This is a genomic window from Nostoc sp. DedQUE05 (genome assembly GCF_034530955.1).
GTDB lineage: Bacteria > Cyanobacteriota > Cyanobacteriia > Cyanobacteriales > Nostocaceae > Nostoc.
In genome coordinates this window covers 1-57,451 of record NZ_JAVRCB010000052.1, presented here as the reverse complement: position 1 = coordinate 57,451, position 57,451 = coordinate 1, and the positions used below count along the sequence as shown (strand labels likewise).

Annotated in this window: 50 protein-coding genes; 26 read left to right on the top strand and 24 right to left on the bottom strand. The window is 41.4% G+C overall.

Annotation, left to right across the window (positions count from 1 at the left end):
• Positions 1 to 188: 188 nt before the first annotated feature.
• Together RMZ42_RS29360 and RMZ42_RS29355 are read right to left on the bottom strand one after the other, a co-directional pair.
• Entirely contained in the window at positions 189 to 905 is a 717-nt protein-coding gene (locus RMZ42_RS29360; RefSeq protein ID WP_322674728.1) for a Uma2 family endonuclease, read from the bottom strand.
• A 60-nt stretch (positions 906 to 965) separates the two neighbouring features.
• On the bottom strand, positions 966 to 1,997 hold the full coding sequence (locus RMZ42_RS29355; protein WP_322674727.1) for a hypothetical protein: 1,032 nt from the start codon (positions 1,995 to 1,997) through the stop codon (positions 966 to 968).
• A gap of 285 nt (positions 1,998 to 2,282) precedes the next feature.
• Between RMZ42_RS29355 and moaA the strand changes: the two genes are divergently transcribed.
• Complete coding sequence (gene moaA / locus RMZ42_RS29350; protein ID WP_322674726.1) at positions 2,283 to 3,269, top strand: GTP 3',8-cyclase MoaA; 987 nt, start codon at positions 2,283 to 2,285, stop codon at positions 3,267 to 3,269.
• 333 nt (positions 3,270 to 3,602) lie between these two features.
• On the opposite strand, the gene rpsD is transcribed toward moaA, so the two are convergent.
• A complete protein-coding gene (gene rpsD, locus RMZ42_RS29345) occupies positions 3,603 to 4,211 on the bottom strand; it encodes a 30S ribosomal protein S4 (RefSeq protein ID WP_069071263.1) in 609 nt (202 codons plus the stop codon).
• Positions 4,212 to 4,823: 612 nt separating this feature from the next.
• Here rpsD and RMZ42_RS29340 point away from each other — a divergent pair.
• A complete protein-coding gene (locus RMZ42_RS29340) occupies positions 4,824 to 5,495 on the top strand; it encodes a hypothetical protein (protein ID WP_416211843.1) in 672 nt (223 codons plus the stop codon).
• Positions 5,496 to 6,292: 797 nt separating this feature from the next.
• On the opposite strand, the gene hetR is transcribed toward RMZ42_RS29340, so the two are convergent.
• From hetR to RMZ42_RS29305, 7 genes are all read right to left on the bottom strand, one after another.
• The gene (hetR, locus tag RMZ42_RS29335; RefSeq protein ID WP_094349731.1) at positions 6,293 to 7,192 is read right to left on the bottom strand and encodes a heterocyst differentiation master regulator HetR; all 900 of its coding nucleotides are present in this window, start codon (positions 7,190 to 7,192) and stop codon (positions 6,293 to 6,295) included.
• A gap of 1,903 nt (positions 7,193 to 9,095) precedes the next feature.
• Complete coding sequence (locus RMZ42_RS29330) at positions 9,096 to 11,498, bottom strand: EamA family transporter (protein ID WP_322674725.1); 2,403 nt, start codon at positions 11,496 to 11,498, stop codon at positions 9,096 to 9,098.
• Positions 11,499 to 11,773: 275 nt separating this feature from the next.
• Positions 11,774 to 11,914, bottom strand: coding sequence for a hypothetical protein (locus RMZ42_RS29325; RefSeq protein ID WP_322674724.1), 141 nt, complete (start codon positions 11,912 to 11,914; stop codon positions 11,774 to 11,776).
• 381 nt (positions 11,915 to 12,295) lie between these two features.
• Positions 12,296 to 13,555 carry an inorganic phosphate transporter gene (locus RMZ42_RS29320; RefSeq protein WP_322674723.1) on the bottom strand — a complete coding sequence of 420 codons (1,260 nt, stop codon included), beginning with the start codon at positions 13,553 to 13,555 and terminating at the stop codon, positions 12,296 to 12,298.
• Positions 13,556 to 13,783: 228 nt separating this feature from the next.
• Complete coding sequence (locus RMZ42_RS29315; RefSeq protein ID WP_322674732.1) at positions 13,784 to 14,842, bottom strand: zinc-dependent dehydrogenase; 1,059 nt, start codon at positions 14,840 to 14,842, stop codon at positions 13,784 to 13,786.
• Positions 14,843 to 15,003: 161 nt separating this feature from the next.
• The gene (locus RMZ42_RS29310; protein ID WP_322674722.1) at positions 15,004 to 16,428 is read right to left on the bottom strand and encodes an efflux RND transporter periplasmic adaptor subunit; all 1,425 of its coding nucleotides are present in this window, start codon (positions 16,426 to 16,428) and stop codon (positions 15,004 to 15,006) included.
• Between the two features lie 94 nt (positions 16,429 to 16,522).
• A complete protein-coding gene (locus RMZ42_RS29305; protein ID WP_322674721.1) occupies positions 16,523 to 19,759 on the bottom strand; it encodes an efflux RND transporter permease subunit in 3,237 nt (1,078 codons plus the stop codon).
• Positions 19,760 to 20,211: 452 nt separating this feature from the next.
• Here RMZ42_RS29305 and RMZ42_RS29300 point away from each other — a divergent pair, with 452 nt between their 5' ends.
• A complete protein-coding gene (locus RMZ42_RS29300; RefSeq protein WP_322674720.1) occupies positions 20,212 to 21,978 on the top strand; it encodes an FAD-dependent oxidoreductase in 1,767 nt (588 codons plus the stop codon).
• 107 nt (positions 21,979 to 22,085) lie between these two features.
• A complete protein-coding gene (gene patX, locus RMZ42_RS29295) occupies positions 22,086 to 22,313 on the top strand; it encodes a heterocyst-inhibiting protein PatX (protein WP_322674719.1) in 228 nt (75 codons plus the stop codon).
• Between the two features lie 833 nt (positions 22,314 to 23,146).
• On the opposite strand, the gene RMZ42_RS29290 is transcribed toward patX, so the two are convergent.
• The gene (locus tag RMZ42_RS29290; RefSeq protein WP_322674718.1) at positions 23,147 to 24,046 is read right to left on the bottom strand and encodes a ferritin-like domain-containing protein; all 900 of its coding nucleotides are present in this window, start codon (positions 24,044 to 24,046) and stop codon (positions 23,147 to 23,149) included.
• Between the two features lie 392 nt (positions 24,047 to 24,438).
• Here RMZ42_RS29290 and RMZ42_RS29285 point away from each other — a divergent pair, with 392 nt between their 5' ends.
• Entirely contained in the window at positions 24,439 to 24,639 is a 201-nt protein-coding gene (locus RMZ42_RS29285) for a hypothetical protein (RefSeq protein ID WP_100899525.1), read from the top strand.
• Between the two features lie 115 nt (positions 24,640 to 24,754).
• Here the strand turns inward: RMZ42_RS29285 and glnA are convergent, their stop codons facing one another.
• A complete protein-coding gene (gene glnA, locus RMZ42_RS29280) occupies positions 24,755 to 26,179 on the bottom strand; it encodes a type I glutamate--ammonia ligase (RefSeq protein WP_322674717.1) in 1,425 nt (474 codons plus the stop codon).
• A 356-nt stretch (positions 26,180 to 26,535) separates the two neighbouring features.
• On the opposite strand from glnA, the gene apcB reads away from it, so the two are divergent.
• The 5 genes from apcB (at position 26,536) to RMZ42_RS29260 (ending at position 29,037) form a co-directional block, all read left to right on the top strand.
• The gene (gene apcB / locus RMZ42_RS29275) at positions 26,536 to 27,045 is read left to right on the top strand and encodes an allophycocyanin subunit beta (protein WP_322674716.1); all 510 of its coding nucleotides are present in this window, start codon (positions 26,536 to 26,538) and stop codon (positions 27,043 to 27,045) included.
• Between the two features lie 150 nt (positions 27,046 to 27,195).
• A complete protein-coding gene (locus RMZ42_RS34835; RefSeq protein WP_409883186.1) occupies positions 27,196 to 27,321 on the top strand; it encodes a hypothetical protein in 126 nt (41 codons plus the stop codon).
• Positions 27,309 to 27,644 carry a XisI protein gene (locus RMZ42_RS29270; RefSeq protein WP_322674715.1) on the top strand — a complete coding sequence of 112 codons (336 nt, stop codon included), beginning with the start codon at positions 27,309 to 27,311 and terminating at the stop codon, positions 27,642 to 27,644. Before RMZ42_RS34835 ends, RMZ42_RS29270 begins: the two co-directional genes overlap by 13 nt.
• 139 nt (positions 27,645 to 27,783) lie before the next feature.
• Positions 27,784 to 28,218: a DUF29 family protein gene (locus RMZ42_RS29265; protein ID WP_322674731.1), complete on the top strand. Its 435-nt coding sequence runs from the start codon at positions 27,784 to 27,786 to the stop codon at positions 28,216 to 28,218.
• Positions 28,219 to 29,037, top strand: coding sequence for a TlyA family RNA methyltransferase (locus RMZ42_RS29260; RefSeq protein WP_322674714.1), 819 nt, complete (start codon positions 28,219 to 28,221; stop codon positions 29,035 to 29,037). It begins immediately after the preceding gene.
• Between the two features lie 141 nt (positions 29,038 to 29,178).
• On the opposite strand, the gene RMZ42_RS29255 is transcribed toward RMZ42_RS29260, so the two are convergent.
• Positions 29,179 to 29,436 (bottom strand): Calvin cycle protein CP12, encoded by a 258-nt coding sequence (locus RMZ42_RS29255; RefSeq protein WP_322674713.1) that lies wholly within the window; start codon positions 29,434 to 29,436, stop codon positions 29,179 to 29,181.
• A gap of 331 nt (positions 29,437 to 29,767) precedes the next feature.
• A complete protein-coding gene (locus RMZ42_RS29250) occupies positions 29,768 to 31,123 on the bottom strand; it encodes a GTP-binding protein (RefSeq protein ID WP_322674712.1) in 1,356 nt (451 codons plus the stop codon).
• 866 nt (positions 31,124 to 31,989) lie between these two features.
• On the opposite strand from RMZ42_RS29250, the gene RMZ42_RS29245 reads away from it, so the two are divergent.
• From RMZ42_RS29245 to RMZ42_RS29215, 7 genes are all read left to right on the top strand, one after another.
• Positions 31,990 to 34,626: an EAL domain-containing protein gene (locus tag RMZ42_RS29245; RefSeq protein WP_322674711.1), complete on the top strand. Its 2,637-nt coding sequence runs from the start codon at positions 31,990 to 31,992 to the stop codon at positions 34,624 to 34,626.
• 72 nt (positions 34,627 to 34,698) lie between these two features.
• The gene (locus tag RMZ42_RS29240) at positions 34,699 to 35,619 is read left to right on the top strand and encodes a histone deacetylase (RefSeq protein ID WP_322674710.1); all 921 of its coding nucleotides are present in this window, start codon (positions 34,699 to 34,701) and stop codon (positions 35,617 to 35,619) included.
• 136 nt (positions 35,620 to 35,755) lie between these two features.
• On the top strand, positions 35,756 to 36,058 hold the full coding sequence (locus tag RMZ42_RS29235; RefSeq protein ID WP_322674709.1) for a HAMP domain-containing sensor histidine kinase: 303 nt from the start codon (positions 35,756 to 35,758) through the stop codon (positions 36,056 to 36,058).
• A 229-nt stretch (positions 36,059 to 36,287) separates the two neighbouring features.
• Positions 36,288 to 36,425, top strand: a complete 138-nt coding sequence (locus tag RMZ42_RS29230) for a hypothetical protein (protein WP_190240853.1) — start codon at positions 36,288 to 36,290, stop codon at positions 36,423 to 36,425.
• A 176-nt stretch (positions 36,426 to 36,601) separates the two neighbouring features.
• Complete coding sequence (locus RMZ42_RS29225) at positions 36,602 to 37,048, top strand: tellurite resistance TerB family protein (RefSeq protein WP_322674708.1); 447 nt, start codon at positions 36,602 to 36,604, stop codon at positions 37,046 to 37,048.
• A gap of 147 nt (positions 37,049 to 37,195) precedes the next feature.
• Positions 37,196 to 38,551 carry a UDP-N-acetylmuramoyl-tripeptide--D-alanyl-D-alanine ligase gene (locus RMZ42_RS29220; RefSeq protein ID WP_322674707.1) on the top strand — a complete coding sequence of 452 codons (1,356 nt, stop codon included), beginning with the start codon at positions 37,196 to 37,198 and terminating at the stop codon, positions 38,549 to 38,551.
• Entirely contained in the window at positions 38,548 to 39,105 is a 558-nt protein-coding gene (locus RMZ42_RS29215) for a GNAT family N-acetyltransferase (RefSeq protein WP_322674706.1), read from the top strand. The genes RMZ42_RS29220 and RMZ42_RS29215 overlap by 4 nt, the downstream gene beginning before the upstream one ends.
• Positions 39,106 to 39,246: 141 nt before the next feature.
• On the opposite strand, the gene RMZ42_RS29210 is transcribed toward RMZ42_RS29215, so the two are convergent.
• Together RMZ42_RS29210 and RMZ42_RS29205 are read right to left on the bottom strand one after the other, a co-directional pair.
• The gene (locus tag RMZ42_RS29210) at positions 39,247 to 39,576 is read right to left on the bottom strand and encodes a hypothetical protein (protein WP_322674705.1); all 330 of its coding nucleotides are present in this window, start codon (positions 39,574 to 39,576) and stop codon (positions 39,247 to 39,249) included.
• A 201-nt stretch (positions 39,577 to 39,777) separates the two neighbouring features.
• Positions 39,778 to 40,179: a fasciclin domain-containing protein gene (locus tag RMZ42_RS29205; RefSeq protein ID WP_322674704.1), complete on the bottom strand. Its 402-nt coding sequence runs from the start codon at positions 40,177 to 40,179 to the stop codon at positions 39,778 to 39,780.
• Between the two features lie 169 nt (positions 40,180 to 40,348).
• Here RMZ42_RS29205 and RMZ42_RS29200 point away from each other — a divergent pair, with 169 nt between their 5' ends.
• Both RMZ42_RS29200 and RMZ42_RS29195 read left to right on the top strand, forming a co-directional pair.
• Positions 40,349 to 41,284 (top strand): putative 2-dehydropantoate 2-reductase, encoded by a 936-nt coding sequence (locus tag RMZ42_RS29200; protein ID WP_322674730.1) that lies wholly within the window; start codon positions 40,349 to 40,351, stop codon positions 41,282 to 41,284.
• 304 nt (positions 41,285 to 41,588) lie between these two features.
• Positions 41,589 to 42,110 (top strand): tetratricopeptide repeat protein, encoded by a 522-nt coding sequence (locus RMZ42_RS29195; protein ID WP_322674703.1) that lies wholly within the window; start codon positions 41,589 to 41,591, stop codon positions 42,108 to 42,110.
• 15 nt (positions 42,111 to 42,125) lie between these two features.
• Here the strand turns inward: RMZ42_RS29195 and RMZ42_RS29190 are convergent, their stop codons facing one another.
• Complete coding sequence (locus RMZ42_RS29190) at positions 42,126 to 42,650, bottom strand: GAF domain-containing protein (RefSeq protein ID WP_322674702.1); 525 nt, start codon at positions 42,648 to 42,650, stop codon at positions 42,126 to 42,128.
• 126 nt (positions 42,651 to 42,776) lie between these two features.
• Here RMZ42_RS29190 and RMZ42_RS29185 point away from each other — a divergent pair, with 126 nt between their 5' ends.
• Together RMZ42_RS29185 and RMZ42_RS29180 are read left to right on the top strand one after the other, a co-directional pair.
• Positions 42,777 to 43,319 (top strand): Uma2 family endonuclease, encoded by a 543-nt coding sequence (locus RMZ42_RS29185; RefSeq protein WP_322674701.1) that lies wholly within the window; start codon positions 42,777 to 42,779, stop codon positions 43,317 to 43,319.
• Between the two features lie 176 nt (positions 43,320 to 43,495).
• Positions 43,496 to 44,239, top strand: coding sequence for a DUF561 domain-containing protein (locus RMZ42_RS29180; protein ID WP_322674700.1), 744 nt, complete (start codon positions 43,496 to 43,498; stop codon positions 44,237 to 44,239).
• Between the two features lie 112 nt (positions 44,240 to 44,351).
• On the opposite strand, the gene RMZ42_RS29175 is transcribed toward RMZ42_RS29180, so the two are convergent.
• Positions 44,352 to 45,500 (bottom strand): DegT/DnrJ/EryC1/StrS family aminotransferase, encoded by a 1,149-nt coding sequence (locus tag RMZ42_RS29175; protein WP_322674699.1) that lies wholly within the window; start codon positions 45,498 to 45,500, stop codon positions 44,352 to 44,354.
• Positions 45,501 to 45,827: 327 nt separating this feature from the next.
• Here RMZ42_RS29175 and RMZ42_RS29170 point away from each other — a divergent pair, with 327 nt between their 5' ends.
• Both RMZ42_RS29170 and RMZ42_RS29165 read left to right on the top strand, forming a co-directional pair.
• Positions 45,828 to 46,604: an ABC transporter permease gene (locus tag RMZ42_RS29170; protein ID WP_322674698.1), complete on the top strand. Its 777-nt coding sequence runs from the start codon at positions 45,828 to 45,830 to the stop codon at positions 46,602 to 46,604.
• Positions 46,605 to 47,191: 587 nt separating this feature from the next.
• Positions 47,192 to 47,410 carry a hypothetical protein gene (locus RMZ42_RS29165; protein WP_094350008.1) on the top strand — a complete coding sequence of 73 codons (219 nt, stop codon included), beginning with the start codon at positions 47,192 to 47,194 and terminating at the stop codon, positions 47,408 to 47,410.
• A gap of 169 nt (positions 47,411 to 47,579) precedes the next feature.
• On the opposite strand, the gene RMZ42_RS29160 is transcribed toward RMZ42_RS29165, so the two are convergent.
• From RMZ42_RS29160 to RMZ42_RS29140, 5 genes are all read right to left on the bottom strand, one after another.
• Positions 47,580 to 48,236: a Uma2 family endonuclease gene (locus RMZ42_RS29160; RefSeq protein ID WP_322674697.1), complete on the bottom strand. Its 657-nt coding sequence runs from the start codon at positions 48,234 to 48,236 to the stop codon at positions 47,580 to 47,582.
• A gap of 328 nt (positions 48,237 to 48,564) precedes the next feature.
• Positions 48,565 to 50,406, bottom strand: a complete 1,842-nt coding sequence (gene ftsH3 / locus RMZ42_RS29155; protein WP_322674696.1) for an ATP-dependent zinc metalloprotease FtsH3 — start codon at positions 50,404 to 50,406, stop codon at positions 48,565 to 48,567.
• 139 nt (positions 50,407 to 50,545) lie between these two features.
• Positions 50,546 to 51,328: an aminotransferase class IV gene (locus tag RMZ42_RS29150; protein WP_322674729.1), complete on the bottom strand. Its 783-nt coding sequence runs from the start codon at positions 51,326 to 51,328 to the stop codon at positions 50,546 to 50,548.
• A 26-nt stretch (positions 51,329 to 51,354) separates the two neighbouring features.
• Complete coding sequence (locus RMZ42_RS29145) at positions 51,355 to 51,774, bottom strand: GNAT family N-acetyltransferase (protein ID WP_322674695.1); 420 nt, start codon at positions 51,772 to 51,774, stop codon at positions 51,355 to 51,357.
• An 80-nt stretch (positions 51,775 to 51,854) separates the two neighbouring features.
• A complete protein-coding gene (locus RMZ42_RS29140) occupies positions 51,855 to 52,640 on the bottom strand; it encodes a hypothetical protein (protein ID WP_322674694.1) in 786 nt (261 codons plus the stop codon).
• Between the two features lie 528 nt (positions 52,641 to 53,168).
• Between RMZ42_RS29140 and RMZ42_RS29135 the strand changes: the two genes are divergently transcribed.
• From RMZ42_RS29135 to RMZ42_RS29125, 3 genes are all read left to right on the top strand, one after another.
• Positions 53,169 to 53,678, top strand: coding sequence for a hypothetical protein (locus tag RMZ42_RS29135; RefSeq protein ID WP_322674693.1), 510 nt, complete (start codon positions 53,169 to 53,171; stop codon positions 53,676 to 53,678).
• Positions 53,679 to 53,784: 106 nt separating this feature from the next.
• Entirely contained in the window at positions 53,785 to 54,615 is an 831-nt protein-coding gene (locus tag RMZ42_RS29130) for a hypothetical protein (protein WP_322674692.1), read from the top strand.
• A complete protein-coding gene (locus RMZ42_RS29125) occupies positions 54,612 to 55,583 on the top strand; it encodes a hypothetical protein (protein ID WP_322674691.1) in 972 nt (323 codons plus the stop codon). Before RMZ42_RS29130 ends, RMZ42_RS29125 begins: the two co-directional genes overlap by 4 nt.
• Before the next feature lie 273 nt (positions 55,584 to 55,856).
• On the opposite strand, the gene RMZ42_RS29120 is transcribed toward RMZ42_RS29125, so the two are convergent.
• Positions 55,857 to 57,074 (bottom strand): acetate kinase, encoded by a 1,218-nt coding sequence (locus RMZ42_RS29120; protein ID WP_322674690.1) that lies wholly within the window; start codon positions 57,072 to 57,074, stop codon positions 55,857 to 55,859.
• Between the last annotated feature and the right edge of the window lie 377 nt (positions 57,075 to 57,451).

Genomic DNA, 57,451 nt, shown 5'->3' with positions numbered 1-57,451 from the left:
TCCTTGTTTTCCCTGAATTCACTTCTTGGCAACCTTGTCAATGCGTAAGTCCTAATAACAAATGGGTACGCCGAAATAACAAATGAGTACGCCGATATAGCAAATAAAACCATAGGGTAGGGGCGCATAACTAGCTGTGTGCCCCTAGAGGAGATTGTGGTTCAAAAAGAGCATAAAACGGCTATAAGTTAAACTGTCTCTGGATCAATGTTTAATTCTCGTAACTTTGCGGCCATACGCGATCGCAATTGCTGCTCTTGTTGTAAGCGTTCTGCTCCCCACAGCAGCAATTGACCAGTTTCATCCCACCAGCGCAACCAATATCCAGTGCGATTTACTTTCGCACCCTGCCAAATTCCTAAAAACAGTCCAATGTTAGCAATCCAATACAGTCTATCCTGATTCGGTTGCTGGAGTTCGTATTGCCCTGAAGCACTAAGTTGATAGACTTCCACCCACCCCGCCTCTGGTTCAAAAATTACATAGATGGGGACTTGAAGAATGCGTTCATAGTAGTACCACTTACCAGGTGGGTACTTAGCTTTAATTGAGTATTCACTACCTTCTGTCTCTGACAAAAATTCCATGACGATCGCCGGAATTTCTCCTTCTAGCTTCGGGGTATAACTACGACGGTTTTGGTTTAGTGGAACTGTCGGTAACACAGAAGGGACATAGAACCAATCCGGGGCTTTAATTACCAACTTGCCATCTACAGTTGCACAAATTCCAAAATTTGTACCAATGAGTATCTGAGGCTGAATTAAAAGAGCCAGTTCCAAGCTTTCAGTTAAGGCAAATGCGATCGCTGGCTGACTAATATTATCCACAGGCTCATCGGGTAAAGGAAAGTCATCAGGTAACTTTTCCCAAGTGACAATGGGTTCAATGATAGTTGTTGACATAGAAACCTGGAGTCAGGTGGTTATTGCTATTATGTCGCACAACTCTTAATTCCCCACTCCCTAATTTGTCTCTTGAATTTGCAAACGAACAGTGTGTTCAGTCGCACCACTAAGTTGCAATTCCATGATTTCACCACCCAGAGGCTCCAAGCAGGTGAGGAGCGATCGCAAGTTGGGTGTACTTGCACCAGTATCTACATATAATCGATCTGCTAAATTACCGATTCGTTTCCAAGTCATGTACAATTTAGCGATCGTTTGTTCAATTTGCGATGCTTGATTTACCAAATCAGCAGCAATGCTCAAACAGCCGACTCTTTGGGCTTCTTCTAAGGCTGTTTCAATATCAACATTCTCCTGTGTTAACGCCTGAACTTGAGCCGCCCCTTTGAGATATTTCGCCAAGTTACGCGCTTCGCTAGTTACCTGTTTCAGGGTATCCACATCAGGATTGGCAGCTATTTCCTTTTGGATAAACTTTTGATGCGATTCTGGCAGTTTTTCCATTTCCTTCACCAAAGGGGCAATGTAGCGCGGGGGAAGGGTGTTATCTGCTGCTTTTTCTTTAACTGCTTCGGGTAATAAATCTGAGGACATGGCTGTCCATTCATCATTGAGTTGACGCACTTCCCGCCTTGTGATGCGATCGCCTTTTTGGGCAGCTTCACTCACCATCTGTTGCACTTCTGGGACTGCTTTGGAGGTTTCGACAAATGCCCGTTTACTGAAGTTATTCACAGATCCGGGGTCAAGTTTACCGTCTTCAATCAGAGTATCGGCACTATTCGCCAGTTGAATCCAAGAGTATGCTTGACTTTTGCTGATTTCTCGCTCTTTTAGCCATCGGAGAAAGCCAGTACCGCGGCCGTCACCACCCACTTTTTCTCTGTCGCGAATCGCCCGTAAAATTCGCCCCCGCCAGATTTCAGTTTGCAAATCAAAGCGATCGCATACCTGCCAAGCTACTTCTAGCTGCTGTTGAAAATCTGACTCTAGAATCTGTTCATCTTCTGGATCGGGCAGTTCAAAGCTGATATCGGCTGGCTGTTGTAAAGCAGCAGCAAGGTCGTTGATGGAGTCGGTATCTTGCACGATTGATGACTAACTAGTGGATGCGATCGGCTTATTATGCCACAATCTGTGGACTCTCACTTAAGGGGGAGTACGGTATTTTGAGTTACAACAAAGATAGTAGGAAGGGGTAAGGGACTTCCAAATAAAAAAATCCCATCGCTTTTAGGGCAGGGGGCAGGGAGCAGGGAGCAGGGGGAGAGAAAGTCGTTTTGATGGGCGTGAAATTGGATAATTTATTTCTTGAAAGTCCCTAAACCACCTTTGTAAAGTCTTTAATTAATTAGAGAGAATAAAAATAAAACGATGAACCAGGTAGACTACCTCCGCATTAGCTTAATCGATCGCTGCAATTTTCGTTGTCAGTACTGTATGCCAGAGGGAGTAGAACTGGATTATATTCTCAAGCAACAGTTATTGACTGATGAAGAACTACTCACCTTAATTCAAGAGGTATTTATTCCAGTAGGCTTTACCCGATTTCGTTTGACTGGGGGAGAACCCTTGTTGCGTCCGCGTGTGGTGGATTTGGTCGGTGCGATCGCAACTTTACCCCAAACTCAAGACCTCTCAATGACCACTAACGGTTTTTTGCTGGCTCCGATGGCACAAAACCTCTATAATGCTGGTCTGCGACGAATTAATATTAGTCTTGACTCTCTCGATCCCGATATTTTTGACCAAATTATTGGTAATCAGGGGCGTTCTCGTTGGCAACAAGTTTGGCATGGGATTCAAGCTGCCCATCAAGTCGGATTCGACCCCCTGAAGCTGAATGTGGTGGTGATTCCTGGCGTTAATGACCACGAAGTTCTTGATTTAGCCGCCCTGACAATTGATAAACAGTGGCACGTTCGATTTATTGAATTTATGCCCATTGGTAATGTGCATTTGTTTGGCGATCGCGGTTGGGTATCTTCAGCCGATTTACGAGAACGTATTCGCGATCGCTGGGGCTTGACAGAAGCTCAAGTTCGTGGTACTGGCCCTGCTGATGTCTTTCAAATTCCCAATGCGAAGGGGACACTAGGATTTATTAGTCAGATGTCAGAATGTTTTTGCGATCGTTGTAATCGGATGCGCCTAAGTGCCGATGGCTGGCTGCGCCCCTGTTTATTAAATGAAACTGGTCAAATAGATTTAAAAACTGCCCTGCGTTCTGGTGTCAGCACCGCTCAATTACAAGAGCAGGTGAGACATTTACTCGGAATCAAACCAGAAATTAACTTTAAAGGGCGCGATTCTGGCATTTCAGGTGCATATACCCGCACCATGTCGCAAATTGGCGGATGAAAGAAGTTAGGAGTTAAAAGTGAGGAGTTAGGAGTTAGAAGTTAAAAGTTTTGAATAAATAAGTTTCTTCAACTCATAACTCATAACTCATAACCATGTTGCAAATTGGCGGATGAAAGAAGTTAGGAGTTAAAAGTGAGGAGTTAGGAGTTAGAAGTTAAAAGTTTTGAATAAATAAGTTTCTTCAACTCATAACTCATAACTTATAACTCATAACTCATAATTCATAACCATGTCGCAAATTGGCGGATGAAAGAAGTTAGGAGTAAAAAGTGAGGAGTTAGGAATTATCGTCTTGCAACTCCTAACTCATAACTCCTAACTCCCAACTATTTAAGCTTGTCGTGAGTAGTATTCCACCACAAGTAGTTCATTAACTTGTAGTGCCACCCATTCGCGCTCAATAACGCTGTTGACTTTACCAACCAACTTATTTTTGTCAAATTCCAAATGACTGGGGAGGTTAGCCAAACCAGGATATTGCAAGTTCGCTTCCACCAACTTCCGGGATTGTGCCCGATCTCTGACTGCAATTGTTTCCCCAGGACGGCATTGGTAGCTGGCAATATTCACCACACGACCGTTAACAGTGACGTGACCGTGATTTACCAGTTGACGAGCTGCTGGTATAGTCGGGGCTATACCCAAGCGGAAAACGGTATTATCCAAACGCATCTCTAGCAATTGCAGCAGCACTTGTCCGGTAGAACCAGTAACACGTCTGGCTTTCCGCACATAGCGGAGCAATTGCTTTTCAGTCAAACCGTAGTTGAAGCGGAGCTTTTGCTTTTCCTCTAGACGGATAGCATACTCAGAGCGCTTCTTGCGATTCTGGCCATGCTGCCCAGGTGGGTAAGCGCGTCTGGCACTTTTACGAGTTAATCCTGGTAAGTCGCCCAAGCGGCGGACAATTCTGAGGCGGGGCCCTCTATATCGGGACATGAGTTTCCTTAATCTAATCCTGTTTAAACTTTACCGAAACATTCAATTTTGACATTCCCCTAATTTTTAATCAGGGGATTCTTGGTTTTTTGAAGCTGCTTACCGAGGTAAGACGTATCTCACCAAGGTAGACGCATCGATTTTTGCGCCAGTTGCTTTTAATCGGTAAACCCGACAAACTAGCCTCCAAGCCTGAATTCCGACCTGTCACGCCGTACTCCTGCCAATAAGTTTTTTGTGTTTATTTAGTTTCGTAGGCTACTCAATCATCAGATTGGTTTACGCAGTATTCTTACTCTGAAATACTTTTTACGTTGCCTACTTATCTTTCAAACAGCTATATTAACACAATTTTCGACATAATTAATTATGTCTATACTTGAAGCTAACGCGCCTACATATTGCACAAACTCCGTGTAGACCGTCATTAGTCATTTGTGTTTACTAAGGACAATTGACTTAGGACAACTTCTCCTTCAGGAGATGCTGCGCGAACACCAGTTGATGTGCTTTTCTTTTTGCGTAACAGCTTACTACCTCTGAAATTCTTAGATTACAGAGGATTTTTAAGATATTTGAGTTAGCATAACTTTGGGTGTTTGGAGAATGGCAATGTCAATGAGCAAAAAAGTGGTTAGCAGAGTTAAGAACAAACAAGGCAGTTCCACCTCCAGGATTTTAACATTACCAGTTTTGGCTATAGCTGGATGTTTAGCAATCTTGCCTAATGTGGCTGTCGCTGCCTCTTACAGAAATGATTATAGTGTCTGTGCGGGTCGCCTCTTGAGTGTGGGTGTAAAGGCAGAAGCGGCATCAGCAGGTTGTGCAGCAGCATTGCGTCCAAGAGATTTGGCTGCTTGCGTGGTGAAAATTGATAAGGAAACCCAAATTGCTGCAACGGATGCGCTTTATTCTTGTGGAAAGGCCCGGCGTCCTGAAGAGTTAGCAACCTGTGTAGTTGGCGTCAGCTTAAGTACTAAAGAAGAAGCTAATCCAACAGTTTTAGATTATTGTGGACGCAGTTTGTTACCCGTGCGCTTTGGTCAGTGTGTGGTTGGCTTGCGTAGCCAAATCGACTTTCCCGCTACTCAAGCGCTAGATACTTGTATCAGTGCTGATGATAGTGTTATCGGTGCTTCATCTTCGTCTACACCGCCAACGATAATTCCTGCGGGTTCAAGTCCAAGTTTAGAAACTACCCCATTTCCAAACCAACCGGTTGTTCCAACCCAACCAGTTATTCCAACTCAACCAGTTATTCCAACTCAACCGGGCACTAATTAGATTACAGTGCTTTGTGTAATTGATATACAGGTTGAATTTAGAGTGGCTATTTGCCACCCTGATTCAGGGACTACCAAAAAATAAATTATCTGATTTTAATTTGTAGGTTGGGTTGAGCAACAGCGAAACCCAACCTTATATATTTACAATGCTTCAACCTGACTGGATAATTTAACGTGAGTTCGATGAACCTCTCCCGGACAACCTCCCTCTCCCACGGGGAAAGGGAGGAGCAACGAGAAATTAGGGTTTTGGCTCTTCTCTGGGTGTCCAAGAGGGGTTGGGGGAGAGGTCAAAAAAGGGCTTGTCGAACTCACGTTAATTTACCTTTGCTGACTGTATAGCTTTGGTTAGGCAATGACAGTAATATTTACATTAGTTACTATATTTCTTACTTTGGTCTTTATATCATCATCAAAAGGTTGCAGAAGTTTCTCTACCTCGCCCAAAAAAGCCGTCCTTTTGCCCTTCTCAATGATGTCAACATCTGGTATTATCTAGACTACAAAGATATCATGCGAACTTTTAGGCGGATTGTACGCTAATGCAACTTTCGTCAAACGTTCTATTAGCTAGGACAAACTTCCGTAGCACTTCTGCCACTTGTGGGCATACGATACCTAGCACTGTTCCCAAAGTGTCCACTGACTAGGTAAGCATTTCATTCAAATAAATGAAAAACGATTATAATTCTCCTCTCCAACGCAAAGAGGAGTTGGAGAGAGATTAGTTGAACTCACGTCAGTTTCTCAGCTTTGGGAATTTAGGATTTTGCACAGTTTGCACAGTTAGTTGTACTAGTCTTCTCTTTCACCAAAAGCTGTCTGTAAAACCACTGCAATACCACCGTCTTGATGATATTTGTCTGCCCAGGCACGGATAACTTCGTCCAATTCTTCCATAGCCTGATCCATTTTTTCTGGGAGGATGTCAAGTTCTTCCAGCAAGCGCATGGCATTTCGTCGCCGTTCTGCCCAATTTTTCATCATGCGGAAATACCGAGCAGTATCTTCCACGGTGATGTGTGTACGTTCTTCATCGTCTGTTGGGGTATAAGAAAGACGGGTAAGCGCGTAGAAGGGCATTCCCCAAGGAGAATCAATCCGTGTTACCGTTCCTGAGTAAAGCAGACGGCGCTTAATATGCTCACCCAAAGCTTCACTCAAAGGCATTTGGTGTTCTGGTGGCAAGTCTTCTTGCGATCGCTTGTGTAAAAACTCGATCAAATCCAGAAACTCAAAGGAGCTAACTAACTGAGCATCAGGTAAATTACTGGGCAGTTTTTGCTCAATTTGTCTTTTTTCTTCACTTGTCAGATTAGTACCAGGAACACGCGATCGCCCCGGTTGCCAAGGATATTTTTCTAGCCAGACATAAGGCAATTGAATTAAATAGCGAGGTTCTTGAGAACCCAGCATTTTTAACAGTTTGCCTTCTGTTAGTGCCTGCCTGACTTCTTCTACAATAATTTTTACTCGTTTTGGCTCCAAGTGATGCAAATGCCCTGTCATGCGCAGGTTTTGTCCCTGCTCTAGATAGGTCATGTAAATTGCACACTTTGCTGCTGTTGCGGCTGCGTCTAAAAATGCCCCATGCCTGTGCCCACTCGTCCGCATGGCACTAAAAGCCAGATAAAGCATGATCTGATCCATCGCACTGGGGTCAAGACGTTTGATCAGATCTATGTCGTTACTCATATTACAGACAATTGAATAGCACGTTTACAAAATTTTTAATCGAGTGAGAATTAGGTAGTATACACCTGGCTGAAGGCTGTCTTTACTTCAAACTATATTAGTATGCGATAACGATGATATCGGTGGTAGCGGAAACTACCGTTTTCGCATATTTCCTGCTAAAAAAGCAGAGTAAGTAGTTGTGAGTATAACTGTCTGGAGCATCTAACCGGAAAATTAGAGACACCACCAAATATAGCTTAACGGTGGTTTATGTCCCAACAGTCAACTATGCTGCAATTAATCTCCAAAGCCTTTCAGTTTTCTGGTTTTTTTCATCTTTCAAGAGCAACAACGTCAAGCTGCATACACCGAATGATGGCGCTATGCCGACTCAGAATAAAAACTAGTTTACGCAGTTAATCTGGGATATCTGTTACTAGAAAAAGATGCTTTTATGCAACTTTGGCGAGTTATTTGTAGTACACAATTGACTAGAAATAATTGGGAATTGTCTCAAAACAAATCGTTTACCAGGTGTAGCCAAATTTAGAGGTTGAGCTATACAGCCCGTTGTAAACTATCATTCCGTTCACAACCTCCAGTGATGTCTCGGCAGTATCAGCCGTTGGCTTGAGGGAAAATAATAGACATCAAGTAGAGCAAATAATTCCAATTTCAAAATACCTGTTGTTTTTCAAATATTGTTCCTCATCATATCACTATTTTTTGGTTTTGAAATAAAATTATGCATTTTAAAGTTTATAAATGATGACTATTTAAATATTTTATATTTTGCTTAAATCAAGGTTTGATGATATTTTATATCTCCCCTAAATCCCAGTTTTATTTATTATTTTCTATATGATGATTGGACACAAAAAGCCGCGATTATTCCCAACTAAATCGCGTATCTATAAGGCTTTGCTGCTCGTGCTAATAACCGAAAAATTAGTTAATAGCCATACATATAATAAAACATCTTGGGTTCTATCCGATGATTGTTTAAAAAGTTTTTTGCCATAAATTTAAAATTCTTTCATGAAAGAATTTTAAATTTTCATGATTTAACTAATTTATTGGCTACTTTTAAGTATGTTTTACCTCGCTATTTTATATATTTCAGAGGCTTAAATTACGTAGATAGTTGGTTGCGAGAAAAGAGTGATAATCCGTAGTAAGGTACGATAAAAGCTTCTTTTTCTGGGTGTTTTGGCGATCGCAGATTCAGTGAGCTTGTATAAAACGACAGAAATCAAGATACCATCTTACAAAACAAAATTAGTAAGTGGGTGTGAATAATTAAAGATTTGTAGTGACTTAGTGCGGTCTGATAAACTTCCCCATTAGGGACAAATAAAACCAAAGGATAAGGGCTTTAGTCCTCACTACAAGGCAATTTCATGTAATTTACATTGCTTAACATAAGTTAGTCTATTCTTGCCCACTTACTTTGCCTCCCATACTGGAAAAATAGGTAGGTTCACCGCCTAATATCAATTAAGTACGTTTGGCTTGAAACAATGAGTTCCTCTAAGCATTTCTGCGACTTCTCCATCTCTTAGTTCCAAAATATGCTGCAATAGTCTTAACTCCTTGCGAATCTTCTCTCTGAGCAAGTACTTGTGCCCAATTGCTGGAGTCAGTACTACTCATATTGCTTACATATACGTGTTTTCCCTACCTGTATCAGGCTAAATTCTTAAAAATATATTACAAGTCGATTTATTCTGAATACTGCTTGCCGATCTATTAAGTCTTATCTGCACCTATACAGCATTCTGAAATTATTCGTAAAAATTTAAATCCCCGACTTATTTGAGAAGTCGGGGATCTTGTTTGTCACATTAGCGTCAGGATTGATGCTGAGAGTGATGGGGAGTAAAGTAGCTCCTATCACTCTTAAGCTGATTGAACTCGCCATTTAATTCGTGGGACTAGAGGGTTTAACCTGATTTCGCATTGTTTCAAAGCTGAAAGCTGCCGCGCCAAAGGTTACAAATAACACTCCCAGAATTTGCACAATATCCAAATTTTCTTGAATGATTAACCCAGCGAAAATCACGGTTAAAACTGGGATGCTACCACCGATGAGCGCCGATCGCGAGGCACCTAGTTTACTAATACCAACATTATTGAGCAAATAACCTGCAAGGGTCAGCACGCCTAAAATAAACGCGCTTAAAACCAATTCCAACATTTTCGAGGGGTCAACTACTACCAAATTCCAACTGCTTGGCAAAGGTAGCATCAAACAGATAAAGCTCAACAACAACATGGTAGTGAAGTTGATTAAAGTAAAAGTCACCGGATGGAGTTTGCTAGCACAGACTCGCGTCAGAATTATGTAGGCAGCAAAAGCCACACCCGAAAGAATGGCAGTGCTGCTTCCCATTGAAGTATTACCGATCCCGATGCTGGGAGAACCCCCTAAAACCAACAATTCACCGCAGCAAATCGCGGCGATCGCGGCGATGCGGAATAGAGTGGGGCGATCGCGAAACAGAAACCACGAAAATAGACCGCTAACCATTGGATAGATAAAGAACAGTGCGATCGCCATTCCAGTTGTGATTTGAGCGATCGCAATATAGATTAGTACCTGAGATAAAAACAAAAAGCACCCACTCACAATTGACAACACCAAAATCTGCTTGGTAGCTGCATTGGCAGGTGTAGCATTTCCTCGGACTGAAGCAGACAAGTTTTCCAAGTCTTGCCACAGTCTTGGATGCAATATCGGAGACAAAAGTACCATTAATGGTACGACTACCATAAACCGTAGCGTCAAAATTAACAGAGTATTGCCCAAAGTCGGCGGTAGCAATTGTTCTACCTCTAATACTCCAAAAATCTGGGAACCTTCGTGGAAAATCACCTTGATGGCTACGTTGTAAAGCGACGATACCACTGCCGATAAGACGATCAAAAACAAACCGATTTTGAGTGTCGATGAGCTAGAAGAATTAGGCGATCGCGATTGTAGGGGTTTTGCTTCCACCTGCGGTTCTGACGCAGTGGTCGATGAGGGTTCAGCTTTGCTTTGCGATACGTTCTTACGGCGGACAGAAAGTGGTTCAGTAGGAATCTTGAGAGAAGGTCGGATTATTCTTGGCTGTAGCACAGATGCGATCGAAGACTCTGATTTCGTTTCGTTTTCCGGCGATTCCTGATTGAGAACAGAAATTGGCTCGGTGGCATTATCCTTTGGTGGCGGAACTACAGCCGCAGTAGATTCTGATGGCGTTTCTCTTTCCGACAAATCCTTGCTTGGATTCGCGACGTTTTCTTTAATAATCGGCGGCTGTAATGTTGTTTCTTTTGGCGACAAATCCTTACTGGGAGAAGAAATTGGATTCGCGACGTTTTCTTTAATAATCGGCGGCTGTAATGTTGTTTCTTTTGGCGACGAATCCTTGCTGGGAGAAGAAATTGGATTCGCCGTATTTTCTCTAACAATCGGCGCCTCTAATGTCGTTTCCCTTACCGATAAATTTTTGCTGGGAGAAGAAATTGGAGGCGCGGTGTTTTCTTTAACAATCGGCGGTTCTAATGTTGTTTCCCTTGGTGAAAATTGATTGGAGATCGGGGAAATTGGCTCAAGGGAATTTCTTACTACTTGCTCAAACTCTGGTAAGGATGTTTCAACAGAACTGTTTTTTTCTGGCTCCGTAAACTGCAAAACAGTAGGTATACCTGCTGTTGCTGATTTACGTGAAGTTTCTTCTATAGTTTTTTCTAGTTCTCCATGCAGGCGGTTAACAAACTCCGCCAAAATCGTTTCCCCTTGCTGCTGCTGGCTATACATCCGTGACAACTGTTGGGAAAGATTACTTTGATAGTTCTTCAGCTCCTGTTGTAAGGAATTAAAGGTAACAGTAACGGTGTCATCGAGACTGTCAAACATATGTTCGACTTTTTCATTGATTTCACCGACTACATTGCTGCTCACTTCAGCAGACTTGAGCGCGGCTTGTTCGTAAGATTTGCCCTCTATGCTTTGATTAGCTAAAGTTGCCAGAGAGGATTGCAGTTGTGAAGATATATGCTTTGCCAGAACTTCTGCCAGTTGTCGAATTAACACTTGCTGCTCGGTGATTTGGCGCACTTGTTGTAAATGCTCTTTTTCCTCTACCAAGCTTTGAATCTCATCAGATAACCGATTTTTTTCTGACTGAAGCCGCTTTACGTCTTCCTGCAAGCCTCTGAGGACATTCTGCTGAAGATTTTCTAAGTCTTCAACTAAAGCCCAAAGAGCATTTTCTGCTGCTCTAGATAGCTCTCCTCTGACTCTTGGGTTTTCTGGTTGCTTCTCGAATCGCCCCATTAGCTTCTAACCTCTAACACTTTGACGATAAAGCTGCTTCCCGTACACTTTATTGGCGGTCATCCTAATTTCCTGTATTTTGTCAGATAAATTAAAAATTTTAACAGCACTTCCGCATTTCAACGTAATTCTGTCATACTGAACACAAGTTAGCAAAGCATCCTAAGTTTGCCATACAGCTTACTACACCGTGTTCTCTTCAACATTGATAAGTATTTAACCATTAGATTTGGAATTTTGATGAGGTAGCACCCGTCTTCTCCCAAGGGGAGACGCTAAGAGCGATGGCGATTCCCATAGTTAGCGACGCTAGAGAGTCTAGGGGATTGCCCAACCCGAAAGGATTTTGGAGCGATCGCCACGCCTGGAAGTCCCTTAAATAGAGACTTTTTTATTTTGGTCAGTTTAATTTTCATAAATTATTTGCCAATGAAATTTTACTTTTAAAGAAATCTCACTCCAAATAAATATTTATTGTTTTGCTGCCAATAATAATTGTCAAAGATTCAGAGATGCGTGTGCGTAGGCAACTCGTCGCTAGATATCCCCACCAAATTGTCTGACTTGCAAAACTAACTGTAAATTTGTGTGGAATGTAACTGGTGTGACAGTTTATATCTCTAAACGGGGATTAAAGTATCCTTCTGTGGAAATTCTAAGTTACGTTATCCCCTGCACAACATTCTAATGAATGAACAGCAATTCTGCAAAAGCACGCTTTTTTGGCGTTGTTGCAGTCTGGGTTTTGCTTTGTGTAAATTCCAATAGAGGAAAAGTTTGGAAAATATTAATAATTTTTAGAAGAATAAAATCTGGGCGATGCTGAAAATGGCAGCGCTAAGGGTAGCACTCACAGGGATTGTAATTAGCCATGCGGCAGCAATACCTTTTAGTGTTTCAAACTTAATCGACTTGAGATTTTGCACTAGTCCAATACCAACTACACCGCCGACAAGAGCGTGGGAAGTGGAGACTGGTAAACCTAGTCGGGAGGCGATGAGGATGGTGGTAGCAGTTGCCAGCTCGGCACAAAATCCACTACTGGGTTGCAAGGCAATGATGTTTTCGCCAATGGTAGCAATGACTTTTTTTCCCCAGACAGCTAAACCACCAACAATACCAGCACCACCAAGGATTAAAATCCAAAGGGGGATAGTTATACCATCAGTAGGTACGCTACCAGTGCGATTGATGTAAACGATCGCAGCTAAAGGAGCGATCGCATTTCCCACATCATTAGAACCGTGAGCAAAGGCGACAAAGCAAGCACTTAGTAGTTGAAATCGACCGAATAATCTTTCCACGGGATTAGGGAGTATTTCTCCCTTGTCTCCCAAATCTCCCAATTGTCGCCAACTAATGATTGTGAGTCCAACGGCTGCGATTGCACCTGTTAAAAGCGGGATGTCGTAAGCAGGGATTGTAAAACCAACTTGCTCAATTACAAAATTGGTTAGCGGTTCTGTGAGTGATGGTAAGACAATCACGCCGAATACACCTAGCAGGAGAGTACTCAACCAGGGAATCCACTCTTGTAACTGGACGACTTGATTGGGTCGATCTAAAATCCAGTGCTTGATTTGACTGTAAAATAAAGCGGCGATCGCACCACTAATTAACGGCGTTAAAATCCAGCCAATGGTAATTAAGCCAATTGATGACCAATCAATTGCATTTACTCCCAAAGCTACCCAACTAAATCCAGCGATCGCACCAACAACCGCATGAGAAGATGAGACTGGTAAACCGCGTGATGTAGCAATTTGTAACCACACACCACAAGAAATTAGTACCGTTACCATCCCAATAACGAATATTTGGGGTGTAGCTGCGAATAAAGCGGGATTAGCAATTTTCGTTGCGAGAGTTTCCGTTACTTCATGCCCAAATAACACAGCACCCGTAAACTCTAATACTCCAGCAATTATTAGTGCTTGCTTGAGAGTGACAGCTTTGGAACCGACAGAGGTTCCCATCGCATTAGCGACATCGTTTGCTCCAAGATTCCAGGCGACATAGAAAGCGAGTAGGGCTACGAAAAGTAGGGTAATAAGCATTTTGTTGGGGACAAGGGGAGAGTGAGAGATGAGGATGAACCTCAAAGCTTCGTCGCTGAACCTCCGAGCTTCGTCGTTGAACCCCAAAGCTTCGTCGCTGAACCTCTGAGCTTCATCATTGAACCTTTGAGCTTCGTCGCTGAACCTCTGAACTTCGTCGTTGAACCTCTGAGCTTCGTCGTGAACCTCTGAGCTTTAAACTTCTAGTTTTAACACTCTCCCATCTCCCTAATCTTCCTTTGACGGATAAATTAAAATTTTATAAGTATCCGGTGTGGGTGCGATCGCAACTTCCACAGCTGCTGATAAATCTTTTAATGGATAGCGATCGCTAATCAACGCTTTTACATCAATTCGCTGATTAAATACAATATCAGCTGATAAACTCTGAAGCCGATAAGATGAGCTATAACTACCGATCAAGTCAATTTCTCGACGGTAGAGGATATTCGGATTAATGGGAATTTCCACCTCATCAGGAAATTCGGCGAAAAACAAGATTTTACCGCCTTTGCGGGTACTATCAAGTGCTTGAAAGAAAGCTTTCTCACTCGGAACCGCCAGCAAGGTGACATCAACGCCTAGTCCACCAGTTAAGGCATGAATTTTGGCAGATAAATCGGGATCGCGAGCATCAAAAGCCGCTTCTGCACCGACACTCAAGGCTTTATCAATTCTAGAGGGTAGTAAATCAGTAGCGATCGCTTTTGCTCCGAAATAATTCACCAACATGATAAACATTAACCCAATTGGCCCAGCCCCAGTAACTAATACAGTTTGTCCTGGAGCAATTTGAGCTTTTCTCACTGCCTTCAAACAGCAGTTAGTTGGTTCTACAAAACTCGCTTCTTCAAAACTGATATTATCAGGGATGGGAATCAACCCACCATTTTCTACAATATGTCCGGGTACTTTGACATAATCGGCAAAACCGCCACCACTGGCGTTAAAGCCTGCGGTAGTGGAAATGTTTTTGTAAACATCGCACATCGAGAAATTATCATTTAGGCAATAGGCGCAACGCATACAAGGGATGTGGTGCATCACTGCTACCCGTTGTCCAACTTGCCAACCTTTGACATTATTGCCTATTGCTGCGATCGTGCCGGCAGTTTCATGTCCAAAAATGCGCGGCGGTTCATAAAGTGGATAACGAATTTTTTTAATATCTGACTGACACAATCCCACAACCCGCACCTGTACCAGCACTTCATCTGATTCCACAGTTGGGACTGGGATATCTTCGTAAGACAGTTGATTAACGCCTCTAAATACCTGTGCTTTCACGTTGGTTTTTCCCCGCTCAACCATACTAGATGTAGCATTAGTCGTCAACGTTAAGCTATTTATTATCGGTTAACTTTACTTTGTTGTAACCCCAGTCACCTCGCTTGCTTCCCCATTCGCAGAGCGTCCCGTAGAGATGGGGTACGCTCCAAATTCAAAATTCAATTCTTAGTCTTATGCTTAGATGCAAGTATCTGAACCGATTTACCATCTTGGAGAGCATCCGTAGGATTAGTAATTAACCTAACATTAGGGCTTAAACCAGAAACAACTTCAACTTCAGTACCATAATCTCGTCCAAGCTCTACTTTCTGGTACTTAACTTTCTTTTCCTTCGTCACAGTGGCTACTTGTATACCATCTGCATTAATCACTAAGGTATTAGCTGGTACTAATAAAGGTGGATTGGCACGTTCAGTCTTAAAAGTGACTTCAGCATACATCCCAGGACGCAACACATTGTCTGAATTCTGTACTTCAATTTCAGTTAAAAGGGTATTAGAAGTAGCATCTAAGACATCAGCAGTCCGAATAACTTTACCAGCAAAAGATTTTTTCGGTAGCTCACGAACACGAACAAGGGCAATTTGTCCAGGGTGAATTGATTGCACAAAAGCCTGGGGGACATTAATTCGGATACGTAAATTCTTTGTCTGAGCAATCTTAAATAACCAGGAATTTCCACTATTATTATTGCTACCCGCAGAAATTAAAGCTCCCGTATCTATATTGCGAGCAGTAATTACACCTGCAAAAGGAGCAACAATTTGTTTGAATGTTTGTAAAGAAGTTATCCGTTGTAAATCTGATTTACTAACACTCCTACTTGCGATAAACGCATTAATGTTAGCTTTTTGGGAATTAATAGCTGCAAGAGCAGTATTTACACTTTCTTGGTCTGAATTAACGCGAGCAATTAAAGTATCTACATTAGCTCGACTTGAATTAAAAGCAGCTTGACGTTCATCAGCAGCTTGTGTAGTCACGGCTCCTTGCTTTTGAAGTAATTGCCAACGTTGCCAAGTTTGACGTGCTAGTTCTAGGTTAGTACGTGCTTCGGCTAATTCCGCTTCTCTAGCTTTTAAGTTAGCTTTTGTTTGAGAAAGATTACTTTGCTTTTGTGCTAAATCTGCCTGAACTTGAACCAGATTTGCCTCAGATTTTGCCAATTCTGCACGAGCTTGTTGTATATCTTGGTCAGTTTCCGGGGCATCAATTATAGCTAGTAGCTGTCCCTTATCTACACGTTCGCCAATATCTACAAATTTCTTTTGTAAATAGCCACTGGTACGGGCATAAATTGTGGTTTCTTGGCTGGCTTGAATGCTGCTAGGTAGAACTAGTTCGGTGAAATTAGCAGCAACTTTTGGTTTAACTACATTGACCGAAGAAACTTTTTTTATTGTAGATTTAGCGAAAGCATTTAATTCTGATTGCTTTTGTAAGCGAGGTATAATACCAAGTGCTAAAAGTCCAGTAACAACTAAAGTAGTCGTAGCAATAATGGTGATAGAAGTGAAGCGACTTTTTTTAGTCGTTGCTGCGATATCAGAATTATCAACTTGGGTATTTTCTTGAGTATCCATACTATATAATTTTATTTGATTTGTTGATTTATCGAAGTTCTTTCAGATCCCCGACTTCTTAGAGAACTCAGGGATCTAATTATTCCCGAAGAATTTACCGATTGGCTACAGTTAATTTGATAGTAGAAGATAATTCTTCCTCTAACTCTAAATTTTGGGGTTGTTTTCTGCGTAAAATACTGTAAATTACAGGTACAAAAATTAAAGTTGCCACTGTTGCTGCTAATAATCCACCAATTACAGCACGTCCTAAAGGAGCATTTTGTTCACCACCTTCGCCTAAACCAAGAGACATTGGTAACATCCCCATAACCATTGCCCCAGCAGTCATTAATACTGGACGCAAACGGGTATAACCAGCAGCTAAAGCCGCAGAAACAGCTTTTTCTCCTATTAGACGTTGCTCATTAGCAAAGGTGACAAGCAAAATACTATTGGCAGTAGCAACCCCAATACTCATAATTGCACCCATCAAAGAAGGTACGCTAAAAGTTGTATTAGTTACAAATAGTATCCAGACAATCCCTGCTAAAGCATTTGGTAGTGCCATCATAATAATGAATGGATCGATCCAAGATTGAAAATTGACTACTATTAAGCAATAAACTAATCCAATAGCAAATATCAATCCTACTTCTAATCCTAGAAAAGATGAATTCATCGTTTCTACTTGACCTTTTACCATAATTGACGTTCCACGTGGTAACTTCTGCTGAAATTGCCTAACTATTTTATAAATATTGCTGGCTACACCACCTAAATCACGACCTTGAACATTGGCGTAAATATTAAATACAGGCTGTACGTTGTAATGATTAACAACAGCAGGAGCTTTCCCACGTTTAACAACAGCAAGATTGCTTAAAAGTTGTGACGAGTTAGAACCGTTTGCTACAGGAGTATTTTGAATTTTTTCTAGGGAGTTAAGTTTGTACTGAGGAACTTGTACTGCTATTAAATAACTGACTCCTTTGATAGGATCGAGCCAAAAATTGGGTGATGTTTGACCACTAGAACTTAATGATGTGAGTAGGTTATTGGCAACATCTCGTTGAGTTAAACCGCTACGTTGTGCTTGAGAACGATCTACATTAATACGTAGGTCTGGAGCATCAACGACTTGATGTAAATGAACATCAACTGCTCCCGGAATTTGAGCTATTTGGGTTTTGATTTGTTTGGCAATTTTGTAGTTATCCCGACGATTTTTAGCTGGGCCTATGATCTGAATATCAATAGGGGCTGGTAAACCAAAATTGAGAATTTGAGTTACTATATCCGCAGGTTGGAAAAAGAAGGTTAATTCAGGAAATTGGGCAGTTAATTTTTGGCGTAGTTGTCTAACATATTGCCAAGTTGAATGATGTTTACCTTCTTTAAGACCGACAAGAATTTCTCCATCACCAGGCCCTATAGTTGCTGTGTCGCTAAAAGCAAGGTTTACTCCACCTACAGGTAGACCAATATTGTCAAGAATAATTTCTAATTCTTCTTCAGGAATAACTTGGCGAATCTCATTTTCAACTTGAGTAAAAATCTGTTCTGTCTTTTCAAGTCGTGTTCCCGCAGGAGCGCGGACATGCAACCGAAACTGACCTGCATCTACTTGCGGGAAAAAATCTTGACCGACAAAAGGTAGTAAAACTAAAGCACTTACCCAAAAAGCACCAAACATCGCAAAAACTACACCGCGATGATTTAAAGCTTTGGCTAAAGTGTTTCGATAGTTTTGGCGAAATTTCTCAAATTGGCGGTTAAACTGCTCATGAATCCGCCAGAAAATATCTTTTTTAGGAATTACATGACCATTACCGTTATTCCCTAAATTTTCATGTTCAGTATAAAGATGTAGTTCCTTCGCAAGCAGAAACTTTGCCAACATTGGTACTACTGTTCGCGAGAGTAGATAGGAGGCAAGCATCGCAAAAACAACCGCCATTCCTAAAGGCATAAATAGCGATTGTGCTACTCCTGTTAAAAAGACAATTGGGATAAAAACAATACAGATTGCCAAGGTAGAAACGAAAGCCGGAACAGCTATTTGTTGTGCGCCATCTAAAATAGCTTCTTGCAGAGGTTTTCCTTGTGCCAAATTGCGGTGGATATTTTCAATTTCTACTGTGGCATCATCAACTAAAATTCCAACTGCTAGAGATAGACCTCCCAAGGTCATAATATTTAGAGTTTGTCCGATCAATCGCAGAGCAATGATAGAACAAAGAATTGATAAAGGGATAGAAATTGCCACAATTAAAGTGCTGCGCCAACTGCCTAAGAATAATAAAATCATGGCGGCAGTTAAACAAGCAGCAATCAATCCTTCGATTAATACTCCGTGGATGGAAGCTTTAACAAATATAGATTGATCGAATAAGATTTCTAAATCTAATTCTTTGGGTAATGTAGCTTGAATTTTTGGTAGCCTTTCTTTGACTCTAGCTACAACATCTAAAGTTGAAGCACTACCACTTTTGAGAATGGTTAATAAGCTAGAACGCCGACCATCTCGACGAACGATATTGTTTTGCACTGCAAAGCCATCATGGACTTGGGCAACATCACGTATATAAATTACAGTGCCGTTAATCTGTTTGATGGGTAAATTGTTTAACGCGTCTAAGACTTGGGGGCTACTATTGAGTCGAACACTGTACTCGCGATCGCCTAATTTGGCATTTCCTCCAGGTAAGATAAGATTTTGGGCGCTGATTGCGGTTGTGACATCTGTAGCTGAAAGACCTTTGGCAAATAGTGCCTGCGGGTCAATGTCTACCATAATCTGCCGAGGTTTGCCTCCATAAGGTAACGGTACAGACGCGCCTTGAACAGTCGCTAGCTGAGTCCGTAGAAAATTATTGCCGTTATCGTAAAGTTCTTGCTCTGATAGGGATGTGCTGCTAACACTTAGCTGAAGAATTGGCACATTTGAAGCATTGTAGCGAATGATTAAAGGAGGTGTAATTCCTGGAGGTAAACCTCGAAGAATTGTTTGAGTGTTAGAAGTAAGTTGAGCTACTGCTGCTTCAATTTTTGCTCCTGGTTGGAAGAAAACTTTAATGACGCTAACACCATTGAGTGATTGTGATTCGATGTGTTCAATATCATTAACAGTGGTTGTAAAAGAGCGTTCGCTCGCTGTCACGATACGCTGTTCCATTTCTTCTGGTGAAACACCACCATAAGACCAAATTACACTGACAACAGGAATATTAATTTCTGGAAAAATGTCCGTTGCCATGCGCGTAATAGTAACTACTCCTAAAACAAAAATAAGTATGGAAGTAATTACAAAGGTGTAGGGGCGACGAAGAGCAAGTTTAACAATCCACATTATTTTTTAGTTTCAAGTCTTCTTTTTTCTTTAGTCTGTCAGTGCGATTTACATTAAAGGAAATTATTATTTAAATTTTAGTTATTCATTGCTAATTGCCAAATGAATACTTGCTGAATGCCTTTATTTGCAATCAGTTAGATTTAAAAGCACTAAAACTTATTAATCCGGTAAGTCGATAGATTTACAGTATTTTATGTAAAATTATCTTTGCATACAGATGTGTAAAATGCAAGACCCTGTAACTTACCAAAACAAATATGTAATATTTCATACGTAATTGCGATAGTACATTTTAAATGTTTGTAGTAAGCACTTTAGTGTTTAGAAAAGTCCTCTTAAACTTGACAAAAGCTGATTTCTAGAGGTGAATTATAAACTCAGCTGATAAAAGTAGAGCCAAGGATCAACCGAAATCAGCTAGATAGCTAACCCTGGTGGAGGACTTGGTCATGGTTCATCAGACATACATAGCTGATGTCTTAGTTGTTGGTGGAGGAACCGGAGGAACTGCGGCTGCTATTCAAGCGGCACGACGGGGAGCCAAAACCATTTTGGTGAGTGAATTTCCTTGGTTGGGAGGAATGCTAACTTCGGCTGGAGTGTCTGCACCCGATGGCAATGAATTAGAAGCCTTTCAAACAGGGTTATGGGGTGCGTTTTTGCAGGAATTGCGACAACGACAGCCTGGAGGATTAGATAACAGTTGGGTAAGCTTTTTCAGTTACGATCCCCGAATTGGAGCAGAGATTTTTGCAGATTGGGTGCAGGAATTGCCCAATTTGCATTGGATTTCTGGACAAGTACCTTTAGAGGTATTTCGACAAGGTGATTCTATAACTGGTGTCCGCTTTGCTGATTTTGCTATCACAGCCAAGATTATTCTTGATGGCACAGAATTAGGAGATTTATTAGCTTTAGCTGACATACCTTACCGTTGGGGTTGGGAATTGCAATCGGAGTGGGGAGAACCCAGCGCCCCAGTAACTTTTAACTCTTTAACCCAAAAATATCCTGTGCAAGCGCCCACTTATGTAGTGATTATGCAAGACTTTGGTAAAGCGATGTCTACGACGGGCTACGCCTACGCACCAGAGATTCCGGCTGCCCCTAACTATAATCAATCACAGTTTACAAGTGCTTGGGATGACTATGGAGCAGAGACATTTTTAAATTATGGACGTTTGCCCAGTGGCCTGTTTATGATGAATTGGCCAATCTGTGGCAATGACTACGGCGAAGGGGTAGGGCGATTGATAGAGTCAGATGTATCCAGAGGTGAATTCATCCAAGAATCTCGCTGGCACAGCCAAAATTTTGCTCATTTCATCCAAAAACGGCTTGGTCGTCGCTATGGTTTAGCCGAAAAAGTATTTCCTCACACTTCTACAGCTTTTGCACTGCATCCCTATTACCGGGAAAGCCGCCGCTTGGTAGGGCTAACTACTGTCCGAGAACAGGATATTTTGCCGATCGCAAAAGGTAGAGTTGCATCTATATTTAATGATGCAATCGCAGTTGGTAATTACGCCAATGACCATCATTATCCTGGTGTTCAATTCCCACTGCAACCTAAATCCATCCGCTGGGGAGGGCGTTGGACTGGAACTCCTTTTACAATTCCTTACAGTTGTCTAATTCCAGCCACAACAGATGGTTTCTTGGTGTGTGAAAAGAATATTTCTGTATCCCACATTGCCAATGGCGCTACCAGATTACAACCTGTGGTTATGGGCATTGGTCAAGCAGCAGGGATGGCGGCGGCGATATGTGTTGAATTAAACTGCCAGCCGAGGGATTTACCTATTAGAAAGCTGCAAACGGCTTTATTAGAAGATAATCGCTCAAAAGCGCTAATTATTCCTTTGTTTAATCTTCCCCCCAATCGTTCGGATTGGCGGCACTGGCAACTGTATTACTTAGATAACCCACAAGCCTATCCAGTTAGTGGCGATTGCCCTGAATCTGCTTTTGGCAAGCCATTAATTCAGGAAAGTAACTGTTTCAAAGGGATTTTTTACCGCTTGGAACAGCAGGAATATAGATTCACTGTCACAGCACCAGCCACATATCAAGGGCAAAATTGGCAGCTTGTGACTTTGCGATCGCATATTGACGAGCAATTACGCGCTTATCCCCACGAACAATTAGTTACATTGTGGGGTCGTTACAATCGCTCTGGTAATTGGTTATTAGTCGAACATTTAAATGGAGGATAAGAAGAGTTTATTTTCAGTAAAACAGAATACTTTTTGATGAATTGTCCGGATATTAATCAAAAAGCTAAGTATCAGTGAAGTGGAGAGTTCCAAAATAGACATTTGCTATGCGTGCTGCCATTTCACTTTTAGTCTCGAGTCTGGTGTTCGGCCCCTTAGCTTTTAACTGCCAAGCAATGGTCAATCACTTATCAACAGGGCTGCCTTCCACGCCTACTTCGGAACAGTGGCTCTCGGCGGCATCTGAACAAGCTTCAGATGATGCGCCACGTCATCGCGGTAGTGGGCGCAGAGAAGTGACACAAAAAGTCCGAACTATCTATGCTGTGGTTTAACTACTGTAAGGTAATGCCTCTTTTCTCAAAGGAACAGAATTACCAGAAAACAGGATGTTGGGCTAACGTCTTTTACACAGCTTTTCTGGCAAAGATATATACAGTTGACACACGAAAGTCTTCAGCGCTCGCTTAGTATTTCAACTGCAAACTTTGTATATATAGTTGGTCTCAATCCTGCCGATCGAAAAGCAAATCAAATTAAGTGCTTGGATCGATAGCATTACCAACTCCTCAAAAGCTCTACAACTGTTGCTCATATTCGATGGAAAGCTTTGCATCTCAATCCTCAACGGCTCTAGAAATAGATGTTACTTAGGCTATGAGTTAATCTAAAGCACATCTAATTCAAACATTTTGCTTGTTGAACAAACAGCCTTAGGGCAACTTCACTTTATTCCCCAATAAATTTTCTTCTCATACATCCAATAGCCGATTATCTACATAAGCAAGTAACCGATCTTTGCTCTGACATCTGTTTAGCGTCTTTTCCCGAAGCATAAAATCCCTTTCGTTTCATCTCTTGCTTATCTAGGTAGGCATTCACACAAGTAGTATAGGTTTATTACGCTTGCTAACAAATTTACTAATGTAAATCTACTTTTGTTCCTTAGTTTGTTCTCTTCGTAGATAGCTCCCGACAAAATAAATGTTAAGAAGGATCTGCCAGATCATCTTAGTCTTTTTAATTATTTTACACCCAAGGCCAGATGCAAAGTTTTGCATCTGGTCTTTTTATATGAATTTTCCTTAAAGAAAAGGGAGTGGAGAGTGGGGAGCAGGGGAAAAGTTGCAGTAAGTTTTTCCCCTGTGCCCCTCTGCCCAATGCCTTTTTACACCGTTGTGTTCTTGCGGCTACTTTCTCTTCCCTGGATGCCGTTGAGGAACATTGGCACAAACTTCTCGATGAATGTCTGTGGATCTCGCTGCCAAGCCTTCTGTGCAGCCTGAATCCTAGTAAATTGCAACTCCGGCGCTAGCAAAGTCTGGGGTAAACGTTCCATCAAGTATTGGGGACGTTGCCAAAGCGGCATAGTATTTGCGACTTCCACCAGGTTGGCAACTCCCCGTAGTTCTGCACCCAAGGTGATATCCATTCCTGATTCAAAGGCCGCTTGTTCAATTGCAGTATATTTTCGCTTGGCTTGCTCTACCTTTTGCTGATGTTCTGGACTCTTACGCGCAAGTTCTCCTAGCCAACGATTACCCCAACGGACATGTCCTGCTTCCTCTGGGAGAATTTTTTCAAGAGTTTCCCGAATTTTGATGTTTTCTTCTGTCTGCGGTGCTTGTTTAAGCGCGTGAATGTGAGCAGAGAAATACTCACAACCCCGCTTTTCGGTAATGTTAATTGCGGCCAAGGCAGCAATCATGCCGTCCTCTAGGTTGTGTTTTGGATCGTAGGTGTCTTTGTCGAGCAGCCGATCGAATTCATCAATATAGGAAGTTCCGGGGGGAGTTCCTACATCGCTTCCCAAATCAATCAACAAGTCAGTTAGCCACATGGCATGACGAGCTTCATCTGAGACGTGATGAGACAAATCCCGGATCAGTTCCCGTGGCTGTCCATTCAGTTGTTCAATTACCTCAGTTAGGTCTTTGCAACTGCGTTGTTCGCTGTAACGGTAGCGATTGAGAGTAATTAGATGGATTTCGCGATCGCATACCACCCGTTTTAATATATCTCTGGCACTCAAAACATTCTGAAATTTACGCGGATAGGTAACTGCCATAGTTTATGTAAATTTTTGTAAATCTTTATTCGATCGTAACTTAATTTTTTGCAACTGCTGTATTCGTGTCGCTTCACCGAAAAAAAAATCAAAGTTACAAAAATTAATCACTTGAGTTGACCTTAAGTGTAGAAAAAAGTAACGAATAAATGTTCAGCCTTGGGTAAGGTGTGTTTTTTTAGGTTAGACCAATCTGAAGCTAGATGATTTTAGTTATCAAAAGTAGATTGGGAAGATTTTTCCGGCTTTTGGAAACAAATAGTTGATATTGTCAGCAAAGGCAAATATAAACTTTTGCAAAAAGTAGCTTATGTTACAGAATTTTTGTTATATTAGTCTTGTAAGTAAAAAACCAAAAATTATATATTCACAAAATAGAGAGGACTATGGTTATGTCTATCGCAGATAAATCCCGTGCGTTAATGGTGCGCGAACATCAGCAAGTCAAGAATCGCCAACAATCTATGCTGATGCGGGCTGCACAAGAACTTGGTCTTCCTGAAGAAGCATCCCACTACTGGAACCCGATTCAAGGGAAGGTTGATGCTAACACTCGGATGATTTATGGGCCGAGTCATGCTTCCATGAGCTAAGTTTTAAGGTTGATTTTTTGAGTGAATATCTCAACCGACAACTCTAAAAAAAGCCACCCTTTACTCTAGGGTGGCAAAACTTACTTATTACTTTTTAGTTAGATACGACTCTTAATTAAGCATCGTAATAGAGGTAAAACTCGTAAGGATGAGGACGCAGCTGCAACTGTTTGACTTCGTTACCTAGTTTGTAGTCAATCCAATTTTCGATAAAGTCTTCCGTGAAGACGCCTGATTCGGTCAAAAAGGCGTGATCTTTTTCTAGTGCTTGCAGAGCCAACTCTAAAGAACCTGGAGTTGAAGGAACCTTTGCCAGTTCTTCTGGAGAGAGTTCATAGATATTCTTATCTAAGGGTTCACCAGGATGGATTTTGTTCTTGATGCCATCGAGACCAGCACAAAGCATTGCAGCAAATGCCAAATAGGGGTTAGAAGTAGCATCTGGACAACGGAATTCCAAACGTTTGGCTTTGGGGTTAGTACCAGATAAAGGAATACGGATAGAAGCAGAACGGTTCCCTTGGGAGTAAGCCAAGTTCACAGGAGCTTCATAACCAGGTACTAGGCGCTTGTATGAGTTGGTGCTAGGGTTGGTGATTGCCAACAGCGCTGGGGCGTGTTTGAGAAGACCACCAATGTAGTACAACCCCATATCGCTCAAACCAGCATACTTATCACCTGCAAACAGAGGTTGGCCGTCTTTCCAAATGGACTGGTGACAGTGCATTCCCGAACCGTTATCGCCAAAAATTGGTTTTGGCATAAAGGTAACGGTTTTGCCGTATTTCTTGGCAACGTTCTTGATGACATATTTGTAAATCATCAACCAGTCAGCCGCTTCGATCAACTTACCAAAACGGAAACCTAGTTCGCACTGACCACCAGTAGCAACTTCGTGGTGATGCTTTTCAATGGGTACACCTAATTGTGCCATCGTCAACAGCATCTCTGTACGGATATCTTGGAAAGAATCCGTCGGTGAAACTGGGAAGTAACCTTCTTTGAAGCGTGGTTTGTAACCCAAGTTGGGTTTGTTATCTGTACCAGCTTTACCGGAATTCCAAGCACCTTCTTCGGACTCTAAGAAGTAGTAGCCTTCGTTGGCGGTTTGGGCAAATCTAGCACTGTCAAAGATGAAAAACTCAGCTTCAGGGCCAAAAAAGGCTGTGTCACCAAGACCAGTAGAAACTAGGTAATCTACTGCTTTTTGGGCAATAACGCGTGGGCAACGGTTGTACCATTCACCCGTGCGGGGTTCTTTAATACTACAAATTATACTTAGCGTTGGCACTTCCATGAAGGGGTCGATCCAAGCAGTGTTGGGGTCGAGTACCATCGTCATGTCCGATTCGTTGATCGCTTTCCAACCCCGGATGCTGGAACCGTCAAACGGAACGCCATCAGTGAATGCAGTCTCATCGATTTGGTTTTGGTACAGTGTGAGGTGCTGCCAAGTCCCTACTGTATCGATGAATTTGAGATCGATCAGCTGAATTTGTTGGTCTCGGATCAATTCCAAGACTTCTTGTGGTGTTGTCATTGTTACTCCTTCTCTACCAATTTCCTAAAGTAAACCAAAATCTTACATTGCATCCTAACCCTACCGATCTCAATCAGGCGGTGACACACCAGAAATATCTTAAATACTAGACATTAGCTGATTTTGTAGCTTGTGCTACAGATATCTGGATTATCAGGTTATATTAACCTTTCGGCGATCATCTGTACAAAACTGGAAAGTTCATCATATAGGGTCAACTTTGACATAAAATCCTTATGTAGTGGATAGATTGTTTTTGTGCCGAATCTATTTTTAATAGCACAAAAATTTACTGGTGCATAAGTGCAGCCAAATAAATATCAAACCATAAATAGCAATGATTGGGAGAAGAAGGAATGCGCGATGCAGTAACAAGTTTAATTAAGAATTATGACTTAGCTGGTCGTTATTTTGACCGGAATGCGATCGATAGCCTAAAGTCTTACTTTGATAGTGGTACAGCAAGAGTACAAGCGGCGGCGGCAATCAATTCTAATGCGGCTGGACTTGTGAAGCAAGCTGGTTTACAGTTATTTGAAGAACTGCCAGAATTGATTCGCCCTGGTGGAAATGCTTATACAACTCGTCGTTATGCAGCTTGTCTGCGCGATATGGACTACTATCTGCGCTACGCCACTTATGCGCTGGTTGCTGGGAACACCAATGTGTTGGATGAACGAGTGCTGCAAGGGCTGCGGGAAACTTACAATTCTTTAGGAGTACCTATTGGGCCTACAGTTCGCGGTATCCAGATTCTCAAGGAGCTAATTAAGGAGCAAGTAGCAGCAGCAGGTGTGGTTAATAGTGCTTTTGTAGATGAACCATTCGATCACATTACACGTGAGTTGAGCGAGATAGATATTTAGATTTTAGGTGGGCAAGGTGTCTGCCCCGACATAAACTTAAATAGCGATCGCACTTTGGTTTAATGGAGCGATCGCTTTTTTGTGAACTCTAGACGTTGAGAAGGGCTTTATTCAAGATTTTGCCTGCAAAGGGCAAAATCATAACCAGCAATTCCCAAGCGGGTTTACGAAGGTATATTTTCCGAACGCTTTGGTCAGCTAATTCTTAATAGTATAAGAATAAACCTAATTGTCTTTGACGAGCAACTAGAAAGGATTATCAGATGGATAAGCTAGCTCGGTATCGTGAAATTATTCGTCAGTTGATATTTGACTATGCTAGTCACAAGCCTGCTAACGGTCAAATAGACACAGAAGCAGTCATTGACTCGGAGCGAAACGACTACGAAGTGTTACACATTGGCTGGGATGGAGTGCGCCGCGTACATGGTTCGGTGGTACATATAGATATTATTAATGATAAAGTGTGGATTCAATATGATGGTACTTCTCAGCCAGTTGCAGAGGCATTATTAGAAGCGGGTATTTTGCGCGAAGATATTGTCTTGGGTTTCCATCCTGCTGAACTACGGCAATACACCGATTTTGCTGTATCTTAATTATCTGAATATTGTGTATTTGCAAAGAATAATACATTTAAGTAGCGATCGCTCATAGATGAAACGCATTAGCTTCTGTTATCTGAACTAGAACCTCTATAAGCCACAATAGAAGTTGCCGATGTTTGAGGCACTGATGATGGAAGAATTATTAACTCTAAAAGACTTGCTTGTTAAAGGCGATGTTCAAGGAGCATTGATTATAGTTGAAGAATTAACAGAAATGAGCCGAAATGACATCATCAAGACGATTCGTAGCTATGCAGTGATTTTGCTGTTGTATTTAATTAAACAACAAGCTGAAAATCGCACGGCTCGCTCTTGGGAAGTCTCAATTCGGAATTCGGTTCTGGAAATTCAGCGGGAAAATAAGCGGCGTAAAGCTGGAGGCTATTATCTCGCGCCAGAGGAATTGTTAGAAATCTTAGCAGAAGCCTATTTAAATGCCATCGATGAGGCTTCCTTAGAAGTAGAAGAAGGTCGTTATGAAGCCCAAGAATTAGAAAAGCTGGTTAACCAAGAAGAAATTATCAATCGTGCTTTGGCTTTAATCTTACCAGGAGAGTCTAATTAATTGGCTAAACAGCGACTCGATACACTATTAGTAGAGCTAAATTTATGTTCTTCTCGCGCCTTAGCACAACGACTAATTCAGGCGGGGGAAGTTACTGTTAATCAACAGTTAGTTGATAAACCTGGAACAGAAGTTGATATTGCAGCTCAAATAAATATTAAAGAGCGATCGCCTTTTGTTTCTAGAGGCGGTGAAAAACTCTCCAAAGCTTTATCAGTATTTGCCATTCCCGTAGTAGAGCGCATTTGTTTAGATGGTGGGATTTCTACTGGTGGTTTTACTGATTGTCTCTTGCAAGCTGGAGCAAAACAAGTTTACGGTATTGATGTTGGTTACGGACAAGTTGACTGGCGGTTGCGAAATGATTCGCGGGTGATTTTACGGGAACGCACCAATTTACGGCAACTACGACCAGATGAGTTATATGGCGAAAATGACCCGATTCCTGATTTGGCGGTGGTCGATGTATCGTTTATTTCTTTAACAAAAATTCTGCCTGCTTTGTGGCAACTAACTCAAGCTAACCGAGAAGCTGTATTGTTAGTCAAGCCACAGTTTGAAGTCGGCAGATCCCGTGTGGGTAAAAAAGGTGTTGTACGCGATCCAAACGACCAAGCTGATGCCATTTTCCAGGTTTTGCAAGCTGCACACGAATTAGGATGGAAATACAAAGGCTTAACTTGGTCGCCGATCGTTGGCCCGGCTGGGAATATCGAATATCTTTTGTGGTTGGCAATAGAAAGTGAAACACCACCAGTTGATTTAGAAGCAATTAAGCAAATAACGCAATCAGCAACAACTGATTTACGCAAGAGTTAAAAAAGAATGCAGAATTCAGAATCAATTAGTCAGGGACTTAAACCGATATGTTCAGCGTTCGACTGAGCGCTCACGCCGAAGTCTGCACTCTGACTCCAATTCATACTGAATTCTGATTCTTGACTCCTGAATTCTTTCTTATTAAAGGTCGTAGATTAGACATTCTACGGAATCTGGATGGCGATCGCAGTAATTTTCCAAAGAGGTTTTTTTGGATTTTGCTTGATGTTGGTGAGATTTTTCAGCCTGCAATTCTTCTACAATGTCCCACGCTACAGCACAACCAGCAGAATTGCTGCCATCTAGATCGCAAGTTGTCCGAGCTTCAGTAATGGCATTAGTAATGGCTTCTTCAAGAGTTGCTGCCCCAGCAATTTCAATTTTTAGGGTAGTTGTCATGATACTTTCACCTTTAATTTACAGACAGAGTTATTAACTGCGAGCTTTTAATGACCTTAGTCAGGTCACATTTCTAGTTTAGATAGGCTTCCCACAATAAGTAGTGGTAAACACCGCCATCTTTTTCGCAAAATTGAGTGGGATTACCCTCTTGTCATCTTTAGATTCAAAAAGGTATGGGAATTCTACTAGTTGCGATCGCAAGCAGAGGTGGTCATGTTCTCAATCTTGCATCCCAAATTGAGAATGTCAGTTAATTGTCAGAAGACTTTGATAGAAGTTGATAAACGCTTATAAACGGTAACAAAAAGATAGCAGTTTTTAATTATTCTCAATACTTTATGTTTAACTCTTGTCGCAAACGATACAGAATTGTATTTTGGTCAACTTGAGAGAGAATTTCTTGAATGACGCTGCTAGCGCCTAATTGTCCCCAAGTGCAGCCTTTTTCGAGATAGACTTGGGCAGCTTTGCCAACGGAGTATGCGCCATAACCGGCGATACCAGCTTGAGCGATCGCACTGCCAGCAAAAGCAGTAATATTGCTGGGATTGTCACCACTAGTGATTGCGGCAGTACTCTTACCTAAACCCAAAAGAAAACTACTACCTAGTTCTCCAAGTAGCAAGCCGCCAGAACTAAATAAAATCGTTTTTAAAATTTTCCCGGCTTCATAGCTAGTCATCGGCAAACCATACAATCTAGCGAGAGCGCGAATTAAAGCTAAATCAGCAACAGTTCCGCCAAGGATATCTAAGAAGGCGATGGGATTGAGCATTACTGCCAAAGCTTTGTATTTGGTAAATTGCCAAATAATTTCTTCAGCTTCCTTTTCGCGTAAATCGATGGTTTTTTGAGCGATCGCGGCTTCTGCATCCCGTGCTTGGATCAGTGCATTTAAAGCCAGAAGCGATCGCCCTTCCCGATTCAGAATATTCAGAATTATCTCTTTGAGTTCGTCTACTTGCGGTGGTGGTGTCTCCCATTCATAAGTGACATGCCCATCAGGCCATTCTACCCGCACTTCTATTGGCGCTGGTTCTGCCGCCACCATGACAATTTCATCAGGTAGTAGAGGTTTTGCTTGAGGATGTCCAGCACCCAGTTGTTGCAAATTTTGGTAAATTGCTCCTTTGTCTGTATCTGGGTAAAGGTCTATTTTGTTAAACACTAAAATCAGGGGTTTTTGCGATCGCCTTAATTGCAGCAGCGCTTGATATTCAGTGCGTGTGATATCACCAGACACGACAAACAAAATCAAATCCGCTTGATGTACTACTTCTCGTGCCATATCCGCCCGTGACTCCCCCTCAATTTCATCTAATCCAGGGGTATCAATTAACTCTACTAGTACCTTATCGCTGGGCTGCCACCGCACGGAACGGGGCCATTGGGTGACACCATTCAGAGGCCCAGTTTGCAAAATCTTGTCTCCCAACAAGGCATTTAAAACTGCTGACTTTCCCCGACTCACTAAACCAAAGACAGCAATTCTAATGACGTTTGAATCTAGCTTGTTGAGTGTGGCTCTCAAAGCTTCTAATTCTGGTTTCATCAAACCTGCTAATTCTGGGTTAGATGATAACTGTCCTGACTTGCGAAGATATCCATACCAAGAAAGCCCTTGTCTGAGACTGGCGCGGGCACGATTTAAGTGAGTTTCTTGCAGATTACGATAAACCGACATAATATCAACGCTTCAGCCTTCACTCTCTCTAAAATGCTCATCCAATGCTCAAAACACTTACTTTCAGCATTCGATTGTGAATAATAGGTATGAATTCGTACTCATTAACCATACTTAATCAATGCTCACTTTTTCAACCCCATTATCAGGGGAAGGAAAAGTTAAACATACTTCTCTATTTTATATCCCTAAGTTCTTGGACTAATAATCTATATATAGGACATAAAAAGTCTCTAACTTTATGAGGTCGGAGATTAAGTATTTTATAAATCTTAAGAAATATGTGACTAATGGATAGCTGCAAAGAAAGACTAACGCCAAAATCTACACTGAGATCAAAGGCGCATTGGCTCCGACTTTATTCAGTTTTAGTCGGCTTTGAAATTTTATTATGTAACTCTCTTTTCTACAAGAGGCTGCCGCAACATCACGTTACGCCTAGCTTGCTTCCCTATAAGGGTACAATTTAGAAATTTTAATTTTGAATTGTTAATCTGGGTATCCTAAGAAAGACAAGGTTAGATGATATAGACGAAGGAACAAAGTTTATAACTTATCTATGAGTAGAGAAAAAACTATAATTTCTACTACAAAAACTGATTGAACAATTAGCCAACTCATTCTATAAAAAGAAGAGTGCTAAATTCCGTTAGGGCTGAGTGCGGTCAATCATGAATGTAAAGGCTCGTTTACACCCTCATACCAATTTTGCGATGCCTGCGGTAAATGCTCGCCTACGCAGATGGTGAGAACTTTGATTGAGCAAGTTTTCCCATAAGTGCAGCCTGAAATTCTGGACTTATAGGAGCAGTCTTTTTCAGACTAAGACATAAATATTAATTATATGAGAAATTTGAGGAACAGCCATGCAAGGAAATGAGCGGGAAAAAATACGCCATCTGTTGGTCATCCAAGACCTAGAAGGGCGGCGAACTGTCCCTTTACGAGAGACTACTTATTCTCTGGGGCGGCATCCTGCAAACACTATTGTCTTGGCTTCCCGCTCGGTATCAATGCAACATGCAATTTTATTGCGAGTCACTGTTCCAGAAACTGACCAATACGGCTTTCAGATTATTGATGGTAACTATAAGGGGAAAGGAAGCACTAATGGGTTATTTGTAAATGGCACTAAATGCTTTTCTCATAATCTTAGGCATGGAGATATCATCGCTTTTGGCAGTAATAAAGCTCAGGCTAAATATTATGCTATTTCCAACATTTCCGAACAAGCATTTTCTGAATCTTTTGATGTTGAAGACTTATCTGGTTTTTTATCAGAGCAAGCCAGTCCTGCCAATCCTTTTCAAACCTTAGCCATCGATCCCAGCTTTGAAGCAGCTAGTGAGTCTGCTCTAGCTCGCCTAGCATCCTTCCCTGAACTCATCCCCAATTCAATTATTGAAATGGATTTCGAGGGAAGAATTACGTATCTCAATCCAGCCGCAGCGATCAAGTTTCCCAATCTTAGGGAAGTTGGAACAGAACACCCAATTTTAACGGGACTGTTGATTGGAGCTAAAAATCTAGAAAACAATTCTTTTGTGCGCGAGGTGGAAGTAGGTACAGAAGTTTTTGAACAATCCGTACTTTATCTTCCAGAAAGTGATTTAATTAGAACTTTTATTATTAGAGATATTACAGAGCAAAAGCAAGCTACAGCCGAACTACGCCAGCGCGATCGCTTGCTACAAGCAGTTGCAGAAGCTGCTAATTATTTGCTAGGAGAAATGAATTACGAAACTGGTATCGATCTAGCTCTAGCTGTAGTGGGTGAAGCTGCCAAGGCAGATCGTGCCTATCTCTTTCAGAACCATCTCCATCCTATTACAGAGGAAATGGCAGTCAGCCTACGCTTTGAATGGACACAATCTGGGATTGAATCTACCCTCCACGATTGGCAGAATCAGCTTTATCAAGCTCCTGAATTAGCCCGTTGGTACACAGTTCTCTCTAGCAGCCAGTCGATTAGCGGCATCACTCAAAAATTTCCTGTCGCCGAACAAGAATTCCTGATTCGAGATGGCATTAAATCCCTTCTCTTGGTACCTCTTCGCTTGGATAATCATTTCTGGGGGTATCTTGGCTTGGCAGACTGCACCTTTGAACGTCATTGGTCAAAGCATGAAGAATCTACTCTTTTGACCATGGCCGCCAGTATCATTGGGGCGCGGCAGCGTCAGCAAGTAGAAGAAAAGATTCGCCATCAGGCCCTCCATGACTTGCTGACAGGATTGCCAAATCGTCTACTATTTAACGAATTGCTCAGTAAAACTCTGCCCAACGCCACTCGAAATGGCGAAAGTTTAGCTGTGATTTTCCTCGATTTGGATCGCTTCAAGGTGATTAATGATACTCTGGGTCACACTCTGGGAGACCAATTGTTACAAAGCGTCTCTCAAAGATTAAAAAACTCACTCAGAGATGGAGACACTGTAGCCCGTTGGGGAGGCGATGAATTTACTATTTTACTTCCACGAATCAATGATATTGAAGAGGTAACTTTGGTGGCGCAGAGAATCTTACAAGCCTTAGAGGATGCTTTTCATCTCCAAGAGCATGAACTTTATGTAACTGCTAGCCTCGGTATTGCCTTACTCGATCGCAACAGCCCTGACACCGAAACACTAATCCAGCACGCAGATGCTGCTCTGTACTACGCCAAAGACAAAGGGCGGAATAACTATCAATTTTACAGTGTTTCCCTGAGTGCTAAAAATCCTGAACTCCTGACTTTAGAAAAGAGCTTGCGCTATGCCCTAGAACGCAATGAATTTAAGCTTTACTATCAGCCTCGTGTGAACATTGCCACAGGAGAAATTACTAGTATGGAGGCTCTGTTGCGTTGGCAGCACCCAGAGATGGGATTAGTTGCCCCCAGTGTATTCATTCCCTTAGTCGAAGAAAGTGGATTAATTGTCCCCATCGGCGAATGGACTCTACAGACGGCCTGTAACCAAAATAAAGCATGGCAAGATGCTGGATTGCCACCGATTAAGATCGCTGTCAATCTTTCTCTGAAGCAGTTCCGTCAACCCAAATTGGTAGAGACTATAGCTAAGGTTTTAGAACAAACCGGTCTGGAGCCGCGCTTTTTAGAATTAGAAATTATGGAAACCACAGCGATTGAGGACTTGGGTTTTACCAGAAGGGTGTTAGAGGAGCTACAGCAGATGGGTGTTTATATCTCCATCGATGACTTTGGTACAGGTCATTCTTCGCTCTCGCGCCTACAGCTTTTGCCACTCCACAATCTGAAAATAGATAAATCTTTTATTCAATATTTGACGCAGGATGCCAAAGTAGCTCATATTATCCAGGCCATAGTTACCTTGGGACACAGTTTGGGATTAAAGTTAACAGCCGAAGGGGTAGAGAAGGAAGAGGAATTGGAGTTTTTGAAATCTATCAACTGCGAGGAGGTACAGGGCTTTTTATTCTACCGCCCACTTTCTGAACAGAAAGCAACAGAAGTCCTCGAAAGTAAACGACCAACGATCTAGTACAAGGGAAACTCTTTGTACCAGTGAGGATACAATAAAATTCATTGTCTTGCTGCCGACCTTTTTCGTCCTATGCTACCAGTCATTTATTCCGACGAATTTTTAGATCACAAGACTGGAAAATACCATCCCGAAAAACCAGAACGTTTAAGTGCGATCGCAAATGCCCTCAAAGCAGCTACATTCGCAGATAAAATCACCTGGCGCTTGCCTACACCAGCATCAGAACAACCATCACTGATGTCTTCGTTGGTTAAAGCACATAGCCCAGCCTACATCAAAAAACTGTGGCAAATCGCTTCTAGTGGCGGCGGCCCTTTGGATGGAGATACGCCAGTTTCCCCACGCAGTTATGATGTGGCATTGTTAGCAGTCAGTGGATGGTTGGATGGAGTTGAGGTTGTGTTAAAGTCGGCTAATCCAGCTTTTGTATTAGCGCGTCCCCCAGGACACCATGCTGAAAGTGATGCAGGGATGGGCTTTTGTCTATTTTCTAATGCCGCGATCGCCGCTTTATTTGCTCTAGAAAAACCTGGAATTAACCGCGTCGCCATCCTTGATTGGGATGTACATCATGGTAATGGTACTCAGGCGATCGTTGAAACTGAAGCACGTATCGCCTATTGTTCTCTACATCAGTACCCATGCTATCCCGGTACGGGAAGATCGACAGAACGGGGTTTTCACAATAACGTATTAAATTTACCAGTACCCCCTGGTAGTGATATTGCAATATATCAGCCACTATTTGAAAAACAGGTAGTACCGTTTTTAGCCAACTTCCAGCCAGATTTACTAATTGTCAGTGCTGGTTACGATGCCAATGCAGAAGATCCTTTGGCAAGTATTAATTTACAGCCAGAAGACTATGCTTTATTTACTGATTATTGTTTGGGGCTAACTCGTAAAATTCTGTTTGGCTTAGAAGGTGGTTACGACTTTGATACTCTTTCTCAATCAGTTGTAGCGACGATTGAACGCTGTTTACTTTAAGCTTGTCTTGTTTATCCCATTTCACGAAATACCTGATATATACACCGACGATCGCAATTACCAAGGTAATAGCCTAAATTCTCTGCGAAGATTTGGGAACACTGAATACTGACGTGGTTATAGCTGACATACAGTTATGAAAATTTCTCACAAACTGGTTGCAAGCTTTGTTGGTGTTTCCTTATTCAAAATTGTAATTGATACGGTTGCGATCGCCGACAATGGTTGTGCGATACCTGAAACAGTGCGATCGCGCATTTTTAATCCTTTTTTCACCACGACACCTATCGGCAAAGGTACTGGTATGGGCTTATCCATCAGCTACAAAATAGTCATAGAAAAAAATCGTGGCAAGATATGGTGTGATTCCACACTAGGAGAGGGCACCAAATTTGTGATTGAAATACCAGTTCATCAACCTGAACCAATACCGAGTTGAGACTTCAGGGAAGCAGATGAAGAACCATTGATTATTGACCAATGCCCCATGCCCCATTCCCTTTTTTATAAACTTCATAGAATCTTCAGAAAGAAAAATTTTCAGCGGGGTTCTGAAAGAGCTAAAGTTTTGTTAAGATGCAATTGCTAGCAGTTTCTCAGCGAAATTCACCTATCGGGGTGTGGAGAAATAAAAAGCACAAGCAGCACAAATTCCCAAAGGTGAAGCAATGACCACCTATATTTTTTTCGACGAAGCCTTACGAATGCTGACCAACGCCTATCTGATCTCAGTAGTACTGTTAATGGCAGCTTCTGGTATAGGTCTGGCGGTAATTGAGACAATAGAAAAGACCGGAGAACGCTAAGTTTAAAGATGGCAATGTAGTTCCTGCCAAAAACCTTTGGATACAAGTGTTCGCCGTGAATAAATCCTGGGAACACTAAAGGATGAAAGTCTCAAGCGTCACAGTCTTACCTGTAAATCTACCAAACATACAGGTAACAGTAACGCTATTGGGACTCTAACCAAGGAGCTACTACAATGGGTCTATTCGACGCTGTGTTGGGTACAGATAGCCAAACCCAAGCAGCACTCAATCCAGCGGAAGCTTTTGCTGTCATTATATTGACGGCAACTGCTTCAGACGGTTATCTTTCTGTTGAGCAAACAAATTCTATCATTTCTGTGCTGTCTCGGATGAAACTTTTTAAAAGTTATCCCAATGAAATGATGAACAGGCTGTTTGACAAAATTTTGGGCATTCTCCAAGGCGATGACTTTAATGCTTTGTTTAATGCAGCCAAAGATTCTCTATCTCAAGAGTTGCGGGAAGCAGCCTTTGCAGTAGCTACCGATTTAGTCCTAGCTGAAGGTATTATACCTGAAGAAGAAAAAAACTTCTTAATTGATTTATATCAAGCTTTAGGGGTTTCGAGTGAGATAGCAATACAAATTGTGCAAGTAATCTTGATTAAAAATCGTGCATAGGGCGATCGAACATAACTTGTTATGCCCATTGTCCTTACTTGATTAAACTGTATAAGTAGCTTATAAATAAAGCGTGGCACGGAAGTTAAGCTTCTTTGCCACTATTTTTTGCTTTTATGATTTTGAACTTTAAATTATCAATTGCTTATGCGTTGTTCTGCCACCCTAACCCAACTGGTTGAAGTTATTTTGGCTCATTCTGTAAACTTATCTGAAACTGCTTTAACACAAGTCACTAGCGGTATCCAAACAGATAGCCGTACCTTGAAGCCGGGTGAAGTATTTGTCGCTTTGAGAGGTGATAAGTTTGATGGACATGAATTTGTGCCAACTGCGATCGCAAAGGGGGCAATAGCTGCAATCGTAGATTTTGAATACGAAAATCCTGGTTTTCCTGTACTACAAGTAAAAGATACTCTCAAGGCATATCAAACAATTGCTCGATGGTGGCGCGATCGCTTTAATATTCCTGTAATTGGTGTAACCGGTTCGGTGGGTAAAACTACAACCAAAGAATTGATCGCCGCAGTTTTAGGAACAAAGGGACGAGTTCACAAAACTTATGGAAATTACAACAACGAAATCGGTGTCCCGAAAACTCTCCTAGAACTTGGCACAGAACATGATTACGCCGTGATTGAAATGGCGATGCGCGGTAGAGGACAAATTGCCGAACTGACGCAAATAGCGCGGCCAACAATTGGAGTGATTACCAATGTAGGCACAGCACATATTGAGTTACTAGGTTCCGAAGAAGCGATCGCTGAGGCAAAATGTGAGTTGTTAGTCGAAATGCCTGCTGATAGTGTGGCAATTCTCAACCACGACAATCCTTTATTAATGGCCACGGCGGCGAAATTTTGGCACGGAGAAGTTTTGACTTACGGCTTTTCTGGTGGAGATATTCAAGGGCAGTTAATTGATAACGACCAGGTGGAAGTCGCAGGAATCCAACTACCTCTACCTTTGCCTGGTCGTCATAATGCCACTAATTTCTTGGCAGCTTTAGCAGTGGCAAAGGTTTTAGGGATCGATTGGGCAACCCTCAAATCAGGTGTAATGGTGGATATGCCCACAGGGCGATCGCAGCGATTTACCTTACCCAACGATGTGGTAATCTTAGATGAAACTTATAATGCTGCACCAGAAGCTATGATTGCAGCATTGCAATTATTGGCAGATACACCCGGAAAACGGAAGATTGCCGTATTGGGTGCAATGAAAGAATTGGGAGAGCGATCGCAGCAGTTGCACCAGCGAGTGGGCGAAACAGTACGTAACTTGAATTTAGACGGTTTGTTGGTTTTGGTAGATGGACAAGATGCCGAAGCGATCGCTCTTAGTGCAGAGGGTATTGCATCGGAGTGCTTTGCAACTCATGCCGAGTTGGTGGCTAGATTGAAGACATTTGTGCAAGCAGGCGATCGTTTATTGTTCAAAGCCGCCCATTCCGTGGGACTAGATCGGGTAGTCAGTCAGTTACGTGCAGAATTTCCCAAATGATACCACTAGAAACCAAACGTCTTATACTGCGAGACTTTGTAGAATCAGATTGGCAAGAGGTTCATCAATATGCTGCTGATGCTGAAGTTGTGCGTTACTTGACTTTTGGCCCGAATACTGAAGAAGATACAAAAAACTTTTTGCAAAAAGAGATTTCATTACAAGGCGAAAAACCCCGTCAGCATTTTGCCTTGGCAGTGACTTTAAAACCCCAAAAGCAATTAATTGGTATCTGTCGTATATCCGTTCGGGATACTGACAATCAAATAGGCTCTATTGGATACTCTTTTACTAAGGAATTTTGGGGACAAGGATATGCAACTGAAGCTGTAAAAGCAGTTGTATCATTTGGTTTTCATGAGTTAGGCTTACATCGCATCTTTGCCACTTGTCACCCAGAAAACATTGCCTCAGCAAGAGTTATGCAAAAAATCGGAATGCAGCAGGAAGGGTATTTGCGAGAACACCATTGGATTAAGGGAGAATGGCGAGACTCTTGGCTATATGCCATCCTTGAGCATAAATGGAGAGGCGACAACATAATTCGTAATTGATAATGACGCTCGCAGACTCGCTACCGCTACGCTAACGTAATTCGTAATTTAACTTCATAATTATGAATTACGAATTAGTAATTATTCGATCGAATGATGATTGATTTGCTGAAAATATCATCCATAGATGTCTGATAGACTTCAGTTGGAAAGACTAGGGCTGTTGCTGTAGCGTCTTTGAAAAAGAATTGCTGCAAAATTAGTCACTAAGCAGGTGATTGCTAGCCACATCAAGATATAAGTAGGAGCCATCACCACACCAATCATGAACCAAGTATATACGTGCAGTATCATTACAGAAGCGAAAAAGCTAGCGATTCCAGCAGATTGCCACACTTGAGGCGATGGACGACGTAAGGCAACTAGGCTCATCGTTAAAATTGTGACAAGTAAGTTCGCTGGTACGAGAAATGTACAAATGCTTACGCAGTTGCCACGAGAGAACTCAGCTAAGGTGGTAAAATCGAGCATTAATTTCCTGGGATAGATGTTGGCTTTTTAAGAATTTAATTTATTTTAAAACAACGAAATTTACATTAACATAACAGTGAGTACTCACATTGCAAACATAACACAAACTAAACTTTTGAGTTGCGTTTTGATAGTACCAATAGTTAGTTAATTATAAAGATTTTGGATCGGTAGGGTGGAAAATACCCACCCTAGCCAGAATTAACCTGGTAAAATCACCGTATCGATAACGTGTACCACACCATTATCAGCTTCGATATCTGCTGCTAAAACTGTGGCATTTTTAACTTCAAAACCATCAGAAGAATGAATTTTAATGGGTGAACCTTCCACAGAATTAACCGTACCGAGTTGTGCCAAATCAGCCTCTAGCAGCTTTCCGGGAACGACATGATACTTTAAAATCCGTGTTAGCTGGGGAATATTCTGTAACAAAGTTTGGATAGTTCCCGGTGGTAACTTGGCAAAAGCATCGTCATTTGGTGCAAAAACAGTGAACGGGCCAGGACTTTTTAATGTTTCTACTAAACCAGCAGCTTGTACAGCCGCTACCAGTGTTTTAAACGACTCAGACGTAACTGCAATATCAACAATATCAGCCATATATCTTACCTAAATCTCTGCAAAAGATTTTAAAGGATAATAAACCTATTTTAAGTTTTATTAAACAAAATAAATTTAAAATCAGGTGTTGAATAAACTACACCTAGACGCGTACCCTCGCCAGACATCACCTTATGATGTTTCTAGGAAAATTCCGTTATCTAAAGAAATGTCCGATCGCACGTATGCCATTCTGGGAACTGGAGCATTAGGTGGGTTCTATGGTGCCAGACTGCAAAAAGCTGGGTTAGATGTCCACTTTTTGCTCAAGAGTGATTACGAACAGGTAAAGAAATATGGTTTAGTGGTAGAGTCCAAAGACGGTGACTTTACCCTTCCTGAAGTCCACGCCTACAACGACGTAGAAAAGATGCCACAATGCGACGTGGTGGTGGTGGCACTAAAGACGACGCAAAACCATTTACTACCAAAGATGTTGCCACCTGTAGTTAAAGATAATGGTGTGGTGTTGGTATTACAGAATGGACTTGGTGTAGAAGAGGAAGTTGCTGAAATTGTTGGTAATGTAACGGTTATCGGTGGATTGTGCTTTTTATGTTCTAATAAAGTGGGGCCAGGGCATATACACCACCTAGACTATGGGCAAATTACCTTCAGTGAATATACTCCTAATTATCAGCCTAGTGGGATAACTCAGAGGATGCAGCAAATTGCTGATGACTTTGAAAGCGCTGGTATATCAATTGAATTAGCTGAAGATTTACTACTAGCACGTTGGAAAAAGCTGGTGTGGAATATCCCCTACAATGGGCTTTCTGTGATTCTCAACGCTAGAACTGATGAATTAATGGCGTATGAGTACACCCGCGAGTTAGTTGAACAATTGATGTATGAAGTAGCGGCGGGGGCAAAAAGTTATGGGCGGATTATTAGCGATCGCTTCATTCAAACAATGCTCGATTATACTGTCAAAATGACACCTTACCGCCCCAGCATGAAAATTGACTACGACGAACATCGTCCTTTGGAGATAGAAGCAATTTTCGGCAACCCATTACGGAAAGCCCAAGTAAAGGGTGTGAATTTAATGCAGATTAGCTGTTTATACCACCAGTTGAAGTTTTTAGATGCCAGGGGAAAGTGAGGGAGATTAGGGAGATAGGGGAGCAGGGGAAGCAGGGGAAGCAGGGGCAGAAAATAACTTTTAACTCCTAACTTCCTAACTCCTAACTCCTAACTCCTAACTCCCCCAATTTTTAACGCAGGGATTCAAAAATGACTGCTATTGTCATTAAACACAACAGGATAATTCCCAATGGAAGCAAAAACTGTTGTAAAAGGTATAGCAGTATGGGTATGATTTGTAAGATACCCAAACCACTTGAGAAAACGTAAGCGATCGCAATGCCAAATAGTACCAACAAAAAATATTTTAATGCTGTTTAGCTTTGATAAAATCACGCTATGGTAGCAGAAAAGATGCATTTTATCTTGCTGAAGATGCCTTTTATGCTATGTCATTGTCAAGTAGAGTGACTTTATGGGGAATCGGGCATAGTTTAGTAACTCTCTGCTTAACTTATAAAAATTTAGGTAATCTTAAAAAATCCTTTAAGTTCTGCCAACAAGCTATATTTCATGCCGAAGAAAACAACTTTACCCAGATTAAAGCTAAAGCTATAAGTTGTCTTGCGGAAATTTTTCGAGAGCAGAGAGAATTTACTATAGCAATTTTTCATCATTCAGAAGCAATAGAAATTCTTGAGAAAATCGGCGCTAAATCAGACTTAGCCGAGGCTTATTATCAGTTGGCATTAACTTATAAAAAAATGGGTGAAATTGAGCATAGTCAGGAAAATTTTGTGCAAGCGATGTCTGCGACGGGCTACGCCTACGCACTCTTTAACGAAATGCAAGCACCCAGACAAGTTGAAAAAGTACAAACAGCAATGAAGTATTTTGAAAAATAGTAATAGTATTTGATTTTAACTGACGATTTTCCGGCTAATAGCCTCTCCAATCTCCATCAGTATCTCTTCCTCTTTGGCAGTAAATTCGTAGGGAACTGGCTTTGCAATGCCCAAAGTACCATGCAATTGACCATTCAGCATCAGCGGCACTGCCATAGAACCTTTTACCTTCGTTTCTTTTGCTGAGGGTCTAACCACTCCTGATTCGTCGGTTTGCAGGTTGCAAATCTGTACGGGTCGCTTGCGTTCGGCGGCGACACCAGCCATCCCTTTGCCAGTGGGAATTATCGTCATTTTAGGCAAAAGCAATTCTGGAATGCCTTGGTAAGCCATTAGGTGTAATAACTGGCTGTCTTTATCTAGGGTATGGATGGTAGCTGTAGAGCAATCGAAAGCAGTCAAGATTTCGGTAAGCAGTCGGTTCCAGTCGATGGTAGACCTTTTATCAGTCAAGATAGCAAAAATGGTTTTGGTATCTGAAATCATAGTCGCAGAAAATAAAGTTTGATTGTAAACGCGAAAAATAATTAGGAAATTCATTTAGTAAAATCAATGTACCCTTTCTACATTCCGTAAAAAGTCAAGGTAATTCATGGAGCGATCGCATCTGGAAAGGTCTGTTGTCTCCATAATATAAATACAAGGCGTGCGATCATTAGAGGTTTTATGTCCCTAACGCTTGAAGACTTGGAACAAATGCAGCAACAGCATCCCGACTTCCGCATGGAACTAGTCAAGGGTAATATTATTGTTTCGAGTCCATCTGGATACGAATCAGATGAAGTTGCAGCTGAAATGGTAGCCCAGCTACGTAACTGGGTTAGACCGCGCAAACTGGGGCGAACAGCAGCTTCTAGCGCCGGTTTCAGGTTGCCTAATTCCGATTTGCGCGCACCGGACGCTTCATTTGTTTTAGCCGAACGCTTACGTCGTAGTCCCAAGTCTTTTGCTCAATTGGCTCCCGATTTGACTGTAGAGGTGAAGTCCCCTAGCGATAATTTAGAGGATCTGAGAGCCAAAATTCAAGAATTTCTGAGTTTGGGAACTAAGGTAGGAATTTTGCTCAATCCAGATGAGCGGATTGTTGAAGTTTACAACTTTGGACAAGAGCCAATAATACTTCATGATGGCGATATTTTAACAGTTCCCGAACTGCTCCCAGGATGGGAAGTACCAATTGCAGATTTGTGGCCTCCAGAGTTTGACTAGGATAGTGGTAAAAACCCTACAGACTTAAATCGCTTTCAGTACAGATGGCAAAATTTTGATTAGTGGCAATAAAGATAAAATTATCAATATTTGGCAACTACCATACTGATTTAGTCTCTCATCAACATGAGGGACGGTAGAATATACCTAATTTTCGTAGCTTCAAAAGCCAAACTATGACGATGCATTCCACACTCCAACGTGCATTTACTAACCGCCGCGTTCTCAAAGTGATTAGCGGCTTGAATAACTTCGACGCCACTAGCGTCGCTGCTACAGTCAAAGCTGCTGAATTAGGCGGTGCTACTTTTGTCGATATTGCCGCCGATGTAGCCTTAGTCCAACTAGCTAAAAGTTTGACAATTTTACCGATTTGTGTATCAGCAGTAGAGCCAGATAAATTTGTACAAGCAGTGGCAGCTGGTGCTGATTTAATTGAAATCGGGAATTTCGATTCCTTTTATGCTCAAGGACGCCGTTTTGAAGCTCCAGAAGTGCTAGCACTGACTAAGCAAACTCGCGCTCTTCTCCCGGAAATCACCCTATCTGTCACCGTTCCCCACATCCTGGAACTAGATCGACAAGTACAGCTAGCAGAAGAATTGGTGAAAGCTGGAGCAGACATTATCCAAACCGAAGGCGGTACTAGCAGTAACCCAGTTCACCCCGGAACTCTAGGATTAATTGAAAAAGCTGCTCCCACCTTGGCAGCAGCTTTTGAGATTTCCCGTGTAGTGTCAGTGCCCGTATTGTGTGCTTCCGGCATTTCTAACGTTACCGCACCATTAGCGATCGCGGCTGGTGCTGCTGGTGTTGGTGTTGGTTCCGCCATCAACCAACTCAATAGCGAAGTCGCCATGATTGCCGCTGTGCGTGGACTAGTAGAAGCCTTAGCAACTGCAAATGCAGTAATTAAGTGAGTTAAGAGTTAGGAGTTAAGAGTTAAGAGTTATGAGTTATGAGTTGAAGGAACTTATTCATTTCTAACTTCTAATTTCAAACTCCTAACTTCTAACTCCTAACTCCTAACTTCTAACTCATAACTTCTTTCAACGCATAAATCACCTGGTCTTGCTGCTGTTGTGTCAGTTCTGGGAACATAGGCAAGGATATAACCTCATGACAAGCTTGCTCTGCTATTGGTAAGTCCCCAATTTCATAGCCCAGACTTTGATAAACTGGCTGCAAATGTAAAGGGTGGGGGTAGTAAATCATTGAACTCACGCCCTGTTCTTGCAATTGACTACGCACCCAATCTCTGTATTTGGCACTGGAACCATTGCGCCCTTCGCCGGATATACGAATAGTGTATTGATTCCATACCCCGATACCCCCAGGTAATTCTTGCGGCGGGACAATCCCCGGAAGTTGACTGAGGAACTGATAGTAATAGTTGGCAATATCTCGGCGGCGATCGTTCCAAATATCCAAATAACGTAGCTTAATCTGCAAAATGGCTGCTTGGAGAGCATCTAATCGGCTATTTACACCGATTTCTTCGTGTAAATATCGAATTTTACTACCATGATCTCGTAGTATTCGCAGTTTAGTGGCGATCGCTGGATCGTTAGTCGTTATTGCTCCACCATCGCCGCAACCACCAAGATTTTTGGTAGGATAGAAACTAAAGCAACCAATATGTCCAATACTTCCGACTTTTTCACCGGCCCAAATCGCGCCTGTAGACTGAGCGCAATCTTCAATTATGGACAAATTGTGAGACTGAGCGATCGCCATTAATGATGTCATATCCACAGGTTGTCCAAAGAGGTGAACTGGGATAATCGCTTTGGTTTGGGGTGTAATCGCTGCTGCAACTTGCTCTACATCTAAATTAAACGTAGTCGCGTCAATATCAACGAAAACAGGCTTTGCACCGACGGCGCTAATTACTTCAGATGTTGCAATAAAGGTAAAAGGCGTTGTAATCACTTCATCGCCTGCACCAATGTCCAAGACTCGTAACGCTAAGTAGAGCGCATCAGTACCAGAATTACAAGCCACACATTCAGTAACAGTATTATAAGCGGCAAATTGTTGTTCAAAGCCTTCGACTAAGGGGCCGCCGATATAGCGGCCGGAAGCCAAAACCTCTAAAACAGCCGCACTTACTTCTGCTTCAATGGTGGTGTATTGCTGCTTGATATCAAAGGCAGGGATGGGATTTACACTTTGGATCATGAGTTCTCATTTTATCGGGAGATACAAAGGATGCACTTCGACAGTCAATTTTTGCTGATTGAATTGTTAATCAAAGAGGAGCTACTAAAAGACTATCGCCCAAGATACGCATCTATTAGGGTTTTTACTTAAATTGTGGTGCAGTAAACCACCGCACATTTAATTTACAGATAGTAGGCATACTAGGTGTTTGCCATGTTAAGGTCGTACCATTTGGAATTTTGAATTGATGAAAGTGATATATATCAACCAAGATCCAACACATCGGATCAAAGTTCCTCTTGTGTAGACTGCTTGGAGAAGAAAACATTAGGAAATAGAGAACCCATGCAGGATCTGATCAAGCTGGATTTCGTGGATTTAGCTATAGCTGTGGGATTGATGGCGATCGCCATTGGTTTATCTGCCTGGGAAAAATTAGGATTAGAGTTGAACTTAGCCCTTGCTACTGGGAGAACCATCTTACAACTTCTTGTATTGGGATACATTTTAGATTTCATCTTGGCTTTAGACAATGCTTGGGCAGTTTTGGCGCTATTAGCAATAATGCTGACAATTACGGCGATTGTCGCACGAAATCGCATTACTCCAAAAATTCCTCATTTATTGCCTTTGGTGTGGGGTGCAATTTTAATTAGTACCGCCGTGACAGTGTTTTACATCAACTTCTTAATCGTTCAACCAGAGAGATGGTACGAACCACAGTATATAATTCCCCTAGCAGGGATAGTCTTAGGTAATGCTACCAATGCAGCGGCGATCGCAGGCGATCGCCTTGTCAGCACCATTAATTCCAGCCATCTCGAAATAGAAACCCATTTAAGCTTAGGTGCAACTCCACAGCAAGCAGTTAGTCAATATCGCAAAGACGCCATCAAAGCCGGATTGATTCCTACTCTCAATCAAATGATACTCATAGGTATGGTCGCAATACCAGGAATTACCACCGGACAGTTATTAGCTGGTGTCAAACCTCTAGATGCTGTCTCCTACGAAATTTTGATTATGTTTATGGTTGCTTTTGCTAATTTGTTGACAACAGTTTTAGTCACGAAAGGGTTGTGTCGTCAATTTTTTAATTCCGCCGCGCAGTTGGTGAGGTGAAGAGTACTGAGTAGGGTAAAGGGCAATACTTTTCGGTTAAGGGGGAAAGGTGAAAGGGAAAGGGTTTGATATTTACCTTTACCCCTTGGCCTTTAACCTTTTCCCAGCCCAAAAGAGAGATTGTTGGATTTATCCGAAAAGTATTGGGGTGAAGGGATTAATCTACTCCAAAATAAGTATTTCATTTCCTTGTAGGGGCGCATAGCTAGCTGCGCGCCCCTACGAAGTCTCTACAGAATTGAAATATAAAGATATTTTGCAAACGCATCTATCCTATGAAGTATTTTATGCAAAGCATAAATAAATATTTATATGGTTATTTAAAAATCATGTAATTTCAGTATTCAAACCTGACGCTGTAAAGCTGAGAACTCAACCTATTGCCGTCTATCGGAGGTAACAGAACCAAAAGAGGAATGTCATCATTAGGAGATGTCCCTTTAGGTAGGGATGTCAAGTAGGTGAAATATTTATTAATATTGTTAATAGATAGTAAATCTAAATTCAGCGTCAGGAATCGGAAAAAATTCCTAATGGCAGGTATTGAGCATCAATCACCGGATTGTTCACCAACGGAACAGAAGATTATGAAAGATCAAAAACGATCGGACTCTAAAGAATTTGTCGGAAATCTCAAGAATGGGATTTGGCTATTTGGCCTGTCATCTTGGGTATTTGGCATTACCGATCGCAGCATTGCTTCATTTGCAGATGGCTATCTATCTGCTTTGGATTTGACACAACTATTTACGGCAGCTACATTCTTTGTGGCATGGCTATTTTTGAAACCGACATCTAGAGTTTAAGTTAACCAACTGATTAGTATCCAGTCACTTTTGATGCTAGTCCGATCGAGATTTAGAAAGTTATCTATTTGATGCCATAAGGGGTGTGCGACAGAATGCATAAATTATTTTGCAGCGATCGCAATCAAGGTAATTCGTAAAATCTCCGAGTTACCCTGATTTCGAGTGATTACGGGAGAGAATCAGGATCGATACCAAGTTCGCGTAACCTCTGTGCCAACATTTGGGCACGTTCTTCTGGCGTTAGTAAACGTCGTTCTTGCTCGTTATACCAGTACAGCCACTCTCGCGTGATACCGTGATATACTCCTCGTTCTATGCCAATTCCCAAACCTACCTCTGGTAGCCAAACAGGATTTCCTGACAGCAATTGATACTCGTTATTGACTAATTTATAGACCTCTAAGTGTTGCTTGCGGCGGCGAGTAGGATTATAAACAACATAGTACAAGACTTTGAGCTTTGCGTACTCGTTTTTTTTGGTAGTGTATTCCCCGCGATAAGTTTGAGATACTACTTCCAGTGCCAATATAGGAACTTTTTCTTCTTCCCAAATTGCATAACTTAGACGCAGGTTTTCATCAAAAAATCGCTCGACTCCCAGGCTTAAAAATGCATCTGGCACTATCGCTGGTAGATTGGGGTCATAGTAAACAGCCATATCAGCCCCGAAAAACCAGTCCATTCGATCTGCCCATGCCATTGCCAGTACGGCTTTAAGTAAACTAGGAATTAAGTCTTGTAGTTCATTATCCACAGGGGTATCGTCAGAGTCGGGCAGTTCCTCAGAGGAGGGCAAGCAAGCTAATGGATTGTACTCTAACATAATGGGTTCGGGGATTTTTTCACAATCCAGACTTCTTAAATTGTAGCTAGATTGTATCTTTTACCTTGTGAAGTCAAAGTTATAGCTCTTTTGATTTTGGTGTATCTAAAAAAATTTTTCTAATTTTCCGGAACTGATTATAGTCACGTGGTAGTCTTTATCATCAGATTAGCGTTAGCGATTTATACTGAAACTTTATAACGAACCTCCGGGGAATATAACCCCATTACGGTAAAAGCCCGATCGTGAAGACCGGGCTTTTGCCATTAACTCCTAACTCTTGTAAAGACGCGATGAATCGCGTCTCTACTCCTAACTATTCATTAAATTAGGCAAACGCAGCAGTTGTCACATCGTTGTTCGACAGAATTTCTTGCAACTCTTCAGCATCTACTGTTTCTTTATCAACCAGCATTTGCGCTAGCTGATCTAGAATGTGGCGATTGCCCACTAACACTTCTTTAGCGCGTGTATAGGCTACATCTACAAGTTTGCGAACTTCTTCATCAATAGCAGCAGCGGTTTCTTCAGAAAAATCGCGCTCTGACATGATATCGCGTCCGAGGAACATGTTACCTTGTTGACGACCAAGAGCAACAGGGCCTAAGCGATCGCTCATCCCAAATCGAGTAATCATTTGACGCGCAACACGGGCTACTTGTTGGAGGTCATTAGAAGCACCAGTGGTAACTTCTTCTTCACCAAAGATTAATTCTTCAGCAAGCCGACCACCCAAAGCCACAGCCATCTGATTTTCCAGATAAGCGCGGCTGTATAAACCTGTGTCCATCCGGTCTTCGCTGGGGGTAAACCAAGTTAAACCACCTGCACGACCGCGAGGAATGATGCTAATTTTTTGTACTGGGTCATAGTCTGGCATCAAAGCACCAACTAAAGCGTGACCAGCTTCGTGATAAGCTACCAAGGTTTTGCGCTTTTCGCTCATTACCCGGTCTTTCTTTTCTGGCCCAGCTAATACGCGGTCGATCGCGTCGTTGATTTCGTCCATCGAAATTTCAGTCAAATTCCGGCGTGCTGCCAGAATTGCGGCTTCATTCAACAGGTTGGATAAATCTGCGCCAGTAAATCCAGGGGTACGACGGGCGATTTTATCCAAGTCCACATCTTTCGCCAAGGTCTTACCACGGGCGTGTACCTTGAGGATTTCGCTGCGTCCAGCGTAGTCGGGACGGTCTACCACAACTTGACGGTCAAAGCGACCAGGACGCAACAGGGCTGCATCTAGAACATCAGGACGGTTGGTAGCGGCAATAATGATGATGCCAGTGTTACCTTCAAAACCATCCATTTCTGTAAGCAACTGGTTGAGGGTTTGTTCCCGCTCATCGTTACCACCACCTAAACCTGCACCCCGTTGACGACCTACGGCGTCAATTTCATCGATGAAGACGATACAAGGAGCATTGGTCTTAGCTTGTTCAAATAAATCGCGGACGCGGGATGCACCCACACCAACGAACATTTCCACAAATTCTGAACCGGAGATTGAGAAGAAGGGTACACCTGCTTCACCAGCTACGGCACGAGCTAGGAGGGTTTTACCTGTACCAGGAGGGCCAACTAACAATACACCTTTAGGAATTTTTGCACCAACGGCGGTAAAGCGATCGGCGTTTTTCAAAAAGTCTACGACTTCGTTTAATTCCAACTTAGCTTGGTCAATACCAGCGACATCGCCAAATGTCACCTGAGTTTGTGGTTCCATTTGCACTCTGGCTTTGGATTTGCCAAAGTTCATTGCTTGGCTACCTGGGCCACTTTGAGCGCGACGTAGTAAGAAGAATAAGCCAACCAAAAGCAATACAGGGAAAAATAAGCTGCTCAGTGCCTTAAACCAAAATCCTTCGTCGGTTTGGGGCAAAACAGAAATATCAACGCCTTTAGAAGTCAGAGTATTAATCAAGTCTGGATCGTTGACTAAGGTCACAATCCGTTTATTTCCGTCATATTTGGCTGTAACCAATGCTGTAGAGCGGTCTGCACTCAAACTGACTTTTTCTACTCTGCCTTGCTGAACTTCTTGAATAAAGCGACTGTATCGCCATGTTTCTCTGCTTTGGGGTTGTTTGTCAAAAAATGCTGTTCCCAGCGCAATTACGACAATAAACAGCAGCGCGTACAGCCCTGCATTTCTCCATCTTTTATTCACTAAGGTCTATCCTCCGGTACTTTTTGCGCGTTAGCTTTCAGCGGGTGCTTTGCGCCATCGCCTAGCGTCTGCGATCGCAAATGTGATTATTAAGAATTATGTTAACTTATCTTAAGATATAACAAATTTGGCGTGGTTGTCATGCTAAAAAAAGCTCCCTTATTAGCTGAAAACTATCATGGTAGGGATTACATTGTAGCGACCCTGAAGGCAGATGAACTGTATGAATGGGAATAATTTCTACCACACTATTAGTGTAAGCGATCGCTTCAAATCTCTGGACTAGCTCGACGCTCCAAGTTTCTTCTCGCACTGGCTGCTGGTGGTTTTGCAACCAGTTTACAAGTTGCGATCGCCCAATTCCCGGTAAAATTCCGGCTGTCAACGGTGGCGTGTACCAACTGCGATCGCACCATCCCCAAAGGTTGCCTGTACTGGTTTCTAGCCAATTTCCCTGAGCATCGACTAATATTGCTTCTTGAGCATCTGAGCTAGTTTTTGCCAACCAAGCACTCAAATAATTTCCAGTTTTATGAGAGGGGAGCGAGCGAGAAAATTCTGAACTGGCAACAGCGCACGAAATACCATTCTTTTGTTTTTCTGTCAAATCTTGCGGTAAGAATCTCCCAGTTATCCATTCTCGTCCATCGGGAAAGAGGGTGATTCTGAGAACGGGGAAGTGTGCCAGAAGAATTTGAGCGCCTTGACGCAGACGCTTCCAATCGGGTTGTTGCCAGCCAAAAAATTGTATTGAGAAAAGTAAGCGATCGCAATGTGCTTGCCAATTAGTTAAATTACTATCTAGGGAGTTCTGATAAACCCGCAGTGTTGTAAAAACAGTTGCCCCATAAAGTAAACCCGGATCGTTAATGTTTAATTCTAGGGTTTGAGAGTGAATTAATTTGCCGTCATACCAAAAAATATTTGTCACAACCAAAGTGCTTGTTGCTACAACTCCATTGAAAAGTGATGACTTGTAATATTCATACGCTGCATGAGATAAAACCTGTGGGCTGCAAATCGCTGAACACCAGAATCTAGACTCAGGTGTTTACACTCATGATTTCTGGCATATTCAATTAGCCACTGAAATAATTGTTGACCATAGCTATGCGAGCGTTTCAACTCATCAACAACTAAATCATCAATGTATAAAAATTTTCCCAATGCTAAACAATTAGAAATACGAAATCCAGCGATCGCTACAGCTTGCTTTTCTACCTCCAAGAATGCAAGTTGATATCCTTCTTTCATTTGATATCGAACTTTTTCTACAAAATTATCCTGCTCAAGGTGCGGGCGCAACTGAGAAATAACAGGAAAACACCCTAATATTTGAAAGTCAGATTCTGCCAATTGTATTGACATCAGTATTACCCTACTCAATCCTACATGAGAAACTTGTAACTTATTGAGTGAATCTAATCCTCGATTAGACTTGCAATAATTTAATCTTTAGGGGGAAATATAATTTTATTAGTCCCTTCAGGAGTTGTAATTATTTTTCCTCCCAAAGCTTCGATTTCCCTAATTGCGCGTTTTTGAGTTCTCTCATCAGCATGATTATTTAAAACCATTGACCATGTAGAAATTTGAGCATATTTACTATTAGGATTTCGACTCAGAAATTCCGCAGTTCTTTGGGAAGTATTAGCTATAAGTTGACTCTCTGGATCTGAAAATTTACTTGCCCAGTTTGCCGCCGTTGCAAAAGACTGTCGCGCAGCTTTAGCGTTGCCTAAAAATAATAACTCATCAACTCCTTTATAACGCCATATATAATAAGACTTTTTGGGAACTGAGGGAGATATTGATTTTAAGCCTTTCTCTGATATTGCGATCGCCCGTTCTGGCATACCAGCATATAATGAAGTACTGATCGAAAGACTGTGATAGGCTGCTAAAAATCGCGGGTCACGTTCTAGAATAACTTCAAAATATTCTGGACTTAAACTGTAACCTGTTTTATCCCGAATTTCATCATCTCCAAAATATTGGAGGAAATTGAGATATACCAAATCTGCAACAAAGTTATCATAACCAAAACTAGGTGTTTTTTTGAGAAAATTTAGACGGATATTTTCAGCTTTTATTTCTTTTTTTAAACTTTCTAAAGAGGCAGATTGTTTTCTATTTATTAGTTTTTGCAATTGGGGGAATTGAATCAAGCCAACTCCTAAAATACACATAGAAATTAAACAAGGTGTAGCAAAGGCTTGACGAGATAACAACATATTTTCCTTGGCTTTGCGATCGCAGTCATATCATTGTATACACAGTGGTATAAAAAAAGTCAGTCATAGTCGTGCGTCTAAGCTTTGCTTGGTAAGATCAAAAAGTTGATTTAAATAAACTAATTTTATTATTTAGTGCTTATTAATATTTTAGATTTATCTTTGCTTTAAAATATATTTACGTATTCTTTGTATAAAAGCAAGATTGAATTTATACTGATTTGAAGGAAACGTCCAAAAGCTAATTAAATAATTATTTCAGAATCACGCTACATAGGACAATGGGGAAACCCTACGATAGTGCTGGATTCACTGCAACGCAGTTATTCCAAAATCTAAAATGGTATTATTCTTTTTCTAAGATAAATTTTGCTCTAGGAAATCATAATTTTTTTTAGTAAAAATTTATAAAATATTAAGTTGTTTTGACTTTAATTACTTTTTTGTAGTAAAAGCCTGAAAACTTTTGACATCACCTATAGTTGTATCTTGTTTATATTTAAATCTGTCTGTAACCTCTAAAACATCATGGTGAATAATACTCTTAATGAAAACACAGAAACTAATGGTCAAGCCATAGAAAATTCGGAAAACAATAGTCAATATAGCAAACCAAGTAGTGAATTTAAAATCAAAGTTAAGAAGCTGAATAGTAATAAAGAAGGATTCAATATTGATGAAATTATTGATGCTATTCAAACAGCAATAGTTGAAGTTATCGAGCTAGAAATTACCACTTGGGTTCCAGAATCATCTACTCCCTTAGAAGAATTACAAGGGCAGCAAATTGCTCAACCAGGTAATCGAATACGCACTACAATCAATCTAATTGATGGTGATATAACTAATGAAGTTGGTAGTCAATTTGTTGGGAGCGGGCCATATACAGAACTTCGCGAATTTCATCTAACTCAAATCAAAGAAAGTCGGGAAATTATGCAAAAAAATATAGAAAGTTTGCATAAGCTGTATGGATTTTTTATAGAAATTATGAAATCTCGTAAAACTTCACAACAATCGCTATCTCGTCCACAGTAATTATTAATATTAATTAATAGTTAGTAAATCTAAAATACCTACAGAATAGGAATTTATCCAAACCTGTAGGTTAATTTGCTTTAAATAAATCAAGAAAATTATGACTATGCCTAACAAAATTCAAGAACAAGCCAAAGATTTGCTAGAGAAAGTAGTCTCATCTGTACATGAATTAGTTGATGATATTACAGCTTTAGAAATAAATACAATGGTTGTGGATCAAATTACTGGTGCAAAGTTTAATGCTTGGCAAGCGTATGAAGAGATTTATTCAATAAATGACAAAGACTACTTTGATGTCAAAGGAATTCCAAATCCAGACGATTTACCAGAACCAGAAAAAACTCAAGCTCAAGAATTACGCAAGCGTTATACAAGTCTATTTTCGCAACTTGAAAGAGAATATTTTTACATTCTCCTAGAAAAAAGTAATGAGAGTAGTGAGCCAGATTCCAGAATAATCCAATATCAAGAGCGTCTTAAATATCAGGTGGAACATAAAGCGAATATTCTTCCAACTGACGAGGTATACATAAAGTTAGCTCGACCAATATTGCCTGCTCCCACTCCTGTTGCAGATCGAGAAGAAAATAATCTAAAAAGTTTGCAGCAAAGATGGAAAGAGATTGAAGAACTTTTAAATAATGATAAATTTATTCGTACTTTGCGGAAAATGTCTGAACTAAAAGCGGCACTTAATAGCGGCAATATTACCACCGTAGATATTGATGTTATTTATGCTCAAACTGTTATGCAATTAGATGGAGATATTATTAGTCGTTATCATAAAAAGCTATTTCAATTACCTGAAGGAGATAGAGATTTAATTCTAAAAATACATAATGAAGGGGTAGTTGCTGGAGAGAAACAGTGGCGTGGAACACTAGATTTTCTGATTGGTATTGTACAAAATATCGCAAAATTATCCCGACAATGAACGCCGAACAAACACACACAGATAACGAAGTTGATGTTCAACTCTCTTTCTTTGTACAAATACCTCAAGGCACTCCTATTGAACTTAAAATTAAGGTTGAACCAGGACAGTATACTTTTTATCTAAATAAAACCGTTTTAAAACAAATTGAAGAAGCACGAGAAATAGGCTGCTCTTTATACATTCCACCAAAATTACTAGCTTATCTTTGGTACTACAATTGTTTTAGCGATAAAATTTGCTTTAGTACTAACACTACGTTATACACTCAATTAGTAGTTAATAAAAAAAACTTTAAAATATTTGACAATACTTTTATCGTAAATTTTATCAAATTATTCTGGAGTAAAGCATTACAAAATAAATCGAAATTACAGTATGGACTTACTTTTAATTCTTATTATAGAGAAGATACATCAGCTTTATATTTTTGGAAAGAACAAGATATTATTTTACAAAGCAATATCTTATTTTATGGCGACATAATTCACAAAATTAGGAGTGATGTTATCCAAAATCCTCAGTGTTTAAATATTGTTTCTGTTCATTATTGGCTTATTGAACAAATACTAAGCTGTCTTCGGAGTAAATTAAATCTGCTAGTTTGGGAGATAGCTTCTCTCTTTCCTGCTGGTTTTCTAGTTTACAATCTTCATCCAGCAAATTGGATGCTAGTAATATTTGCTTGGTTAGGGTTAACTATATTATTTGCTACTACTCGCTATATAGTTGTTAATCAACTTCAAAGTCGTACTTCCATAAACTCTAAATTTATAAATAGCTTGATATGGACGCTGATTTGTTTCATTCCTAGTGTTGTTGCTACTACTAGCTTTAGTAACATTACTGGCTTATTATTACCGCTTTTTTCACTGATCGCCCCAAAACTTGTAAAGTACATTTTAAGCTTTACATGGGGGCGAGTTGTTAAATTGATTATGCGTCCCTTATTAAGAAATTTCAATTAAATAAAATCCTTTTAACTCTCTTTTTTTCACTATCGCTAGAGTAAAATCCAAAATTCTTACTCAGAATTGAGCTTTGAATATTGTCTCCCGAAAGTGATTAATCAGAATTCAGAATTCTGAATTCTGAATTCTGAATCGGCTACGCCCCGGTGCGCTAAAAGAATTAGAATAATCTCTCTGTCTAGCTTTAAGACCTAAATACTGTACAACACTTTCCTTGAAATCTGCTGCAATTTAGCTAACTTCTAAAAGGGGTTGGCTTTTTGATGATTTTTACTTTGTTAATATTTGCCAACAATGTCCGGCGATCGCCCAATCTTCTTGAGTATGTATGACTAATACTCTCACTGTTGAGTCAGGTGTGGCAATATCTTTATCTACAGGCTGCTGTTGATTTTTCTCAAGGTCTATTTTCAGTCCAATAAATCCAAAGGCTTCACAGGCGGCTTGGCGAATTTCCGCAGAGTGTTCACCTACACCTGCTGTGAATACTAAAGCATCTAATCCCCTCAAACTAGCAAGCATTGCGCCAATACCAGAACGCAAGCGATGTACGTAGATATCCCACGCCAGTTGAGCGCGAGAATTACCTTGAGCCATCGCTTCTCTGACTTCACGCATATCGCTAGATACACCCGAAATTCCTTTTAACCCAGAAGCTTTATTTAGTAACTCATCCAACTTTTCGATAGAGTAATTGCAGTGTCGCAACAGATAAATCAAAATCCCCGGATCGACTGAACCAGAACGGCTACCCATCATTAATCCGTCTAAGGGCGTGAATCCCATAGTAGTATCAATACTGCGACCGTTTTTAATCGCTGCTAAAGAGCATCCATTCCCCAGATGGCAGATAATTAATCGCTTAGGTGCAACATCTCGACCGAGAATTTGGACAGCACGTTGAGAACAGTATTGGTGACTAATACCATGAAACCCATAGCGGCGAATACCTTGCTCTACCCACTGATACGGGCCTGGATAAATTGCTGCTGCATCGGGTAAAGTGGCGTGAAATCCGGTATCAAACACTGCTACTTGAGTGACATCTTTTAGGATGTGTTCAATTGCTTCTATGCCTTCCAAAGCAACTGGATTATGTTCGGGAGCAAGATTAGACAGATCGGCGATCGCTTTTTTGACATCTTCGGTAATTACTACACTATCTCGATAATCTTCTCCACCGTGTACGATCCGATGCCCTACCACATCGATTTCTGACAAGCGATCGATTACCTTGGTGGCATCACGATCGAGTGTATTGAGCATATAGGTGAAGTGCGCCTGTGGGGAATCACCAGAGATTGATTTTTGTAGCGTTCCACCCGTAGCAGTTTTCACCTCAATTTCTGCCACACCCCGATCTTGAGTCCAGTTGATTTTTCCTTCCCAAAGGGGTTGGGGTGCTTGGGTGGGCAGAGTTTCACCTGCAATTTCGTACAAACAACTCTTTTGGCTGCTCGATCCGGCATTTAGCACCAATATTTTCATAGTGACAACACAAAAAGACGATCTCTTTTGATCGTGTCACTAATTCTAGCTTCATGCTTAGTACAGTCTTGCGTAAAAGCGTAGCCTTAACAATATGTGAGTTCGACAGACCTCTCCCAGACAGCCTCGCTCTCCTAAAAGGCGAACGCGTTGCGTCTCCTGGTAGGAGAGGGAGGAGTAATGAGTAAGGAGGGTTTTTACTCCCCTCTCCTACCAGGAGAGGGGCTGGGGGAGAGGTCAAAATAGCACTCGTCGAACTCATGTTAACAATACAAGCCGATGCATTAACAAGGCGGCCGTTGCATTAACAATACAAGCTGACGTATTAACAAGGCCGCGGCCGCATTCACAATACAAGCCGATGTATTAACAAGGCC

Bases quoted from the DNA above. Each gene is read 5' to 3' on its own strand.
- RMZ42_RS29360 (WP_322674728.1), bottom strand. From the start codon at position 905: ATGTCAACAACTATCATTGAACCCATTGTCACTTGGGAAAAGTTACCT.
- moaA (WP_322674726.1), top strand. From the start codon at position 2,283: ATGAACCAGGTAGACTACCTCCGCATTAGCTTAATCGATCGCTGCAAT.
- rpsD (WP_069071263.1), bottom strand. From the start codon at position 4,211: ATGTCCCGATATAGAGGGCCCCGCCTCAGAATTGTCCGCCGCTTGGGC.
- RMZ42_RS29340 (WP_416211843.1), top strand. From the start codon at position 4,824: ATGTCAATGAGCAAAAAAGTGGTTAGCAGAGTTAAGAACAAACAAGGC.
- hetR (WP_094349731.1), bottom strand. From the start codon at position 7,192: ATGAGTAACGACATAGATCTGATCAAACGTCTTGACCCCAGTGCGATG.
- RMZ42_RS29330 (WP_322674725.1), bottom strand. From the start codon at position 11,498: ATGGGGCGATTCGAGAAGCAACCAGAAAACCCAAGAGTCAGAGGAGAG.
- RMZ42_RS29325 (WP_322674724.1), bottom strand. From the start codon at position 11,914: ATGAAAATTAAACTGACCAAAATAAAAAAGTCTCTATTTAAGGGACTT.
- RMZ42_RS29320 (WP_322674723.1), bottom strand. From the start codon at position 13,555: ATGCTTATTACCCTACTTTTCGTAGCCCTACTCGCTTTCTATGTCGCC.
- RMZ42_RS29310 (WP_322674722.1), bottom strand. From the start codon at position 16,428: ATGGATACTCAAGAAAATACCCAAGTTGATAATTCTGATATCGCAGCA.
- RMZ42_RS29305 (WP_322674721.1), bottom strand. From the start codon at position 19,759: ATGTGGATTGTTAAACTTGCTCTTCGTCGCCCCTACACCTTTGTAATT.
- RMZ42_RS29300 (WP_322674720.1), top strand. From the start codon at position 20,212: ATGGTTCATCAGACATACATAGCTGATGTCTTAGTTGTTGGTGGAGGA.
- patX (WP_322674719.1), top strand. From the start codon at position 22,086: ATGCGTGCTGCCATTTCACTTTTAGTCTCGAGTCTGGTGTTCGGCCCC.
- RMZ42_RS29290 (WP_322674718.1), bottom strand. From the start codon at position 24,046: ATGGCAGTTACCTATCCGCGTAAATTTCAGAATGTTTTGAGTGCCAGA.
- RMZ42_RS29285 (WP_100899525.1), top strand. From the start codon at position 24,439: ATGTCTATCGCAGATAAATCCCGTGCGTTAATGGTGCGCGAACATCAG.
- glnA (WP_322674717.1), bottom strand. From the start codon at position 26,179: ATGACAACACCACAAGAAGTCTTGGAATTGATCCGAGACCAACAAATT.
- apcB (WP_322674716.1), top strand. From the start codon at position 26,536: ATGCGCGATGCAGTAACAAGTTTAATTAAGAATTATGACTTAGCTGGT.
- RMZ42_RS29270 (WP_322674715.1), top strand. From the start codon at position 27,309: ATGGATAAGCTAGCTCGGTATCGTGAAATTATTCGTCAGTTGATATTT.
- RMZ42_RS29265 (WP_322674731.1), top strand. From the start codon at position 27,784: ATGGAAGAATTATTAACTCTAAAAGACTTGCTTGTTAAAGGCGATGTT.
- RMZ42_RS29255 (WP_322674713.1), bottom strand. From the start codon at position 29,436: ATGACAACTACCCTAAAAATTGAAATTGCTGGGGCAGCAACTCTTGAA.
- RMZ42_RS29250 (WP_322674712.1), bottom strand. From the start codon at position 31,123: ATGTCGGTTTATCGTAATCTGCAAGAAACTCACTTAAATCGTGCCCGC.
- RMZ42_RS29245 (WP_322674711.1), top strand. From the start codon at position 31,990: ATGCAAGGAAATGAGCGGGAAAAAATACGCCATCTGTTGGTCATCCAA.
- RMZ42_RS29240 (WP_322674710.1), top strand. From the start codon at position 34,699: ATGCTACCAGTCATTTATTCCGACGAATTTTTAGATCACAAGACTGGA.
- RMZ42_RS29235 (WP_322674709.1), top strand. From the start codon at position 35,756: ATGAAAATTTCTCACAAACTGGTTGCAAGCTTTGTTGGTGTTTCCTTA.
- RMZ42_RS29230 (WP_190240853.1), top strand. From the start codon at position 36,288: ATGACCACCTATATTTTTTTCGACGAAGCCTTACGAATGCTGACCAAC.
- RMZ42_RS29225 (WP_322674708.1), top strand. From the start codon at position 36,602: ATGGGTCTATTCGACGCTGTGTTGGGTACAGATAGCCAAACCCAAGCA.
- RMZ42_RS29220 (WP_322674707.1), top strand. From the start codon at position 37,196: ATGCGTTGTTCTGCCACCCTAACCCAACTGGTTGAAGTTATTTTGGCT.
- RMZ42_RS29215 (WP_322674706.1), top strand. From the start codon at position 38,548: ATGATACCACTAGAAACCAAACGTCTTATACTGCGAGACTTTGTAGAA.
- RMZ42_RS29210 (WP_322674705.1), bottom strand. From the start codon at position 39,576: ATGCTCGATTTTACCACCTTAGCTGAGTTCTCTCGTGGCAACTGCGTA.
- RMZ42_RS29205 (WP_322674704.1), bottom strand. From the start codon at position 40,179: ATGGCTGATATTGTTGATATTGCAGTTACGTCTGAGTCGTTTAAAACA.
- RMZ42_RS29200 (WP_322674730.1), top strand. From the start codon at position 40,349: ATGTCCGATCGCACGTATGCCATTCTGGGAACTGGAGCATTAGGTGGG.
- RMZ42_RS29190 (WP_322674702.1), bottom strand. From the start codon at position 42,650: ATGAATTTCCTAATTATTTTTCGCGTTTACAATCAAACTTTATTTTCT.
- RMZ42_RS29185 (WP_322674701.1), top strand. From the start codon at position 42,777: ATGTCCCTAACGCTTGAAGACTTGGAACAAATGCAGCAACAGCATCCC.
- RMZ42_RS29180 (WP_322674700.1), top strand. From the start codon at position 43,496: ATGACGATGCATTCCACACTCCAACGTGCATTTACTAACCGCCGCGTT.
- RMZ42_RS29175 (WP_322674699.1), bottom strand. From the start codon at position 45,500: ATGATCCAAAGTGTAAATCCCATCCCTGCCTTTGATATCAAGCAGCAA.
- RMZ42_RS29170 (WP_322674698.1), top strand. From the start codon at position 45,828: ATGCAGGATCTGATCAAGCTGGATTTCGTGGATTTAGCTATAGCTGTG.
- RMZ42_RS29165 (WP_094350008.1), top strand. From the start codon at position 47,192: ATGAAAGATCAAAAACGATCGGACTCTAAAGAATTTGTCGGAAATCTC.
- RMZ42_RS29160 (WP_322674697.1), bottom strand. From the start codon at position 48,236: ATGTTAGAGTACAATCCATTAGCTTGCTTGCCCTCCTCTGAGGAACTG.
- RMZ42_RS29145 (WP_322674695.1), bottom strand. From the start codon at position 51,774: ATGTCAATACAATTGGCAGAATCTGACTTTCAAATATTAGGGTGTTTT.
- RMZ42_RS29140 (WP_322674694.1), bottom strand. From the start codon at position 52,640: ATGTTGTTATCTCGTCAAGCCTTTGCTACACCTTGTTTAATTTCTATG.
- RMZ42_RS29135 (WP_322674693.1), top strand. From the start codon at position 53,169: ATGGTGAATAATACTCTTAATGAAAACACAGAAACTAATGGTCAAGCC.
- RMZ42_RS29130 (WP_322674692.1), top strand. From the start codon at position 53,785: ATGCCTAACAAAATTCAAGAACAAGCCAAAGATTTGCTAGAGAAAGTA.
- RMZ42_RS29125 (WP_322674691.1), top strand. From the start codon at position 54,612: ATGAACGCCGAACAAACACACACAGATAACGAAGTTGATGTTCAACTC.
- RMZ42_RS29120 (WP_322674690.1), bottom strand. From the start codon at position 57,074: ATGAAAATATTGGTGCTAAATGCCGGATCGAGCAGCCAAAAGAGTTGT.